We start from the raw sequence: 57,671 nt of genomic DNA on the forward strand, positions 1-57,671 counted from the left end.
GTTGGAGCTGAGCGGGCGGTTTGAGGAGCTGCGTAAGCCGCTAAGCTGTTTTTTTACCGAATTGGAGGACAAGCTGACGCGCACGCTGGACGAGGGCTTGCGCCGCGGCGAGCTGACGCTGGGCGGACTTGAGCCGGCCGAGCTGGCTTTGCCGCTCGTATCGCTGCTTCAGGGCGGCGTGCTGCTTGCCAAAACACATCGAGACAGCAAGGCGCTGCGCGATAGCATCCGCCTGCTGCAAGTCTGGATCGGAGAGGGAAGAGGAGTGAGTTATGGCCGCTAGAGAATATAAAAACTCCAGAGTCGCAGAGAACCGGGAGCAGATTGAACAGCATGTGCGGGAGATTTTGCGGCTGATTGGCGAAGACGTCGATCGGGAAGGCCTGCTGGATACGCCGGCGCGCGTGACGCGGATGTACGAGGAGATTTTTGCCGGATACGATGCCGATGTCCGCGAGGTGCTGGGCGTTACGTTTGATGAAAAGCACGAAGAGTTGGTTATCATAAAAGATATTATGTATTTCAGCCAATGCGAGCATCACATGGCTCCGTTCTTCGGCAAGATTCACGTCGGTTATGTGCCGAGCGGCAAGGTTGCTGGATTGAGCAAATTCGCCCGGCTTGTCGATGCGGTAACGCGCAGACTGCAGGTGCAGGAGCGCATTACGTCGGAGCTGGCCGACATTCTTGAGGATGTGCTGAAGCCGCACGGCGTCATGGTGGTCGTAGAGGGCGAGCACATGTGCATGTGCGCCCGCGGCGTCAAGAAATACGGCAGCAAAACGGTCACCTCGGCTGTGCGCGGCACGTTTGCCCGAGATGCGGCGCAACGCGCCGAGTTTCTGTCGCTGCTGCGGCAGGACTAGCAGGACCTGCAAGGCAAGGCGGTACGAGCGCATGCCGTGCTTGATGGCCTGCTCACGGTTTTACAGAGACCCATCCAGAATATTCTGGATGGTTTTTTATTTGAACGAGCCGCCCGCCGCTCCGGGTTTGGCCGCTTGTTGCCGCTTTGGCAGTTATAGTATCCTGTTTATGACATACGCTGTAGATAAGAGCGTTACAGCGTCGCCTGCAGCGGGCGTAAGGCTGGTGAGGCAGGCAGAGCAGGCAGGGCAGGCAGAGCAGGCAGGGCAGGCAGGGCAGGCAGGGCAGGGCAGGAAAGGCAGGCAAGGCAGGCAGGGCAGGCAAGGCAGGAAGGGCAGGCAAGGCAGGCAGAGCAGGCGGGGCAGGCAAGGCAGGCAGGGCAGACAAGGCAGGCAAGGCAGGCAGGGCAGGCAGAGCAGGCAGAGCAGGCAAGGCAGGCAAGGCAGGGCAGGGCAGGCGGGGCAGGCAAGGCAGGCAGGGCAGGCAAGACCAAGGCAGACGGCGCGGTCTGCTGCGTATGCATGGCGGAGGATTTTCACATAACATCAACGGCCCGCGGGGCCATAAGAGGAGCGGCTATATATGGAAGATTTGAGAAAGTGGCGACCCGGCGAAGCGGCTTCCTCCAAGTTCAGCGAAGATCGGGACGAGTTTGAAAAAGATTATGCGCGGCTGATCCAGTCGCCGGCTTTTCGCCGGCTGCAGGGCAAGTCGCAGGTGTTTGGCGCCGGGTCCGGCGATTATTACCGCACGCGGCTGACGCATTCGCTGGAGGTGGCGCAAATCGCCAGAGAGGTGGCGAAGCGGCTGGGACGGACGAATCCTTTTTTGCAGCTGAAGGAGCATCCCGGGCTGGTCATCGACCCGACGGTGGTCGAATGCGCGTCGCTGGCCCATGATTTCGGTCATCCGCCGTTTGGGCATAAGGGCGAAGAGGTGCTGAACCAATTGCTGCTCAGCGAGCATGGCTTGAAATATGAAGGGAATGCGCAAAATTTTCGCATCCTGATGTTTTTGGAGAAGCGGGCGGGCAGCCAGAGTGGGTTGGACTTGACGGCAGCGGTGCTGCTGGGCATTAATAAGTACCCGTTCCTGCTGGAAGAGGAAGGGCGCTTGAAGGGAGCTTATGCTTCGGAATGGGCGGACTTGAAGGAGCTGCGCGAGATGTGGGACATGCCGGACGGCTGCTCGACGCTGGAGGCGCAGCTGATGGATCTGTGCGACGACATCGCGTATTCCACGCACGATATCGAGGATGGCATTCGCGCCGGTAAAATCCAGATGAATGCGACTTTTTTTGAAAATCAGCGGCTGATTCGTCATCTGGTACTGGAAATCATCAACGATCCAAACAATAAAAAATGGGGCTGGGAGCAAGTCGACATCGAGCAGACGGTGCGGCGCGTGCTTGCCGCGTATCTGGAGCAGTGGGAGCGGATTTTCCGCGAATGCAACCGCGAGGAGTCGCGTACCCGCCGGGAGATGAAGGCGCGCTGGGTCAGCTTGTTTGCGCACGGTCTGGATATCGTGGACGATCCGGTCAAGGGCTGGAAGAAGGTCACGTTTGTCAAGGACGGCGCCGAGGATCTGGATCTGCTGCGGACGATGGAGGTTTTGAAAAAGCTCGCTTGGGTGACGCTGATCAAGGATTTTCGCGTGCAGCGGCTGCAGAAGCGCAGCGAAATTATTGTGGAAAGCTTGTGGCACAGCTTTCGCGATCCCGACAAGGGGCAGTGGATTCTGCCGCCTGACTGGATGGACAGCTATGAGCTGCATAAGGCGCGCTGGAGCTGGCCGCGTTTTATCGCCGACTATATTTCGGGAATGACTGACGCTTATGCGGAAAAGGTGTACGCCGAGCTGTTCGCCAGCAAATCCGGCTCGATTTACGAGATGGATTAGCGCGTTTGCGGCGCTGTGGTCTGCGACGCCCGTGGTGACGGCGGCTCCGGCCTTCAAGTGGCGGGACGGACCGGGAAGGCTGGAGCCGGGGAGGTGCATTGGCCGTCGGGTGGAGCCAGGGAGGTGCATTGGCCGCCGGGTGGAGCCGGGAAAACGCCTTGGCGGCGCGTCCGTCCGGTCCGGCGGAGAATGCCGGCCGGACGAGTAGCGGCGTGAGCGGCGAGCGGATTCCCGCTCAGAGGGCTGGCCACTGCAGCTTGCGGGCCGCTTCGAAGCGCCGGCTGACGTAGGGCCAGTCGACGAAACGCCACCAGGCTTCGATGTAGGGGGCGCGGTCCGGGCCGTATTTCAGGTAATAGGCGTGTTCGCTCAGATCCAGCGGCAGCAGCGGGACGGCTCCCCAGTCAGGGGACAGCTGGGCGGTATGAACGATTTCAAGGCGGCGGCGGTGCGCGTTCCAGATCAGGAGCGCCCAGCCGCCGTTTTTTAGTTGATTGACGCGAGCGGTGAATTGCTGCTGGAACTGCTCGAAGCCGCCGAACGTCCGGCCTAGCTCTTGCGCGAGCGGACCGCCAGACAGCGAAGCTCTGCCCGGACGCAAGGTGTGCCAGAGCAGGCTGTGTAGCGCATGCTCGGCGCTATAAGCGGCGCACTCGCGTTCCCGTTGCAGAATAAGCGCCATACTGCTTGTGCGCTGAGCTTCGGCGAGCTGGTGCAGGGCGTGATTTAGCGCCTCTACGACGCTGCGGTGCAGGACGTCGTGGTGCAGCCGTAGCGTCGCTTCGTCGAGGAAGGGCTCCAGCGCGTCATACGCGTAGGATAGGGGCGGCAGGCTATGATAAGCGGCCGGGCTTGCATCGGGGCTGTCCGGCGCTGTGACGGCTTCTGCGGGCATCGGTGCCCACAGCGACGGCGGACCGGCCAGCGGCGCCTGCGGCTCTGGCGCGGTCCCGTGCGCCGGCTCGCCGGGTGCAGCGGCGGTTGACGGGCTGATTGCCGCCAGTGCAGCCAGCCAGCTGCCTTCGCCGGTAGCGCTGGCGGCAAGCTCCGCGGCCGGGATGCGGCCAGCGTGGCGGCTCGGCGCGTGGGCGGGCAGGTGGTCCGAGGCGGAGGCTGAGTGGCTGACTGTGGTGGGGACAGGCGGGCTGTCCGGCGCGCCGGTTGATTGGCGGACTGTGGTGGGAGCAGGCGGGCTGTCCGGCGCGCCGGTTGAGTGGCAGGCTGTGGTGGGAACTGGCGGGCTGTCCGGCGCGGCGGCTGAGTGGCAGACTGTGGTAGGGGCAGGCGGGCTGTCCGGCGCGGAGGCTGAGTGGCAGACTGTGGTGGGGGCAGGCAGGCTGTCCGTTGCGGCGGCTGAGTGGCAGACTGTGGTAGGGGCAGGCGGGCTGTCCGGCGCGCCGGTTGATTGGCGGACTGTGGTGGGGGCAGGCGGGCTGTCCGGCGCGGCGGCTGAGTGGCAGGCTGTGGTGGGAACTGGCGGGCTGTCCGTTGCGTGGGCACGGGCGTTGCCTGATGCAAGGTCCGCAGCGTCGCGTGGAGCACTGTCTCGCGTGAGGCCCGGGGCGTGGGTTGGCGCGAGTCTCGACACGCTGCCCTCAGCGTGGGCATGGGCGCTTCCCGGCGCGAGGCCCGCTGAGCTGCGTGGAGCGCTATCCCGGGCGCTTTCCGGGCAGGCGGCTGGCAGGCTGCCCGGCGCGAGGCCCGCCGTTCCGGCAGCGGGCGCGCGCCCCGGCCCTGCCGCCGCTGCGCCGGGCGGCGGGGCCCAAGCTGCCTCGGAGACGCCGCAGGCGCCGAGGCAGCGGGCTGACTCGCGCTTCAGGTGCGCGAGTATGCTTTGCGCGGCCGGGTCCGCGCCGTGGGCTGCCTGCAGAGCACGCAGGCAGCCCGCGTACGCGCGCGATTGAGCCGCGCATAGCTGAAGCAGGCGCTCGACCTGCGCCTGCACCAGAGCAGCGCCGCGTGGCCCCGCGGCGTCGGCCCAGCGCCGCCATTCGCCGGCGCAACGCGCAAGGCCGGCGAAGGCGGTCGCCCAGCCTTGCAGCGCATCCGCCTCCGGCGGCGTAAGCGGCAGTACGGCGCGGGCCAGCAGCGCCTGATCATTTTCCCGCCATTTATGAATATAAATTTCTTCCAAAAACCGCAACTGCGCGCCGTATTCGCTCTGCATCCGAACGCCTCCCGTATTCGTAACGTTTCTTTCAATATATTCGCGCGGACGAGCGGCTATGTGAGCGCAAAAAAAAGGGTCCCCACAAAAGGGGACCGAGCTATATAGGGAGGAGGAAGGAATACCGATAGTCAAGGCTTGGCGGCAGCAGTCAGCTCCTGCAAAAAACCAAGCGTGCGGTTCACATACGTTTGCGGCTCGGCGCGGTACAGCAGTTCGTGCTGCGCGTTTGGCAAAATCCACAGCTGCGTAGCCGCAGAACCGTGCTGCTTGCCGTAAATCTCTTCAATCATCTCATACGGCGCTTTGTTGTCATCCGTACCGTGAATGAAGAAGAGCGGCATTTGATACGACGTGTTCATCACCTTTTGGTAGGGCACCTGCTGGAGACTGACTCCGTTGAGCAACGGATAGAACAGGCGAACCAGCGGAAGAGAAGGGAACTTGGGCAGATTCACATACTGCCGCATATTATGGTAGAGGGTGTCCGGATTCAGCAAAAAGGTGCTGTCCAGGATCATGCCCGAAATCTCTTTGTCGCTTTGCAAAGCCGCTTGCAGCGCCGTGCCGGCGCCCATTGAAAATCCCCACACGAAGATCGGTCCCGACGACATCTGCTTGGCAAAATCCACAGCCCCGAGCAGCTCCTGCGATTCCTGCACGCCTCCGGTCACAATGCGCTCTCCGCCCGGCTGAACATAGCCGTAATCGAACATCAGCACGTTATAGCCCTGCATATGCAGCTCGCGCGCCAGATTGTACAGCGGAACCCACAGCTCCTCGCGATTGCCGCCGTAGCCGTGCGAGAAAATGACGGTTTTGTCGGAGCTGCCCGGAACGTACCAGCCGTTCAGATGCGAAGTCCCGTTGCGGCTCGGAAACGTGATGTTGTCGTAGGGCAACCCGACGGCCGACATCGGATCGGCATGGAGCGGATCGATATGCGGACGCGCCAGCGTCCAAGCAATATAAGCGTGAAAGGAAAGCGTCATACTCGTAAACAGCACCAACAGCGAAAGCAACGCCGTGTAGAGGTACTTTTTGCGCGATTTGCGTCGGACGAGCGGATAAGAAGCCGTTTGCTCCAAAGGGGGGTGGAGCGCTCCCGTGGTAACAGATGTGGTGGACATGGCGGGTCCCTCCTTGAAGACGGTGCGGGTGAAATCGGCTGATGCAAGAGGAGAGAGGAAAATTGCGGCAATTCGGCGAAATTTTCAGATAATTAATCTCCGTACTTTTATAGTAAGCTGGATGCGCTTTCAAGTCAATTGAAGTACACAATTGTAAGAGGGCTGTAATCGTTCTGTAACACAAAACAAATTATGCCAAAAAGCTGCCGCAAAGGGGCGCGGCTCACTGTCCGGCTTGGCGTTTGCCGGTGGTTGCGGGCTAATCTTCCGGGCGAAACGGATCGGGATTTGCCCTGTCTATCGGCGCTGCCGCGTTGCGTTAGTTGAACTTACCGCGATGGGAAAAGCCGCTGCAGGCTGGCAGGAAAGCCATCGCCAAGCTGGTAAGCGAGCCCGTGCAAGAGTCGGCGACTTGCGATTTTCGGCTTTACGGCTACCGGCGCATTCGGTATACTGAAGATAGTCAGTTTCATATAGTGAAACCAACGAACGAAAGCGGTGGAGCCGATTGGAAGACTCAAAATTAACGGTCCGCGCTGTAGAGCGCGCTTTGGATATTTTGTTATGTTTTACCGATGCTGCCGAGCTGAGCTTGACGGAAATCGCCGGCCGTGCCGAGCTGCATAAAAGTACAGTACACCGGCTGCTCGCTTCGCTGGAGGGCAAGGGCTTCGTCATGCGCGATGCGGCCACGGATAAATACCGGCTGGGCTATCGACTCTGGGAGTTGTCGGCCAATTTGTCCCAAGAGGGCGATCCGAGCGTGCTGCTGCTGCCGGAGATGGAACGGCTACGCGATCAACTGGGCGAGACGATCTCGCTGTATGTGCAGGACGGGCTGGAGCGCGTGCGCATTCAGGCTGTGCAGAGCAACCACGCGATCCGACGGGTCGCGCCGGTTGGCGCGCGCATGCCGCTTTATGTAGGCGCGTCCAGCAAGGTGCTGGTCGCGTTCGCCGATCCGGCGCTGGCCGAGCGGCTGCTGGCGACCAGCGTCTGGCCGGCTGCGCTCGATGGCGAGTCGTTCCGCCAGCAGCTCGCGGAAACGCGTCGGCTCGGCTACGCGACGAGCGTCGAGGAGCGCGAGCCGGGCGCAGCCGCTGTGGCTGCGCCGATTGTCGCGCGCGGCGGACGATGGGTCGCCGCGCTGGCCGTATCAGGTCCAGCTAACCGGCTGACGCTGGACCTGATGCAAGAGCAAGCGCCGCTGATCATGGAAGCGGCGCGGCGCATGGGCACGATGCTGCGTTAAGCGGCATCGTGTTTTTTTGAGGCTGCCTGGCTTTGCAGCAGCCTTGTTCGGGCGGCTGCCCCGCGCCGCCATGCCTGCCCGCGAAACTCCCTCGCACGCAATCACCCCGCGCCGCTGCGTCTTCGCGCTCTACCCGCTCGTACCCCGTCTTGGACGGCCTTCCAGCCCGTGCACCGCGCCTCCACCGATCTTGGCCCGGCTCTAACGGTTGGGCGTTCCGCCCTACGGTCATACTAGGAGAGTGAAGGCACAACAAAGGGGGCACACCGTCATGCGCAAAGCGGCATCCATGCTGGCGATTTGGATCAGTCTGGTCAGCAATATCGTTCTGACAGCGCTCAAAATCGCCGTCGGCCTGCTGTTTCACAGCCAGGTGCTGGTCGCCGACGGCATTCACAACGCGGGAGACGTTATCGCCACAGCCACCGCGTACAGCTCGATGCGCGTATCGGCGAAGCCCGCCGATGCAGAGCATCCCTACGGCCACGGGAAAGCAGAGGTGCTTGGCGCGCTGATTGTCGCGATCATTCTCGGCGCTGCCGCCCTCTACATGGGCTATCACGCCGTTCACGCCTTGTTCGAGCCGCCGTCTGCGGCCCATCTGCTGGCCTTTGTCGCCGCGGTCGTCTCGCTCGTCTGGAAGCAGGCGCTGTTCGTCTATACGGTGCGCGCCGCCCGCGCTGCCAACAGCAAGGGGCTGCTTGCTACGGCTTACGACCATCTGGCCGATGTGTATGCGTCGATTGCCGCTTCCATCGGCATCGGTCTGGCCCTGCTCGGAGACCGCTACGGCGTGGGCTTGCTCGCCTACGGCGATCCGGTGGCCGGGCTGATCGTGTCGGCGCTCGTGCTGAAGCTGGCTTATGGCATGGGGCGCGAAGCGTTCGAGGTGCTGATGGAAAAAAGCGTCGAGCCGGCCCGCATGGCGCAATACGCCGCGCTCATCCGCACGGTGCCCGAGGTGAAGCGCATCGATCGGCTGCGCGCGCGCGAGCACGGCCACTACATTCTCGTAGACGCCCGGGTGGGCGTACCCGGCACGCTGACGATTCAGGAGGGGCATGACATCAGCCGCACGATCAAGCGGACGATCATGGAAGCAAGCGGCGACGTGGATGAGGTGCTGGTCCATTTGAATCCGTGGTATGAGCAGGAAACGGGCAACCGGTCGGAGGAATCGGCGGAGCTTTGAACGCCGCGGCACCGCCAATGATGCCAAAAAAAGCGTCTGGATGCTGCCTAAGGGCAGGTCCAGACGCTTTTTGCATGCCGGATTCCAGGGAATCGGCGGATTAGTTTTTCTCGGCGATGATTTGGCGCAGAACGGTTTGCAGGATACCGCCATTGCGATAGTAGTCCACATCGACCATGCTGTCCAGACGAACAAGCGCCTGGAAGTCGAACGAGCTACCGTCTTCGCGCGTAGCGGTTACTGTTACCGTTTGACCTGGCTGAACTTCGTTGCTCAGACCTGTGATGTCAAACGTCTCGCGGCCCGTAATGCCAAGCGATTTCCAGCTGTGGCCTTCGGTGAATTGCAGCGGCAGAACGCCCATGCCGACGAGGTTGCTGCGGTGAATCCGCTCGAAGCTTTCGGCGATAACGGCTTTGACGCCCAGCAGGAACGTGCCTTTGGCCGCCCAGTCGCGGGAGCTGCCTGTGCCGTATTCTTTGCCGGCGATGACGACGAGGTTTTGACCTTGGTCTTGATATTGCATCGAAGCGTCATAGATCGACATGACTTCGCCGGTAGGCAGGTAAGTCGTAACGCCGCCTTCGGTGCCTGGAGCAACCTGGTTGCGGATACGGATGTTGGCGAACGTGCCGCGCATCATAACTTCGTGGTTGCCGCGGCGGGAGCCGTACGAGTTGAAGTCTTCTTTTTTCACGCCATGCTCGATCAGATACGTACCCGCAGGGCTGTCGACCTTGATGTTGCCGGCCGGGGAGATGTGGTCCGTTGTGACCGAATCGCCCATGAGCGCCAGCGTTTTTGCGCCGCGGATGTCCTTGATGTCGTCCAGCACCGTACCGAGGTCGGTGAAGAACGGAGGCTCTTGAATGTAAGTCGAGTTTTTGTCGAACTCGTACAGATCGCCTTCCGGAACTTCGATGGCGTTAAAGCGCTCGTTGGCGCGGAATACGTTGCTGTATTTGTCGCGGAACATTTGCGCGTTGATCGCTGTGCCCAGCGCTTCCTGAATTTCCTGGTTCGTAGGCCAGATGTCCTTCAGGTAGACCGGCTGGTTGCTTTGATCGTAGCCGATCGGTTCATTGGCCAGATCGATGTTGACCGTGCCTGCGAGCGCGTAAGCGACGACCAGCGGCGGCGAAGCCAGATAGTTGGCTTTGACCTGCGCATGCACGCGACCTTCAAAGTTCCGGTTACCGGAAAGCACGGCAGCAACCGTCATATCGTTGTCGGCAATCGTTTTGCTGACTTCGTCAGGCAGCGGACCGGAATTGCCGATACAAGTGGCGCAGCCATAGCCGGCCACGTGGAAGCCCAGCGCCTCGAGCGGCTCGAGCAATCCGGCTTTCGTCAGATACTCGGTGACGACGAGGGAGCCCGGCGTGAGGGAGCTTTTTACGTAAGCAGGCTTTCTCAGACCGCGAGCGACTGCTTTTTTGGCTACGAGTCCGGCGCCGAGCATAACGCTTGGGTTGGACGTATTCGTACAGGACGTAATCGCTGCGATGACGACAGCGCCCGTGCCCATTTTGACCGTTTCGCCATTGGCATACTCCACGTTGTTGACTTCGGCGATTTTCTCTTCGGAGAGGCCGTAGCCGCCTTTGTCGATTGGCGTGCGGATGATCGAGTTGAACGCTTCTTTCATGTTGGTCAGCTCAACGCGGTCTTGCGGACGTTTCGGACCGGCAAGGCTTGGCACCACGGCGCCGAGATCAAGCTCGATCACGTCGGTGAACACAGGGTCAGGCGTGCTGTCTGTGCGGTACATGCCTTGCGCTTTATAGTAAGCTTCGACGAGCGCGATTTGCTCTTCGTCGCGGCCAGTGCTTCTCAGGTAGTTCAGCGTTTCATGGTCAACCGGGAAGAAACCAACTGTTGCGCCATATTCAGGAGCCATGTTGGCTACTGTCGCACGGTCAGCCAGCGAGATGTTGCTCAGGCCAGGGCCGTAGAACTCGACGAATTTGCCGACAACGCCTTTTTTACGCAGCATTTGCGTAACCGTCAGCGCAAGGTCGGTCGCTGTAGCGCCTTCGGCCAGATTGCCGGTCAGCTTGAAGCCGATGACTTCCGGAGCGACGAAATAAAGCGGTTGGCCGAGCATGCCGGCTTCCGCCTCAATGCCGCCTACGCCCCAGCCGACAACGCCAAGACCGTTGATCATCGTTGTATGGGAGTCGGTGCCGACGAGGGAATCCGGGTACACGACGGTTTCGCCGTCAATGGTTCTCGTTGCGGCCACGGATGCCAGATATTCAAGGTTTACCTGATGCACGATGCCGGTTGATGGAGGTACGGCGCGGAAATTGTCGAAGGCCGTTTGCGCCCAACGCAGGAAACGGTAGCGCTCCTCGTTGCGTTCAAACTCCAGATTGATGTTGATGTCCAGCGCGTCCGGGGAACCGAAAGCGTCAACCATAACGGAGTGGTCGATGACGAGGTCGACCGGCACGAGCGGGTTGATCCGTTTCGGATCTCCGCCTTCGCGGGCCATCGTCGCGCGCATAGCTGCCAGATCGACGACAACCGGAACGCCGGTGAAGTCCTGCAGCACGATGCGGGCAGGGATGAACGGAATTTCTTTGTTATCGTCGCGGCCGTTGGCCCAGCCGGCGATTTGCTTGACGTGCTCGCTGGTGATCGCTCTGCCGTCGAATTGACGGACAGCGGCTTCGAGTAGCACCTTAATGGAGAACGGCAGGTTACTGATGGTGCCGTTGCCTTGGCTTTCGAAATCGGGCAGGCTGTAGTACTGATACTCTTTGTTTCCGACGCTAAGCTGCTTGCGAACGGAAAACGCGTCCTTTTGAGACATGAACAATTCCTCCTTGAATGCAATCTGCTTCTTCTCGATTAGTTTCATCTAATGAAACTCAATTTCAAAAAATCCTCACCTTTAAGTATAGCGGTTTGACCAGTCGCCGTAAAGGATTAATTGCGCTTATAGTCCTACAAATTTACTGCTCGCCTGCCTGAAAGCGCCGGCAGCGTCCCGTAGTAGAGTTTCCTAAAATCGCGTTATTACAAGCGGCAATCATGTTTGCCGGATTTTTCTCATATATTGGAATCAATTCTCATCTGCGGAGCAGCATGTCCGCCGATCGGGGCCGCGCTGCTGCGCAGCAGCCTTCGGCTGCGGATTTCATGAGGGAGGTAACGGAATGTCCTGGAAAACTGCGCTCTATCATTATGTCTATGCCAAAAATCAGGCGGAGTTGGAGGGGCGCGCCGAGCCGATGGCTCCCTATGTCGCCGATGCCGGGTTCCTGCGCGACCAGCAGCAGCGGCTGGCCCGACTGGCCGACAGCCTGCGCGAGCGCGGCGCGCGGCCGCTGCGCTGCGAAACGAAGCTGCGGCTGGCCGGAGTCAAGGAAAGCGGCGGCGGCATCGTCGCCGACATTGAGCTGCGCCGCAGCCTGCTGTACCGCATCGGTACGGTCGAGCATACTGAGGAGCGGGCCGAGCCTGAGCGGCTGACGCTGCGCGAAGAGGACGGCCGTTGGCGGATTCGCGGTCTGGAGAGCCGCTTGTCCGAGCGTCAGACGCCGCCGGGCGGGCGCGCCGGTATTTTTCCGCCGTTTGCCGAGCCCGCTCTCCGTTCGCCTTCCCTTCCTTATATTAACTATAGTATACTCAACACCGGGGAACCGCCTTCCCGCAATCCCGGATATAACCGGGCCAAAGCGGTGGCGTATGCCGAGCGCTGGTGGAATTCGGCCAATCCCGCTTATTTGACTTTTGAGGTCGATTGCACCAATTATGTCTCGCAATGTCTCTTTGCAGGGAAAGGCGCGATGGACTATACTGGGAAAAGGGAAGCGGGCTGGTGGTATGCCGGCAAGCAAGGCGGTCAGGAGCTGTGGAGCTACAGCTGGGCTGTTGCGCACAGCCTGCAGGCTTATGCGGTCGGCCGCCGGTCGATTTTCCACGGTGAAGCGGTGGAGCGCCCCGAGATGCTCGTGCCCGGCGACATCATCAGCTATGATTGGGACGGAGACGGACGGTATCAGCACAATGCGATTGTGACGGCGCTGGACGCCGGCGGCATGCCGCTGGTCAATGCGCATACCTATAACAGCCGCGCCCGGTATTGGGAATACCGCGACTCGCCGGCATGGACGGAGCGGACCCGGTACGCCTTCGTGCGGATTGCCGACGAATAAACGAGGAAATGACATATAGATGGAGGTACGGCATGGACCGTAAAATACGAGTAGGTCTGATCTACGGAGGCAAATCCGGAGAGCATGACGTGTCGCTGCAAACCGCGCTGGCGGTCATCAAGGCGATGGATTTTGAAAAATATGAAATTACCCCCTTTTACATAACGAAGATGGGCGAGTGGCGCAGCGGAAGTCCGCTGCCCGGTCCGGTGGACGGAGTCAAGGCGCTGACCTTCGAAGCGGGGGCGGCCGGCGGAGAAGCGTCATTTGCGCTTGCTCCGATTTTTGGCGCTTCCGGCGCGGCTGCCCGTCTGGACGTGGCGTTGCCGCTTCTACACGGCACCTTCGGCGAAGACGGCACGATTCAAGGCTTGTTCGAGATCGCCGATATTCCTTATGTCGGCACCGGCGTGCTGGCCTCCGCCGTCGGTATGGATAAAGTGATGATGAAGAAGGTTTTTGCCCAGGAAGGACTTCCGCAGTGCGTGTTCCGTCATTTCACGCGGACGCAGTGGGAGCGGAACCAGGAGTATTTATTGACGGAGACTGAGGTGTCCATCGGTTACCCGTGTTTTGTCAAGCCGGCCAATCTCGGCTCCAGCGTCGGCATTTCCAAGGTGCGCAACCGCGAGGAACTGCTTGATGCCGTCAGCTTTGCGTTCCGATACGACCGCAAGGTCATTATTGAAGAGAACATCGACGCGCGCGAGATCGAAGTCAGCGTGCTCGGCAACGACGAACCGATGGCTTCGGTGCCGGGCGAAGTCGTATCGTCGAATGAATTTTATGATTATAAAGCCAAATATATCGACGGCAAGTCGGCCATGATCATTCCCGCCGATGTTCCCGCCGAGCTGGCAAAACAGCTGCAGGAGCTGGCGATTCGCGCGTTTCAGGCGATTGACGGCAGCGGCTTGTCGCGGGTCGATTTCTTCGTCGGCAAAACCGACGGCAGCATTTACGTCAACGAAATCAACACGATGCCGGGCTTTACCCCGTTCAGCATGTATCCCCTGCTGTGGAAGGAGTCGGGCAAGCCGTACCGCGAGCTGCTTGACGATTTGATCCGCCTGGCGCTGGAGCGGCATGAAGCGAAGCAGCGCATCCAATATACTTTTGATGTGGAGTAGATGAAGATGGGATTTGAAACCGAATTTAACTCCGTGTGCAAATTCAAATCGGAGCAGGAGCTTTATGAGCTGCTGGAGTACGGCCGCGGCAAAATGGTCAAAAGCGGCTTCCGCGTCTATCCGACCGGGCAAAAGGTCATCGCCTACACGCCGGACAATCAGGCAATTGCCATCGTTAAGATCGTTGCTTCGATCGCCGAAATCAATTTTCAGGGCGAAGAAGTGACGCAGGTGGAGATGGAGCTAGTGCGTCGCCTGAGCGATGAAGAGGCGCGCGTACAGACGGCGTTGGCCGACGAGATGTTTTTTGGCGAGCGGGCTTAAGGTGAAGGCAAGAAGAGAGGAAGCGAAGGGGCATTTCCGTTGCGGCGGGAGTGCCTTTTTTGCGTGGAAATGGGCGGATCTGTAAGGTCGGACAGCAGCTGCATGGCCGCCAAGCGGGCGTCCGGTTTGCATAGTTCTGGCAGCGCGGGGAGACGCTAACGATGGACGATAACTATCGGAACAAATTGCTGGGGGGCTTTATTGATGATTGTGCGCTTGGGGTACGTTGCGATGTCTATGGAGGTGAAGAACGCTTCGCCGTCCAAAACGATGACCGCTACCGCGTTCGGCAAGCTGGGCGACCGGGAAGCGGCCATTCGCAAGCTGGAACGCATTGCCGCCGAAAATTTGCACAACACGCTGCGGCTGCTGCGCCATAACCGGGCTCACGACATCCATGTGTATCGCTTTTCGTCGAAGCTGATTCCGCTGATCGGACACGAGCTGCTCGAAGGCTGGGACCCGTTTCCCGCGTTGCGGGAAGGATTTGCCGAAATCGGGCAGTATGTGCGGCAGCATCATATGCGCGTGAGCTTTCACCCCGATCATTTCACGGTGTTGAGCACGCCGCGTCTGGAGGTGCTGGGCAAGTCGATTGCCGATCTGGAGCGGCATGTGGCGATGCTGGAGGCGATGGGGCTGGGCACGGAGGCCATGTGCAACATTCACGTTGGCGGCACGTACGGCGATAAGGCGAAGGCTGGCGAACGGTTCGTGAAAAATTTCGGCAAGCTCCGCCCCGAGGTGCGGCGCCGCATGACGCTGGAGAACGACGACAAGACGTTCACGGCGCTGGAGACGCTGGAGCTGGCCGAGCGTGTGCGCGCTCCGCTGGTGCTCGATATTCACCATCATGAGGTGAATCCGGGAAGCGAAAGCGCCGCCGAGCTGTGGCCGCGCATTCAAGCGACGTGGGCCGGGCGCGGCGGGGCCGTCGAAGCGGCCGGAGCCGATCGGGGGGACGCCGGAGGGCGGCCGGAGACGGCGGAGCGCGCTGCGGCCAGCGGTGCGTTCGCCGAGGCTGAGGCGGGAGCGGGAGCGGCTAGGGGCGCTGTGGCTGTAGCCGCGCCACCGCGGAGCGGTGAAGCTCAGCCGGCAGAGGACGTTGCCGGGCTGCCGCGCGGCTCAGGCGGGCTGCCGCCGAAAATCCACGTCTCCAGCCCGAAAAGCGAAAAAGACCCGCGCAGTCACGCGGATTATGTCGAAGCCGGGCCGCTGCTTGCTTTTCTGCGGGAGATTGCGCCGTCAACGCCGCGGCTCGACGTGATGATTGAAGCTAAAATGAAGGACGGCGCGCTAGCGCGGCTCATGGACGATTTACGGCAGCAGGCAGACGTCACGCCCCTTGATCAAGCCAGCTTTGAGCTCAAAGCTTGAAAAGTTTGGGAAAATGGAGTACTTTGAAGAGTGGGAATGTTCAAGTACAATCCATAGTCGAGAGGGGCTTTCTGAAGCTATGAGTCAACTGTTGCAAGGAAAAAATATAGTGGTCATGGGTGTGGCCAACGACCGCAGCATCGCTTGGGCGATTGCTCAATCGCTTGCCGCGCAAGGAGCTACGCTCGCTTTTACATACGAGAACGAACGGGTGGAAGAACGCGTCCGCAAGCTGGCCGCAACGATTCCCGGCTCGGTGATGCTCCCGTGCAACGTGACGTCGAATGAGGAAATCGATGCGTTGGCGGCAGCGCTCAAGGAGCAGTTCGGCACGCTGCACGGCCTTGTGCACAGCATCGCCTTCGCCAAGGGCGAAGAGCTCGAAGGCATGTTCGTTGACACGTCGCGCGACGGCTTTGCACTGGCGCACGACATTAGCGCGTATTCGCTCGTGGCAGCGGCGCAGCGCCTGTATCCGCTGATGACGGAAGGCGGCAGCATCGTCACGATGACTTACCTCGGCGCCGAGCGCGCGATGAAGAACTACAATGTGATGGGCGTAGCCAAAGCCGCTCTCGAAGCGAGCGTCCGCTATCTGGCCGCCGATTTGGGCCAATTCAACGTGCGCGTCAACGGCATTTCTGCCGGTCCGATCCGCACGCTGGCTGCGAAGGGCATCAAGGATTTCAACTCGATCTTGCGTCAGGTGGAAGAGAAAGCGCCGCTGCGCCGGACAACGGAAACCGCCGAGGTAGGAGACACGGCCATGTTCCTGATGAGCCAGCTGTCCAGAGGCATCACAGGCGAAATTATTTACGTAGACGGCGGTTACCACATCGTCGGCATTTAATCATTCGCGGCGATTTTAGCCGCAGCATGCATTCCATCCCGTCAGTCGGCGGGGTGGAATTTTTTTTGTAGTACGAATCGGAATTTTGGAATATAATGGAATTTACCACGACGGGATGAGTCTGGCGGAGAGGAAGGATGGATTTAAACAGTGGTCAATACCGGACAAGCTAAAAAAGCTTATAAATATCGTTAAATTTCGCTGGAAAACAGGGCGGAAAATATTTACTGACAAATTTCGTTATGGTATGATTTGAAGTATCTATATCTAATCCAAAAGACCTTTTTTTAGGACTATGTACCCACTAACATTTTTGCCAGAAAACGGTTTTGAGCGGTATGAGGATGGAAATCATTTTGGTTCGGAAAGGTGAAGCTGCACTTATGAAAAGACGGGTCTCTTTGCTGGTCATCTTTACTCTGATTTTTCAGCTGGCCGCTGTGTTTGCGCCGGCAGCCTTTGCTACATCGTCCGTGCAAGGACCTGTAGCGCCTTCGAGCGTTACGGCTCAGGTGTATGGAGCGGATGAAGATTCCGCGCAAATCCAGTGGAGCGGCGTGGCCGGAGCAGCCGGCTATAAGCTGTACCGTTCCAAGAGCTCTGGTTCGGGCTATGAGCTTGTGCCCGGGGGGACGGTGACGGGGGCCGTGTACGGTCTGGTCGATCCAGCCGCACCGGGAACACTTAGCTCCGACGTCCGGTATTACTATGCCGTAGCGAGCTTTTGGCCAAACGGCCAGGAATCGGCTTTGTCCAAGAAAGTTAGCGTAGTATTCAAAAAGAATACGGCGTCCGTTCCAGGTAGCCTGCGGCTGACCAACGAGCGCAACGTCGTGTCGCTCACATGGGGCGCTGCGGCCAATGCGGTTGAATACCGCATTTACCGCGCTTCGGACAAAGATGGACCGTTCACGCAGCTGGCGGCCGGGCTGAGCGCAGATACGACTGCTTACGTCGATGCGAGCTTTGCTCAATTGGCAGTGCCTGTGAACAGCGCGTATTACTACGCAGTAACCGCCGTTAACAAATACGGCACCGAAACGGCAAGATCGGGCCTTGCCGGCACGACGAAGAAAGCCCCTGCAACTCCGGGACTGCCCGTGGCTCAGTTGATCGGCGACACCATTCAAGTACAGTGGCCGGTGGTAGAAGGCGTTTCTAAATTTGAGCTTACTCGCTCAGTCAAAACGAACGGTCAAATGGTTGTTGACCAGCAGTGGACGGTGGACGGCACCTCTTATTCCGACGTGCTCACGCCACAATATTTGCCAAACGATCTGGTGTATTACTACAATGTTAAATCGGTTGACGAGGTGGGTAATGAATCCTCGGCCTCTCGTACCGTAACCGTCGTTGTACCGAAAAATATTGCCTATGCCCCCAAATCGGTCAAAGCGGTCAATATGGATGAAGTGGTAACGGTATCTTGGGCGCTTACAGCCAATGCCGTTAAATACAACGTCTACCGCTCGATGAGCAAGGACGGCCCTTACCAGCTGATCGCCGACGGCGTACCGGCTACGCAGGACCGGATCGTTGACAACAGCTATGAAAAAGTGATCGTTTCCGCAAGAACGAATCTGTATTACGCAGTCACGGCAATCAATGCGTTCAATATCGAATCGTCCAAATCCTCGGTCCGCGTGGTGACGGTGAAGCCGCCTAAGGCGCCGGACGTATTTACCGCCCAATATCAGAATGGCACCATCGTGCTGAATTGGTCGGATGTGGAGGATGCGTCTTCCTACAAAATCTATCGCTCAACCGATTCGAAAACCGGGTTCCAGCCGGTCAGCGGCCCGCTTTCGGCAACGACGTTTGTGCATGATTTGCAGCAGCAGGATTCCCCTTCGGATATCCGCTACTACTATGCCATTTCCGCTACGGATCAGTTCGATAACGAATCGTCTCTGCTGAAAAAGGTCGGCGTCACGGTTCCCAAAACGATTCCGTACACGCCTTCCAAGGTAAAAGCATACAACAACGCCAATGTGATCAACCTGACCTGGGCGGCTGCCAAAAACGCAGTCTCTTACAAGGTTTATCGCTCCACCTCCAAGGATGGCACCTACGAGCTGGTACTTGATCATGTGACCGATCTTTCGTTCCAAGACACGTATTTCGCTCAATATCGCGTGCAAGCCAACACGAATATTTACTATCGGGTGACTGCGGTCAACCGTTTCGGCACCGAATCGGTCAAAAGCGGAGCCACCTACGTGACGATTCGTCCGGCTGCGGGCCCAACCGCGTTCGGGGCTCAAGAGGTTCAGGGCTCCGTGCAACTCGTCTGGTCGCCGACGTTTGGGGCAACAGGCTACAACGTCTACCGTTCCACACAGCTTCTTACAGGCTATGAGCTGCTGAACGATACGCCGCTGACTGCGGCTCAGTTCACAGACACAACTGCCGGAGATACGATCGCTCAAGACACGACGTATTACTACGCGGTTGCTTTCATCGACAAAACCAATCACGAGTCGTTGCTTTCGCAGAAAGCGACGGCGCTTGTTCATCCGCAGCCGGTAGCTGCTCCGTCGGCCGTGTCCGCCGAAGCTGCCTCCGACCGGAGCGTGACGGTGACGTGGACCGCTGCTCCGGGCGCTGCTGCCTACAATATCTACCGCGCAGCGGGCAGCGCTGCTGCCGTGCTGGCTGGCACCATCCAAGCCGACGATGAGCTGGTATTTACAGACAGCTCGTATGTCCAAGCGCAGCTCCCAGGCGGCGTGGAGCTCACGTATTCCGTGAGCGCGGTTAAAGCCAACGGGCTTGAGTCCGCCAAATCGGCCGCTGCCGTAGTCGTGCTGGGCGCAACCAGCCTGCTGACCAACGGCGACTTCTCGGTAGCCGGAGCAAGCGGCGTTGCCGAAGGCTGGACCGGCGATGCAACGCCTGGCGTAACCGGCGTCCAATACGCCGTTAACGACCAGCAGGGGCTCGGCAAGTCTCAGCATATTCAGGCTTCGGGTCTGTGGGACGGCGCCGGTGCGCTGGTCTATCAGAACGTAGCCGTTCAGAGCGGTCAACCGTTTTCGCTGAGCGGCCAGCTGGCCGTGCAGAGCGCAGATAAAGCGAAATTCCAGCTTTACATGGATTTTTACGATAGCCAGAATAACTGGGTAGGCTTTACGATTAAGGATTACGCAGGCGTCAGTGCGGAATTTGGCAGCATCGGCGTTGCCGGCACTGTACCGGCGTCGGCTGTGCGGGCTAAAGTCAGTCTGGTTGCCCGCGGAACGGACGCAGGCGGCACGTTATCGGCAGATGTGGCCGGCTTGAAGCTGGTCTACCTGCCGGCTGCTGAACAAGAGGCGCCAATCGTTGTCGACAAGCTGCCTAAGGGCAATGCGCAAACTGCCGGCACTCGTGTCATCAGCATTGTGTTTAATGAAAATATCCTTAGAGGCCCGAACTTCGGCGGCATCAGCTACGTCGTTCAGGGGCAGGCCGTAACCCCGGCGATTACCGTCGATCCGACGTCGATCAAGGTTCAGCCGGCTGACGTGGGCTTCCAGCCAAACGGACAGATTCAACTGGATATTCCGCAAGGCGCGTTTACTGACTTGGCCGGCAACCTGTCGCCGCAGGTCAGCTATTCGCTGGATGCTGTAACGGCTGCATCCGAAGTAAATCTGATTACGAACGGTTCGTTTGAAAAAGCGGGCGATGTGCAAGGAACGGCAAGCGGCTGGACGAAGGTTGTTTCCCAGGGAGCAACCGACAGAACGCAGATTGTTGCGCAGCCGGTTACCTCGGGCGCTTCCGCGCAGCGCATTGCCGCTGACGGATTGCCGCAGGACGGCGTGGCGATGATCTATCAATACGTGCCGATTGAAGGCGCGCGCAAATATGCCTTGATTGGCGATTTGCAGGTGCAAGCTCTCAATCATGCCAAAATTCAACTCTATGTCGATTATTTCACCGCCGACGGTCAATGGACCGGAGGAGATGTGAAGGACATTTCAGGCGTAACCGCAGGCTACAAGCAGGTTACTGCCGATTTGAATCCGCCGGCTGCAGCGTCCTCGGCGAAGATTCACGTCATCCTGCGGGCGACGGCAAATGGCGGTAGCGGAGAAGCTTATCTCGACAGGCTGCGACTCCTGCTGGATACGGCACTGTTGACCAACGCAGGCTTTGAAGCGGAGCTTGGTGGAGACGGAAGCATTCAGGGCTGGCAGACGGTCATTTCCCCGGATGCTACGGGCTCCGTACAGTTGGAAAGCGAGCACGTGCCTAGCATGAACGGCTTGCAGGCGCTCAAAGTATCCGGTTCGGCGATGTCCGAAGGCAGCGTTGTGATGCTGTATCAAACGATTCCGGTTGCAGGCGGACAGCGTTACGCGATGAGCGGCAACTTCCACGTTGTCGATCTGGTGAACGCCAAGGTGCAGTATTATATCGACTTTTACGATGCCTCCGGCCAGTGGGCTGGCGGAACCGTAAGCGAGATCACCGCGCCGGATGCGAACGTTCACGATTATGCACTCAAATACGATGTGTTTACGACGCCGGCCAATGCCGCTTCGGCCAAGGTCCACCTGATCTTGCGCGCGACAGGCAGCAACGGCTCCGGTCTCTACTATGCCGACGGTCTGGATATCGCGTTGTACGACGCGCAAAGTCAATTGAAGCCAGCGGTGCAAGCTGCGGTTCCGCAAAACGACAGCGCTCAGATTGCTTTGAATCAGCCTGTTGTGCTGACATTTGATAAAGCCGTAACTGCTTACGATTTCTATGACGAAATTTCAGTCAAAGCGGGCAATGCCGCTGCTGCGATTGTAAAAAGCGTTAACGGAGCGGTACTGACGATCCAGCCTGCTTCCGGTGCATGGGAGCCGGGTACGGCCTATACGGTGACGCTGCCGTCCGGCGCTCTGCGCGACGTTGCCGGTCGCGGAACGAATGAAGCTTACGAGCTTCATTTCACAACGATGCTGGATCCGATGGGCTCGGTGCTGCTGAACGGCGATTTCGAGCAGGGAGCCGATTCGGAAGGCGTAGGCAGCGGCTGGCAGCATGTGGTTTCTCCGGGTGCTGCGGCAGAGTTTGCCGTTGTGAGCGACGAGCATACTGCAGGCAGCCTGGCGCAAAAAATCACCGCTAGCGGCCTGCCAAATGACGGCGTGGCGATGATTTATCAGCTGGCTCCGGTGAGCAGCGGCCAGAAATATAACCTGATCGGCAGCATCAATGCCGTTCAGCTGCAGGACGCCAAGATTCAACTGTACGTTGACTTCTTTAATGCCAACAACGAGTGGGTCGGAGGCAGCGTGAAGGAGCTTACTGCAACGACAAACGGTTTTGTCAATGTGCAGGATAGCTGGACGACGCCTGCGGGCGCAGCCTTCGCCAAGGTGCATACGATTTTGCGGGCTACGGCGGAGCAGGCATCCGGCACGATCTATGTCGATGGCTTGAGTCTGAAAGCCGACACCAATCTGTTTGTGAACGGCAGCTTTGAATATGGCGCATTGGGCGCCGGTACAGCAGACGGCTGGCAGAAAGCCATAACGGAAGGCGCTGCCGACGACATTCAGGTCGTCAGCGGGCCGGTGGCCGAAGGCGGCAAAGCGCAGCAGGTAGCGGCAACGGGGCTGGCCAACGGCGGCGTGGCGATGGTTTATCAAACCGTTCCGGTTCAAGGCGGCAACGCCTATCTGCTGAAAGGCAGCTTCAACATCGCTACACTGAACGACGCCAAGGTGCAGCTATATGTTGACTTCTACACAGCCGACTATCAGTGGGTTGGCGGCAGCGTTCAGGAATTGACGCAGACGACGAATGGTTACGCACAGGTGCAGGATCAGCTATCCGCTCCGGCTAACGCGGCGCTGGCCAAGGTGCATGCGATTTTGCGGGCAAATGGCGACAACGCCGGTGGTGTTTTCTACGTCGACAATATGCAATTGCAGGCCAACTGATAAGGTATAATAGAGCCTTTGTTACCCATAAGCTGAAGCCCCGATTCGGGGCTTCAGCTTATGATATCTAAAAATCTCCAAATCGAGAGGAGCCGGCGCCTTGAACAGCGAAGATAACACCTATGGCAAGCGATCGGCCAAACATGGAAGGCCCGGACGCCAGAGCAATCGGCGGATGGCTTATCGCAAGCTGCTGCTTACAATTGCTGTTTTGGTTGCGGTTTCAGTCGGCGTATACGGCCTCGGCTCGATCAAGGGCATAACGACCGAGGAAGTCTTTTATGGCAGTCCGCTGCTGATTCGTCTGGCCGAGAAGCTGTATCCCGAAAGCTTGAGCATTCCGTATAAAGGCAAGAGGATCGCCGACCGGGAGGTGCGTATTGAAGATCCGATGTACTCGGGGGGAACGTTAACGTATACCGAATCTCCCGATGCGCGTATTGAAGTAACCTTTGTCGGAAGCCGCATTGTCTGGAACGGGCTGCGGGGCAATTACAGCGGGCAATCCAAGGTATATCTGGACGGTCAGCTGCTGCAAACGATTGATTTATATTCGCTGGAGGCGCAGCCGCAGGCAGAGATTTTTGCCAGCGATTGGCTGACGAGCGGCTGGCATACGCTGCAGCTGCAAGCGACCGATCAAGCCAATCCGGCCTCGCTGGGCCATGTCTTGTCGCTGGACTATTTTCTCGTGACAACGTCGGACGGCGAGCAGCGTCTGGAAGACGCAGACCCGCTGGTCAAATATATTCATCCGAATCATTATTACTATTTGCAATTCCTGTTTCGCAAAACTTTGCACATGCTCATGTATTTTACGTTCACCTCATTGCTGATGTTTGGGATCAGGGCGGCTGCCAAAGGTCGCTATTTATGGCTGGGGCCGGCTGCGCTGCTGCTGGTCGCCTGCGCTGACGAATACCATCAGGCGTTTATCCCGGGCCGCACGCCAAGCTTTGAGGATGTGTTAACAGATTCAATCGGCATTGTGCTCGCTGGCATCTTGTGGGGGCTGCTGCTTAGGAATAAAAGGCGACACGCTGGGGGGGATCTACCGTGAATTATGCCAGACGATTGCTACTGCTTATAACGATGGACATTGCGCTGATCTGGTCGAGCCTGTCTTCCGCTTACATTTTTCGTTTTCAGGGCGAGGTTCCCCGAATGTATTGGGACCAATTGCTCGACTACGCGCTAATCTGCTCGGTGCTCGTGCCTGTATGCATGTATATTATTAAAGCTTATCGGCACGTGTGGGAGTATGCCAGCATCCGCGAGCTGCTGACGATTGTGCAGGTCATTTTTATTACGCAAGCAGCGGCTTACCCGCTGACCTATTTGCTCAGCGGCTCCGTGGTGCCGATTTCCGTCTACGTGCTGTCGCTGGAGACGATGATCATCTTGATTGGCGGCATTCGGTTTGCCAGTCGGCTTATCCGTTGGCGGCTGGACCTGCGCCGGGGCAAGCCTTATCGGGCGCTTATTGTTGGCGCGGGCAGCTGCGGCCGGCTGATCGCTACCGAATTACAGCGCAATCAGGCCTCGCAAATGAATCCGATCGGGTTCATCGACGACGATGTTAATAAAAAGGGACTGATCGTAGCCGGCTTGCCGGTTTTTGGCGGCCGTCAGGTGCTGCAGGAGACTGTGCAGGCGATGGGCGTGCACGAAATTATTATTGCGATGCCGTCGGTTAGCCGCCAGCAGCTTTCGGCGATCATCGAGATGGGCAAGACGACCGGGGCCAGGCTGAAAATGATTCCGCATTACAACGATCTGATCCACGGCAAAGTATCGATCAACGAAATCCGCGAAGTCGACGTGGGCGATTTGCTCGGGCGCGAGCAGGTCAAGGTCGATCTCGTAGAGATTTCGGAATACTTGCGTGGCAAAACCGTGCTGGTCACCGGAGCCGGCGGCACGATTGGCTCGGAGCTGTGCAAGCAGATTGCGGCATTTGAGCCGCGAAAGCTGATTTTGCTCGGGCATGGCGAAAACAGCATCTTTTTAATCGAGCAGGAGCTGCGCAGGTTGTATAACGGTCTGAATTTCGTCTCGATTATCGCCGATGTGCAGGACCGCGAGCGGATGTTCAGCGTATTTGAACAGCATGTGCCGCAGGTCGTGTTCCACGCCGCTGCCCACAAGCATGTGCCGATTATGGAGAACAATGCGTCGGAAGCGATTAAAAATAACGTGCTGGGCACGAAAAATACCGCCGATGCCTCCAGCCGCTATAAAGCCGAGCGGTTCATCCTGATTTCGACCGATAAAGCAGTCAATCCGACCAGCATTATGGGCGTCACCAAGCGCATCGCCGAAATGTACGTGCAAAGCCTGCGCTCGGAATGCAAATTCGGCGCGGTTCGCTTCGGCAACGTGCTCGGCAGCCGGGGCAGCGTCATCCCGACCTTCAAGCAGCAGATCAAGCACGGCGGTCCCGTGATGGTGACCCATCCGGAAATGATCCGCTACTTCATGACGGTGTCCGAGGCGGTGCAACTGGTCATTCAGGCAGGAGCTTGGGTGGAGGGCGGCGAAGTATTCGTACTGGACATGGGCAAGCCGGTGAAAATACTCCAGCTGGCTGAGGACCTGATCCGCTTGTCCGGCTTCGAACCGCACAACGATATCAAAATTGAGTTTACCGGCATTCGGCCCGGGGAAAAGCTTTACGAGGAGCTGCTGACGAGCGAAGAGGGGCTGACCTCGACGTGTCATAACCGGATTTTTATCGGCCAGCCGGCATCGATCAACCCGATGGAGCTGGATTTCAACATCAAGCGGCTGGAAAAAAACGTTGGAACGAGCACCGCAGAGCTCAAGGAGCTGCTGAAATCAATCGTTCCGACCTATCACAATGTTTCGTAAAAAGGAACGTGCCGCTTTGGGACAGCGCAAACCCGTTTTTCTGAAAAATGTCGGATATAATTTTATGGGTTACGGCATTCCCGTTCTGGCGGCTGTGGCCATCATTCCGTATTTGATCGGTCGGCTGGGCGAGGAGCGCTTTGGCATCGTCAGCATGCTGTGGGCCGTCGTCTCCTATTTCGGCTTGTTCGATTTCGGTCTCGGACGAGTCGTTACGATGCTGATTGCCAAAAGGCAGCAGGATCAGGACGGCGAAGAACTCAGCGAATCGGTCTCGACCGCCTTTGGCATGATCGTGCTGCTGTCGCTGGTCGGGGGCGCTCTGCTGGCGCTGCTGGCTCCGTGGCTGGCCTTCCGGCTGCTGCATGCCAGCGAAGCGCTGCGCCCGGAGATCAACGCCCTGTTCCTGCTGATGGCGGCAGCAGTGCCGCTGATTATCGCTTCCACCGGCTTTCGCGCCGTGCTGGAGGGCTTTCAGCGCTTCGACCTGGTCAACGCGATCCGCGTGCCGTTCGGCATCCTCGTGTTCCTGGGCCCGGCGTTGACCGCGCCATTCACCAGCAGCCTGCCCTACATCGGGCTGACGATGCTTGGCGGTTATCTGCTGACGTTTGCGCTGTACGCGTATCTCAGCCGGCGTCATCTGCGCCTGTCGTGGCGCAGCTTCCGCTTGCGCAGCGTGCCGCGCCTGCTCCGGCTGGGCGGCTGGCTCACGGTATCCAACGTGATCAGCCCGATCATGTCCTACATGGATCGGCTGTTCATCGGCATGCTGGCTTCCGTGAGCGTGGTTGCCTACTACGTGACGCCGTTTGAAGTGACGAGCAAGCTGCTGATGGTATCCGGCGCTGTGGCGTCGGCGCTGTTTCCGGCGTTTGCTGCTGCAGCCGCAGCAGGGACGAGCGGGCAAGCCGCCAGGCTGCAGCGCGCAGGCGCAGCGCTGATCTACGGGCTCGTCTTTCCGCTCGCGCTGGCGCTCGTCACCTTTGCGCCAGAGGGGCTGCGGCTGTGGATCAACGCCGATTTCGCCGCCCACGGGCAAACGCCGATGCAGCTGCTCGCTGCGGGCGTGCTCGTGAACGCGCTGGCGATTGTGCCGTTCACGTATATTCAGGCCGCCGGGCGGCCTGACGTTACGGCCAAGCTGCACCTGCTGGAGCTGGCGCTTTACGCCGCCGTGATGGTGCTGCTGATCCGCGAGTACGGCATCGTAGGCGCAGCGCTCGCTTGGCTTTTGCGCGTATGCGCCGACTATGCGCTGTTGCTGCGGATGCAGAAGCGGCTGGCCGCTTCTGCTCCGGCCGAGACAACGCCGGAGGAACGCGGCGTTCCGCGCTGGCTGTGGGCGTACAGCGCCCTGTGTCTGGCGCTGCCGTTCTGGCCGCTGCCGCTCGGCTGGCGCATCGCTCTGTTTGCGGCGCAGCTGGCCGTTCACGGCCTCATAGTCCTCAGACACCCGGCGATGAAGCGCTCGCTGGCCGGGCTGCTGGCTTCGGTAAGGGGGAATGGAACATTGTAGGTCTTGCCGCTTTGCTGATCATTTTCGGCTTTATCGTATTCAATTATTTTCGCTTTCAAGATCCGTTGTATCCCCCGGTGCTGCAAGCCGGCGTCTGGTTTTTCGTCCTGCTGCTGTTTGAAATCAACAAATCGACGTTTATTCCCGTCAGCTATTCGCTGTACGGGGTTATCATTGCCGGCGTATATACGTTCAGTCTTGGCAGCTTTGTCGGCACGCTGGGCTTTGCCAGGGACAAAGGCCGCCAGCCGCTCGTGCTGCCCAAGGTGCGGGCGAACGTGGCGTCGTGGATCATCTTTTGGCTGCCGGTTGTCGGCTTTCCGCTGTTCGTGCTGCGGGCGCTGGCAATTGGCGGCAGCGGGCCGACCGGCGTGTTTTTCATCGATCTGCGGCTCGCGCTGTCGCGGGAAAACGACCCCGCGTCCTTCGGCGTTTTTGCCTATTTGGTAACGATCAGCTTTATTTCTTTGGCCATCGAGGTGTACAAGCATATATCCGGCCGCAACCGGCTGCGGCTTGCTTTCGCCGCCCTGCTGGCAACCGCCTATGCGCTGCTGGCGACCGGGCGCACGTACATCATGCTGCCGGCCGTCATGATCGTCGGGCTGCTGCTGATTACCCGCAAGCTGAGCCCGCTCAAGGGCCTGCTCTATTTTGTCATATTCGGCCTGATTTCTTTTGCTGTTATGGGATTGATATTTAACAAGGGTGTGGATCTGGAGTCTTCCTATACCGAGAATGTGACCAGCATTACCGACAGTCTCAAGATATACATGCTCGGCTCGCTGCCCGCCTTTGATCAATATATGCAAAGCGACGTGACCTTCGGGTACGGCGGTTACATGTTTCGCTTTTTCTTCGCGCTGCTCGATGCGGTCGGCATTCATGCCGACGTGCCTGCGCTGATCCAGAGCTATCAGCAGGTGCCGATGCTCACCAATGTGTATACGATTTATCAGACGTATTACGCCGATTTTTCGCTGGTCGGGGTTGTGCTGATTCAATTTTTGCTCGGCTGCTGGCACAGTCTGCTTTATGTGAATGCGGCCAAGGGCAAGCTGCTGTACATGCTGCTGTATGCGTTTTTTCTGTATCCGCTGTTCATGCAATTTTTTCAGGATCAATACTTTAATCTGCTGTCGACGTGGCTGCAAATTATTTTGCTGCTTGTGCCGTATTGTCTTTTGCAGACGCGAAGCCGCGCGCCGCACCTGCTTGCTGAAGGGAGCTTGAAGCAATGAAGCCTACGCTGGATATCGTCATTGTTAACTGGAATGCCGGCGAGCAGCTGCGCCAATGTCTGGCGTCGATGAGCCGGGTGCGCTGCCGCGATTTTACGCTCAACCGGGTTATTGTTGTCGACAACGGTTCGACCGACGGTTCCGCTGAGGGATTGGAGGCGAGCGGCGTGCCGCTGCTGTTGCTGCTGCAAGGGCGCAATGCCGGGTTCTCCCGGGCCTGCAATGCGGGAGCGGCAGCAAGCGACGCCGACTATTTGCTGTTTTTGAATCCGGATACGATGCTGTACGAGGACAGTTTGGAGGAAGCGGTAGCGTTCATGGAGCGTCCGGCCAACGCCAAGGTCGGCATTGCCGGGATTGCGCTGGAGGATGAGAGCGGCCACGTGTCGGTCACCTGCGGACGGTTTCCGCAGCTGCGGCATTTTCTGTACCAGTCGACGGGATTGAACCGGCTGCTGCCGGGCTTGTTCCGCCATTATCTGATGAACGAATGGGACCATCGCGCCGATCGCGAGGTCGGGTTCGTGATCGGGGCGTTTTTCCTGATCCGGCGTGAGCTGTTTGTGCAGCACGGCGGCTTTGACGAGCGGTTTTTTGTCTATTTCGAAGAGATTGATCTGGCGTATCGCATATACCAATCGGGGTATTCGTGCCGCTATTTGGCAGGCTCCAAGGCGTACCATAAGGGCGGTGGCGTGTCGGAAAATGTGAAGGCGGCGCGGCTGTTTTATTTCCTGCGCTGCCGGCTGCAATATGCCTACAAGCATTTCGGACCCGTTGCGGCGCTGCTGCACCGCTGGTCGACGATGGGGCTGGAGCCGGCGGCACGCCAGCTGCTCGGCTGGCTGAAGCGCGAGCCCGCTGAGCGGCAGGAGACGCGCGAGGGCTATCGGCTGCTGCGCGAATGGCTGCGCGCCGAGCGTCCGCAAGCGGCACAGCCCCGGCAGGAAGCGGTGAAATAAGATGAAGCTCGCTGTATTTGATGTATGCGGAACGCTGTATCGCGCCAATACGATGTTCGCGTTCGTCGACGCGTACTGCCGCGGCCGGCGCGGCTATGCGGCTTTCCGCAAGCTGCGCGGCTCGCGCCCGGCCCGGCTGGCCAATGCGGTGCTGCATCGCTTGACCGGGCGCGATCTATTCCGCGCCTGGACGCTGCGCTGGCTGGCCGGCGCGCCGGCCGATGAGCTGGCCGCGTGCGGCGAGCGCCTGGTGCGCGAGACGCTGGCCGGGCTCGCACATCAGCCGGTGACGGCGCTGCTGCGCCGACTCAGCGAGGACGGCTATACGATCGCGCTGGCGTCCGGCTCGCTCGACCTGATCGTCCGGCCCGCGGCTCAGGCGCTTGGCGCGTCCCACTGGGCGGCGGCAATGCTTGGCTATACGGTCGGCGGCGCAGCGACAGGTCGCTTGCAGCAGGATTTGCTGCTGTCCAAGCGCGAATGGGTAATAGCCGGCTTTCGCGATCTGGAACGGCTTGTCGTCGTTACCGACAACAAGACCGACCGGCCGCTGGTCGAGCTGGCCGATGAGGCCTATGCCGTCACCGCTTCGGAGCGGGATCGGCGATTTTGGACGGCAATCGGTCATCCGATGCTGACGCTGCTGGAGGTCTAACGGATGAATATGTATATTCCGCTGCTGTACACCATCAAAAGCCGGCTGCCGTCCCGTCTGGAGCAGCTGTCGTGGGCGCTGAACTTCATCGCCCCGACGTTTGCGATGGGGATGTATTTTTCCAGCTTGATGTTGTGGCAGTATGCGCTGGTTTATGTGCTGGCGTTGTTCGGATTTTTTTCCATCTACGAGCTGGGTTATATGGCCAACGACACCTTTGTCGTCAAGCGTGAGACGTCGCCGACGCTGCGGCTGGGCGATTGCGACGCGTATGAGGTAGAAAGCCGCTTCGGCGCCATCGTGATCGTGCGCGTCATACTGGCGGCCGCAGCGGCGATTGCGCTCGGGCTGCTGCAGCGCGAGGCTGGCTGGCCGGTGCATTGGCTGCCGTGGGCGCTGCTGCTGCCGCTGGTTGCAGCGGCTTATTACGGCCATAACGCTGTGCGCAGCCGCTTGAATATCGTGACGTATTTTCTGCTGTCCAGCATGAAATACGCGATGATTTTGCCCTTGGTCGGGGAGATGGACCCAGTATCGCCGGCGTGGCTGCTGGCGGTGACGTTGTTCCCGCTCTGGCGCTCGATTGAGTTTGCGGCCAAGACGCGTTTTGGCCTGACCGTGCTGGGCCGGCTGTATCGCAGCCCCGATACGTGGCGAATGGCCTATTACGCGCTGATGACGCTGCTCGCTGCGCTGGCGGCTTTCATCGAGGGCGGATTGGGCGTCCGTGCGGTCGCGACGGCGCTGTTCGGCTACTTTTTGTTATACCGCGTAAGCATTTATGTGCTGCTGACGCAAGCGCCGCGATTGCGCAAGAAATATCGATAGGCAGGCGGGATGAAGCTTGGGCAAGCTGACAATTTTACAGGTATGCGCCGTCGACCTGACGGTTCGCTCCTTTCTCGTGCCGTGGGTGCATGCGCTGCAGGCGGCCGGAGCTGATGTGGCGTGCGCTTGCAAGGACACCGGCGCGTTTGCGGACCTGCGCAGCCGCGGGCTGACGATGCTCGACATCGAGGTCGTGCGGCGGATCGAGCCGTTGTCCAACCTGCGCTCGTTGTGGCGGCTGTACAAGCTGATGAAGCGCAACCGCTATGACATCGTGCAGGTGCATACGCCGATTGCGGCGATGCTGGGCCGGCTGGCGGCGCGGCTTGCAGGCTGTAAGCGTATCGTGTATACGGTGCATGGATTTTATTTTCACGAGCATATGACGCCGTGGAAATACAAGCTGATTTTTGGTCTGGAAAAATGGTTCGCCCGCCGCTGCACCGATTACATGCTGTTCGTCAGCCGCGAGGATTACGAGCTGAGCGTGCGGCACGGCTTTAAGCCGGTTGAACGGCTGTTTCACGCCGGCAACGGCGTGGATACGGACACCGCGTTCCACCCGGCGCGGATTGCCGGCGAAGCGACGGCGACGTTGCGTCGCGAGCTGGGCTTTGGCCCAGACGACGTCGTGTTCGTGTTCGTCGGGCGGCTTGTGCGCGAAAAGGGCATTATGGAGCTGGTTGAAAGCTTTCGCCGTGTGCAGGCTGAGCGGCCGCAGGCCAAGCTGCTGATTGTCGGCGAGCTGCTGGACAGCGACCGCGACCGCGAGGGCGGGCAGTGGCTGAGCGCGCAATTGCAGCTGCCGGGCATCGTCAAAACCGGCTTTCGCGCAGACATTCCTGAGCTGCTGGCAGCCGGCGACGTGTTCGTGCTCCCGTCGTATCGGGAGGGCTTGCCGGTATCGGTCATGGAGGCGATGGCGATGGGCAAGCCGGTGATTGCGACGAATATTCGCGGCTGCCGCGAGGAGGTTGTCCACGGCGACAACGGCTTGCTCGTCGAGCCGCGCGATGCGGCGGGACTGGGCGAAGCCATGCTGGAGCTGACGGATGACGCGGACAAGCGCCATTGGATGGGGCTGAGCGGTCGGGAACGCGCGGAGCGGCTGTTCAACCAGCGGCTGACGCTGGAAAAGCAGCTGCGGTATGTTCAAACATTCATGAAGGATGCGTGAAGCGACATGAAGCGAATGGTCGATGTGTGTGCGGCGTGCGTGCTGCTGTTGCTGCTGCTGCCTGTCGGGCTGATCGTGGCTGCGCTGGTTCGCTGGCGGCTTGGCTCGCCGGTGCTGTTCCGGCAGCAGAGGGCCGGCTATAGGGGCCGCCCGTTCCGGTTGTATAAATTCCGGACGATGACCGACGCCCGCGCTGCCGACGGGGCGCTGCTGCCCGATGAGGAGCGGCTGACTGCTCTGGGCAAGCTGATGCGCAAATACAGCCTCGACGAGCTGCCGCAGCTGCTGAATATCGTGGCTGGCGAGATGAGCTTTATCGGCCCGCGGCCGCTGCTGATGGCTTATCTGGAACGCTATACGCCCGAGCAAATGCGAAGGCATGAGGTTCGGCCGGGGATTACCGGCTGGGCGCAAATCAACGGGCGCAATGCGATATCATGGGAGGAAAAATTCCGGCTCGACGTCTGGTATGTCGATCACCGCAGCTGGGCGCTTGATGCGAAAATCGTCTGGCTGACGGTGCTGCGGGTCATCCGCCCGAGCGGCATTTCCCAGCAGGGACACGCCACGATGCCGGAATTCCGGGGAGGTTCGGAGCATACGCATGGACAGCTTTAATATTTTGTTTACGAGCGTCGGCCGCAGGGTTTCACTGGTCAGGCATGTGGCGCAAACGCTGCGTGAGCTAGGCGTGCCGGGCCGGATTGTCACGGCTGATTTGCAAACGACCGCGCCTGCGGGCTTTGTCGGCGACATTCGCGAGCTTGTGCCGCGCGTCACCGATCCGGGCTACATCCCGCGTTTGCTTGAGCTGTGCGTCCGGCATGACATCAAGCTGCTGATTCCGCTGATCGATACGGAGCTGCAGGTGCTGGCCGAGCACCGCGAGGCCTTCGCGGCGATTGGCGTTACTGCGCTGATCAGCTCGCCGGAGACGGTGCGCTTGTGCAACGACAAGCGGCTGACCGCGGCGTTCTTCGAGCGGATCGGCGTAGGCACGCCGCGGCTGTACGAGCCGGAGGCTGTGCTGGCCGATCCGCAAGCGGTCTATCCGCTGCTGATGAAGCCGGCGGACGGGAGCTGCAGCGTTGGCGTTACGCGGATCAGGAACGCGCGGGAGCTGGAATTTTTTCGCGACTATATCGACAACCCGTTGCTGCAGGAGTATGTGCAGGGCCAGGAATATACAATTGACGTGCTCGTCGATTGGGCCGGGCGGGCGCGCGCTGCCGTGCCGCGGCTGCGCATGGAGACGCGCGGCGGCGAAGTGAGCAAGGGGATGACGGTCAAGCATCCCGGCTTGATCGCAGCGGCGCTGCGGATTGCCGAAGCGCTGCCGGGGGCAGTAGGCTGCATCACGGTGCAGGGCTTTTTGACTGCGGACGGCGGGCTGAAATTTATCGAAATCAATCCCCGATTTGGCGGCGGGTTTCCGCTTGCGCTCGGCGCAGGGGCGGATTTCCCGAAATGGCTGATCAGCTGGCTGCTCGGCCGCGAGGTGAGCGACGACTTGCAGGGCTGGCGCGACGGCACGGTGATGCTGCGTTATGACGATGCGATTTTCGTCACGCAGGACGATATCGCCCACTGAACGGCGGCACCTGAAGGCGGCCAGATTTGGGGGGCCTACCGCGGCTGCAAAGACGACAGAAGGGGTGTGGCGGACATGGGCGTGCAAGCGATCGTATTTGATCTCGACGATACGCTGTATCCGGAGCATGACTACGTGCACAGCGGCTTTCGCGCGGTTGGCGAGTGGGCGACGGCGCGCTGGGGCATCAGCGCATTCTACGAGACGGCGGCGGAGCTGTTTGAGCAAGGCGTGCGCGGCAGCGTCTTCAACGCCGCGCTGGAGCGGCTTGGCGTCGCCTATGCCGAAGAGGAGGTAGCGGCCATGCTGGCGTTTTATCGCGGGCATCGGCCGGCGATTGCGCTGTTCGCCGATGCGGCTTGGGCGCTGGAGCGATTCGGAGGCGAATATCCGCTGGGGCTGATTACCGATGGCTATCTGGAGACGCAGCGGCGCAAGCTCGAAGCGCTTGGCATTGCCGGTCGTTTTCAGGCGCTGGTGCTGTCGGACGAGCTGGGCCGCGAGCATTGGAAGCCAAGCGCCAAGCCTTACGAGACGGCCGCCGCCAAGCTCGGAGTAGCAGCGGAAGCCTGCGTGTATGTTGGCGATAATCCGCGCAAGGATTTTGTCACGGCGCGGCGGCTGGGCTGGCGCACGGTGCGGATTGTGCGCGCGGCGGCTGCGAGTGCGGATACAGGCGCGGAGCTTGGGCCCGACGGCCGCCGCACAGCCCTCACCGAGCGCAAGGAGCCGCGCACGGCGACGGGAACGGGGACGCCAAGAAGCGGCGAATACGCGCGCGTAGAATCGCTCGGTGCGGAATATGAAGCCGAAACGACGATTGGCAGCTTGTACGAGCTGGAGGAGCTGCTGGAGCGGTGGAAGCAGAAGTAGCCGCAGGAGCAAGGGAAGCGTTGCAGGCGGAGTTGCAGGAGTTGCAGGGTACGTCGGAGCAAGGGAAGCGGTGCAGGTAGCAGACCAGGTTGCAGGGACCGCAGAAGTAAGGAGAGCAGTGTGGGAACTGATCGGGTTGCAGGAGCGAGGGAAGCAGTGCAGATAGCTTCCTGACGAAGCTGCAGTATCTGCAGTAGCAAGAGAAGCAGTGTAGATAGTTGACGAGTTACAGGATCCGCAGAAGCAGTGGGAGCGCTGCAGCCAGCATACGACAGTCACCTATCAGCAGCAGACGGAAGCGAGTGCGTCAATGGAAAGCACGGCTCTCTTTCCGGCCAAATCACGATAAAAAACGGACGTCGCCAGCGGCAGCCGGATGAAGAACAGGAGGCGAAAAGCCGATGAGAGGACAAGATGAGGACAAGCTGAAGCAAACCGGCGCTGCGTTTGCCGAGCCTGCCGGTACGCTGCCGGAGGCTTCGGCAGACGCGTCGCTCAAGCGCATTTATTTGTCGGCGCCGCATATGGGCGAATACGAGGCGGGGTATGTTGCCGAGGCGTTTGCGACCAATTGGATCGCGCCGCTGGGACCGCATGTCGATGCGTTCGAGCAGGAGCTGGCGCAATCGGTTGGCGCTGCCGGGGCAGTGGCGCTCAGCTCCGGCACGGCGGCGATTCATCTCGCGCTTCGCTTGCTGGGCGTCGGAGCGGGCGACACGGTCTTATGCTCCTCGCTCACGTTCGTGGCGACAGTCAATCCGGTGCTGTACGAAAAAGCCGTGCCCGTGCTGATCGACTCGGAGCCCGGCACATGGAACATGTCGCCGCTGGCGCTGGAGCGGGCGCTGCGCGAAGCCGCCGCCGGCGGCAAGCTGCCGAAAGCCGTCATCGCCGTCAACCTGTACGGACAAAGCGCCGATATGGACGCGCTGCAGCTGCTGTGCGCGGAGTACGGCGTGCCGCTGATCGAGGATGCAGCCGAATCGCTGGGCGCTACGTACAAGGGCAAGGCGAGCGGCACGTTCGGCCGTTTTGGCATTTATTCGTTTAACGGGAATAAAATCATCACGACGTCCGGCGGCGGCATGCTCGTCGGCGACGACCTTGCGGCGCTGGAGAAAGCGCGCTACTGGGCCACGCAGGCCCGCGACCCCGCGCCCCATTACCAGCACAGCGAAGCCGGCTATAACTACCGGCTGAGCAACGTGCTGGCAGGCATCGGGCGCGGCCAGCTGCGGGCGCTGCCACAGCGCGTCGACGCGCGCCGCCGTATCTTCGCGCGTTACGCCGCAGCGCTGGCGGGCGTGCCCGGGCTCGCTTTCATGCCCGAAGCCGCCTTCGGACGCGCCACGCGCTGGCTGACCGCGCTGACGCTCGACCCCGCTGCCGGCGGGCCGTCGCCCGCAGCGGTCATGACCCGGCTTGCCGCCCGCAACATCGAGTCGCGCCCGGTATGGAAGCCGATGCACGCGCAGCCGCTGTTCGCCGATTGCGCGTATTACCCGCACGCTCCCGGAGACAGCGTATCCGACCGGCTGTTTGCGACCGGGCTTTGCCTGCCTTCGGGCTCGGGCATGACCGACGACGAACAGGACCGCGTCATCGCGGTCCTGCAAGATAGCTTCAGCGAGAGCTAGTTCTCTTCGCTGCGATCGTTCATAATCACGCCGATCATTTTGTCCTTATGGGGCTCCAGCATCTGCTGGGCCTTTTTGATTTGCTCTTTTTTCGTAAATTGCGAACGCACGATAAACACGATGCCGTCCGCCCAGCGGCACAAAATCTTCCCGTCGGCTACCGGCAGCAGCGGCGGCGTATCGATAAACACGAAATCGTACAGCTCCCGACATTCGTGCAGAATCTGCTCAAGCCGCGAAGAACCGAGCAGCTCCGCCGGATTGGGCTTGACCGGACCGGCCGGGAGAATGCTCAGATTGGGTGTTTCCGTAGCGAGCACGGCATTACCGATCGAATCGTAGCCGGACAGCACCGTACTCAGACCGGAGCGGTTGCTGAGGCGAAAAATATGGTGCAAGTGCGGCCGCCGCAAATCGCCGTCGATGATCAGCACCCGATTCTGGTCCTGGGCAGTCAAGATGCCGAGATTGGAAACGATTGACGACTTGCCTTCACCGGCAATGGCGCTCGTAAAGACGCAAACCTTGCGGTGCTTGTCCAGTGAGGCGAATTTCAAGGAGGTGCGAATCGAGCGGTACGCCTCGCTGATCGGCGAATCGGGCTCGTAGCGGGAGATCAGCATCGCATCCTGCTTGTGCGGGGGTTGTTTGGCTCTCATAGATCAGACCTCCATCGTCAGCCGAGCGGCAGGGAGCGGCCGTTTGATTTGTTTTTATAGCTGGGAATCGAGCCCAGCAACGGGTAATCGATCAGCCCGGACAAGTCCTCCTCCGAGCGGACGCGGGTATCGATAAAATGGAAGAACAGCACAGCGGTCACCGAAACGAAAATCCCCATAATAAAAGCAATCGCCACGTTCAGCTCCTTGTTGGGCTTCACCGGAGCCGGATGGGGCCGCAGCTCGGCCGAGTCGAGAATTTGCACGTTGTTGATCGTCATGATCGTCTTGAGATTGGCGCTGAACGTTTCGGCCATCAGGTTGGCGATATCGGTAGCCACTTTGTAATCCGTATCGTTGACGGATATGCGGATCACCTGCGAGCTCGGGTTGGTCGTAATTTTGATTTGCTTGCTCAAATCGTCGGGGGTGACGGGATGTCCGGCTTGTCCCATTTGCTCGGATACGGGATTGAGAATGCGCTTGCTCATCAAAATATCCTTGTATGTGCCCATCAGCTTCTCATAAAGCATGACATCGTCAAAGGTCAACGAATAGTTGCGCTGCTCGCGTTCGTTGACCAGCAGCGTGCTGGAATTGGAGTAAACCGGCGTCAGCCGGTAAAAGCTCACATAACCGGATACGCAAGCAAACAGCATCGCTGTCAGCGCGATTATCCACCATTTTTTGCGGAGCACTCGTACAAAATCCTGCAGGCTCATATCCATCATCGGCAGCGTTCTTCCCTTCATGTTCACTAGAAGTCTGGTGACAAAGTGGCCGGAGAGTCAATAGGGAGTTGGAGAACAGCGTCAGCGGTCGCCTTTGTAGACGGATTTTCACCCCAAACGGGGTCATTCCATCGAAAAATTCGGCTACAACAGCGAGTGGAAACCGCTATCGACCGGTGGACACTGGTTTTTCACCGGACTTCTAGACTTATAGATTAAGTATACAACAGTGACGTCATTTTGTCGGGGACCGGCGTCAAAAATAAAATGGCTCCTTCCGCTAAGCGAAAGGGGCCTAAAAAAACCAATTGAAAAACGAAGCGGTCACCGAGCGCTGCTGGCTCTGGCCTTTCTTCTTCGAATGCCGGCTTGAACGGGGCGGCAGCGTGTCGGCGCCGTCCGGCGGGCGGGAGGGCGCAAGCTGCGCTTGTTCCCGCTCTAGCTGATCCCGGACAAGATCGGTCGCGGTTAAAGCAGAGCGCTGAATATCTTCAAGCGGATTGTACACGGCCAATCCCTGAATCGCCGCTTTGCGGCTGAGCTCGACGCTTGCCGTCACGATGGTGATTTGCGACAGCGTCACGTTCTGCTGCGTCGCCAGCAGCAGCAGATAATCCTGTTCGTTAGACAAGTCGACGCCGAGATTGCGGCTGTTTGTATCCGCATACATGCTGATCGAAAGCCGTCCCGGATAACGCGCGGCCAGATTTTCCACAATGGAAATGATTCTGTTCTGCTCCATCAGGCCCGAGACATAAGGGCCGATCTCCATATCGTAATAAGGGCTGATGACGATTTCATTATTCATCACCCACGCCTCCAGCAGCTCCGGCCGTCGGGTGAGGATGTAAGAGTCGATAAACAAAATTTTGTGGTGCGTAGGGGAATGGGAGGAGACGGCGGCAGAAGGCGCAGCTTCGCCGTAAGTCTTTTCCAGCGTAGGCGCCGTTTCCCGAACGCCTGTTGCGGCGCGGGACAAATGAGCGCTTACAAGCTGGTTGTAAACGTCGTGTGTACAATACACGTAGTGGTTACCGCGGTTATTATCGAGAACGAGCAGCAGGGGCAATCCGTCCGTGGACTGGACGACGGCCATAGATTCGTTCTGCGAACGCTTTCTTGTCCACTTCTGTATCTTCTCGATATGAACTTCGATTTCCGTATTATGTTCGGTCAAAAACAAATATATCGTACCGGGGCTACCGTCGGGCATGAACTGAATCTCAGTCGTGTAAATGCGCAACTCCCCATACCGCTTTTGTAGCCGTTTAGACGAATTAAAGAACATCGTCTACACTCTCCTGACAATGGAAATTGCCTATTATCCTTGATTATATCATAAATTGTATGACTGCTTAAACAAAAAAATGAGCGAGACGTTAAATTTTTTAGGTGAAACGCACTGGAATTCGCAACGTATAATTTACTATACTATAAGAACGCAATGATCCATGATTCTATAAAGAAAGAGCTGATATAAATGGCCAACGGAACACAGGAGCCGTTCGTGGTCGGCAGCAAGAGTTTTACCGCCGTCGCGATCAACACGGCTGCAAAAGCTGGGGAATGGATCAAGAGCAAATTGGGCGACGTACAAAGCATCGGGGTCAAATCCTCGGCCCAGGACCTTGTAACGGAAGTGGACAAGGGGACGGAGAAGCTGATTCGCAACTTGATTCTCACGCATTTTCCGCAGCATATGGTGCTGGGAGAGGAGGGCGTGGAGCCAGGGCCGGCGGCTTCGGCCAAGGCGGTGCGCGATGCAGCGGACGCTGAATATTTGTGGATCGTCGATCCGCTGGACGGCACGACGAATTTTGTGCACGGGTTCCCGTTTTTTTCCGTGTCGATTGCTTTGGCGCATAAAGGCGAGGTGATCGTTGGCGTCGTTTACGATCCGATTCGCGACGAGCTGTTTGTTGGCGAAAAAGGCAAGGGCGCCTATGTGCGCGGGCGCAAAACGGTGGTTTCCAGCGAGCTGTCGCTGGCGGAAAGCATCGTGGCCGGCGGTTTTCCGCCTGATCGCGAGGGGGCGCTGCCCCTGAACTTGAAAGGACTGCAGGCGGTTGCGCCCAAGGTGCGGGGCATTCGCATGGGCGGTTCGGCGGCGCTGCATCTGGCCTATGTGGCTGCCGGCCGGCTGAGCGGCTATTGGGAGATCGGACTGAATGCCTGGGATATTGCTGCCGGGGCGCTGCTGGTGCAGGAATCGGGCGGCCGGGTGACCGGCACGGCGGGCGAGCCGTTCGGGCTTGAAGTGCGCAACCTGCTGGCTACCAATGGCGGCATTCACGACGAGCTGCAAGCAACGCTGGAGCAAGCCGGAGCGACCGGCTTGTAAGCCGGCGGGACAAGCTGGTCTCGTTTTTTTGCAGCGATAGCCGCTATATGGCAGTGAACGTGGAAGGAGATCGCTTTGATCCTGTGCTGTGGGGCGGGACGAGCGATCTTCTTGGCGTCTTCACAGGCATTGCGATTCGCCGAGCCGGGCGGCTGCCCACTCGTGCAGAGGCGCCGAAATCTGTGTGTTTAGCTGCTCTTGCGTGCCTGGCAGGAGTAAGGACATGTCCGTGAACGCGGGCGTAAGCGGAAAGGAGCGTGTGCGTCGGGGCGGGGAAGCGCTCAGGCGTTCAGGCTTCAGGCGTGCGTCCGCTCTTGATTCGCTGCCCATAACGGAGCGATGCAGGCTTCCAGCATGGCGATCAGCTGCATCTTATGATCCGCGGAAATCGTACCTTGATCGTTGAGAATATCGTTTCTCATCCGAATCAGCACGTATAAAGGGGGAAAGCCGGCGTCGCGGAACGTCTCCAGCATAGCTGCTTCTTGTGGGGTTATTGGCATGTCGGGTCCATCCTTTCCGGTTGCTGCTTTCATTATAAAGTCTGACGTCAGTGTCAGAGTCAAGCGGCTGCTTCCGCAACCGCAAGCTGACCGTTGCGCTGCCGCAAGGTTGGGGCTGCAGCTTTGGCGGACTTGCGCGACACGGATTTGACAGCCTCCGTACGGCCGGCGCCACGCTCCGCCAGTCGCGCGAGGCGCGGAAAGCCCGGAGCGTGTGCGTCTGTACGACGGTTATCAGCTCCGCGCTCTTGTGTTCTTCCATGCGCTGCTGCAAAGAAAGCAATGGAACATTGATGAAAAAGCTGGTACAATATGCTTAGTTTTGATTGTTAACCTTGGCGATTGATTCTGGTTGACAATTGCTGTCGAAATGTGCGGAAAAGGAGGAGCTGGCATGAGCGCTGGCGTTGGAGGCATTTTTATTACCGGCACAGATACCGATGTCGGAAAAACCGTCGTCACCGCGGGGCTGGCCGCGGTGCTGGAGCGCCGTCGCGCCGTTCCCGGCGGCGTCAGGCTGTGGAAGCCGGCACAGTCCGGCTTCCGGGCCGGCGAGCCGGGCGCGGACAGCTACCGGCTCGTGATGGCCAGCGGCGTGCGGCAGACGGAGGCGTCAACCGCCTCCTATTCGTTCGCAGCGCCGCTGGCGCCCTGGACTGCCGCTGCCCGTGAGGGGCGGCAGATCGATATGCCCGCGCTCGTCGCCGCAGGGCGGCAGCGGCTGGCCGAAGCCGGCCTGCTGCTGGTCGAGGGCGCGGGCGGGCTGCTCGTGCCGCTGACCGGCGAGCAGCTGGTGGCCGATCTGGCCGTGGCGCTCGGCCTGCCGCTGCTCATTGTGGCGCGGCCGGGGCTTGGCACGGTCAATCATACGCTGCTGACCGTGCGGACGGCCCGCAGCCTCGGGCTCGACGTGATCGGCGTCGTGCTGAATGGCTGCCGGGCGGAGCAAGCGGAGGCCGCTCGCGACAACGCGCAGATGATCGAGCGGTTTGGCGCTGTGCCCGTGCTGGGCGTGCTGCCGTGGCTCGGCGCGGAGCCCTGCGAAGCCGGCGCTGCTGCGGAGCAGCCTGCCGGCGAACGGGCTGCCGGAGAGCCGGCGGCCGGCGACCGCGCTCCCGAGCAGCAGACCGCTGCAGAGCGCGCTGCCGGGAATGAGGCAGACGACGGGCAGGCTGTGGAAGCGGAAACGGGCTGGGGCGCGTGGCGCGACAAGCTGGCCCGTGCGGTCGAGGCCAGCGTGCATTGGGAGCCATTGCTCGCGTACATACGGAAATAGGGGGCTTTTGGAGCCTGAGCATTCGATAATTAGTTGATGGAGGTCGTTTATAATGACATTGATGAATACGCAAACCGATTGGAACCGCTTGGCCGACAAGGCGCTGCAGGGCGAGCTGCTGACGATGGAGGAAGGGCTGGCGGTGCTGGAAGCCGACGACGACGAGCTGCTGGCGGTTATGCAGGCCGCTTTTAAGGTGAGAAAGCATTTTTACGGCAAAAAGGTCAAGCTCAATCTGATTATCAACGCCAAAAGCGGTCTCTGCCCCGAGGATTGCGGCTACTGCTCCCAATCGATTGTGTCCAAAGCGCCGATTCAGAAGTATCCGCTGCTGGAAAAGGACGTGCTGGTGGACGGCGCGCGCCGGGCGATGGAGCTGAAGGTGGGTACGTATTGCATCGTGGCCAGCGGACGCGGCCCGACGAATCGCGAGCTGAATGAAGTTGTGGAAGCGGTCAAGGAAATCAAGGCGACGATGCCGATGAAGATTTGTACGTGTCTGGGGATTTTGTCCGAGGAGCAGGCCGGACTGCTGGCTGAAGCGGGCGTGGACCGCTACAATCATAACCTCAATACGAGCAAAAGCAATTTCAACAACATTACGACGACGCACACGTACGACGACCGGGTCAATACGGTGGAGAAGGTGAAAGCGTCCGGCATGTCCCCGTGCTCCGGCGCGATTGTCGGCATGGGCGAGTCGAATGAAGAAATCGTGGAAATCGCTTATGCGCTGCGCCAGCTCGATGCCGATTCGATTCCGGTTAACTTCCTTAACTCGATCAAGGGCACGCCGCTGGAAAACAACAAGGAGCTCAATCCGCGCAAATGTCTCAAGGTGCTGGCGCTGATGCGTTTGATCAACCCGAGCAAGGAAATCCGCGTCGCCGGCGGCCGCGAGGTCAACTTGCGTTCGATGCAGGTGTTGGGTCTGTACGCAGCCAATTCCGTGTTTGTCGGCGACTATTTGACGACGGAAGGCCAAGAAGCCACCGAGGATCACAAAATGATCGAGGACATGGGCTTCGAGATCGAGATTTGCGCGCTGTAACAGGGCTGTGACCGATGACGGAGCGAGAATATGGCTTGGAAAAGGAAGCTGGCGTCGCGCAGGACTCTGCTGCCTCTGGGGCGAACGGTGCAGGTCTCCGTCCGCAGGCCGGCGCGGCCGGGTCGCCCGATGGGAGTGACGGGACGTCTGCTGGGAGCGGCGGGGCATCTGGTGGAGACCGAGCAGAGTCCGCCGAGAGTAGTGCAGCGTCTGCCGGGAGCCGTGCAACATCAGGGGAGAGCGATACGGTGACTGCCGTGAGCCGTGCAGATGATGTCGTGAACGGAGTAGCTCCCGGCAGGTGGGACTGGATGCGTGCAGAGCTGGATACGCTGCGCGTCCAATCGCAGTATCGGACGCTGACTGATTCCATACCGCTGGCTCACGGCTGGATTGAGCGTCACGGCAAGCGGATGCTCAATCTGGCGTCCAATCACTATTTGGGGCTTCCGCACCTGCTGGATGAGACGCAGCTTGCAGCTGCGCTAGGCAATGCGGCGGGCCAAGTTTCCACGGGATCGACGGCTTCGCGTCTGATTGTCGGCAACGATCCGGTTTTTGCCGAATTTGAGCGGGAATTCGCTGCATTCAAGGGTACCGAAGGCTGCTTGCTGTATGGCAGCGGCTATATGGCCAATGTCGGCGTCATCAGCGCTTTAGTGGGCCGGCGCGGCATTGTGTTCAGCGATCGTCTCAATCATGCCAGCATTGTGGACGGCATCGTGCTGAGCCGGGCCGAGCATAAGCGCTACCGCCACCGCGATCTTGACCAGCTGGAGCGTCTGCTGTGCGCCGCCGAGCCGGGGGCACGCAAGCTGATCGTCACCGATTCAGTGTTCAGCATGGACGGCAGTCTGGCGCCGCTCAAGGAGCTGGTGTGGCTCAAGGAGCGCTATGGCGCGCATCTGATGGTGGACGAAGCGCACAGCGGGGGCGTGTTCGGCGAGCGGGGCGAGGGATTGACCCATGCGCTAGGCTTGACCGGGGCTGTTGACATACAGATGGGCACCTTCAGCAAGGCATATGGCTGCTATGGAGCCTATGTCGCCGGAGACCGGACGCTGATCGACTATTTGGTCAACCATTCGCGCAGCCTGATCTACACGACGGCGCTGCCGCCAATGGTTGTGCGAGCGGTGCGGCACAACTGGCGGCTCGCTTGCGAGGCCGCCGAAGCTCGCCGCCAGCTGGCGGCGAATGCCGCTGCTTTTCGCGAAGCGCTGCAGACGCTGGGCTTCGACACAGGCGCCAGCGAATGCCATATTGTGCCGCTGCTCGTCGGCGGCAACGAAGCGACGCTCCGGCTCAGCGAGCGTCTGCAGGAGCGGGGGATCGCCGCTGTGGCGATCCGCCCGCCGACCGTGCCGGAGGGAACGGCGCGAATCCGGTTTACGCTGACGGCGGCGCATCGGCCGGAGGATTTGCAGCAGGCAGCAGCGGCGATTGGCGAATCGGGACGCGAGCTGGGCCTGATCAGCTGAGCGGCGGCGCGGAACGGTCGACCAGATCGAGCCGTCGGATGGTTGATCGGATCGATGGGCCGTATCAAGCCGCTGTGACAATTGACAGGTGCGTTGTGGTCCGTTGTGGCCTGATCAGCTGACCGGCGAAGATCGGAGGAGAAGCAGTTGCAAGGTAACAGACGAATAGCTTGGCTGCACGGATGGGGGATGTCTTCCCGAATATGGGAAGACCTCTCTTCTTTATTCCCCGAAGCCGAGCATCATTATATCGATTATACGCATTGCACGGAGCCGGAGCATTACCGTGCGGCGGTGCGGCGGCTGCTGGCCAGCGGCGACAGTCGACCGTGGTCGCTGGTCGGCTGGTCGCTTGGCGGCATTTTGGCGCTGGAAGAGGTTATCTGTGGACAACTTTGCGTAGATTCCGTAGTTCTGATCGGGGCTACGTTGAAATTCACAGCCGACGATCGCGCCAAGGGCTGGCCCAAGCGAGTGCTTGAGCGGATGATCAAGCAGGTACGTTGCGATCCGCAAGCGGTCGTGGAGTCATTTGCCGCTGCGATGCTGACGCAGGAGGAGCTGGAGCTGGCGGATCGCCAGCGGCTGCTGGAATATGCCGCCGAAGCGGTTCCCGAAACAGCCGACAGCTTGGCAGCAGGGCTTGGCCTGCTGCTGGAAAGCGACTTGACCGGACGGTGGGCGGCATGGCGCGCACAAGCCGAAGGCGGACAGGGGGCGGCGAAGCCAAGGCTGCTGTGGATTCACGGGCAAGCCGACGCGATTTGCCCTCCAGGCGCTATGCCCGACGATTTGACAGAGCGCGAGCGCAGCGTGCTGGCGGCTGCAGGGCATGCGCCGATGGTGACGCAACGGGCCCGGCTGGAGCATGAGTTAAGGGGTTTTTGGCATGGAGATTGATAAAGGGCTGGTCCGCAAGCATTTCGACCGTCATGCGTTTGAATATGACCGCTATGCCAGCGTGCAGGCCCATATGGCCGTCCGGTTGGGACAACTGATCGTCCGTTATGCCGAGCCACCCGGTGTGCGGCGTATTCTGGAGCTTGGCAGCGGGACGGGAGGCTTAACCGGCGAGCTGCTGCGGGAATATGCGAACGCCGAGCTGACAGCGGTCGATATTTCGGCAGCGATGCTGGCCATGCTTGGCGAGCGGCTGGGAGCAGCGGCGTCCGGCCGTGTCCGCGCCGTCCACGGCGATGCGGAGGCGGATGGGGTATGGACGCAGCTTGCCTGGGGCTGCGAAGCCGGGCCGTTTGATCTGATGGCGTCCAGCGCTGCGTTTCAGTGGTTTAACGAGCCGCAAGCGACGCTGGCGCGCTGTCTGGCGCATTTGCGGCCCGGCGGTGTGCTGGCGTTCGCTACGTTTGGTCCGCAGACGTTTCACGAGCTGACATCGGCTTTCCGCTCGGCGGAGCAGGAGCTGGGACTGGCGCACAGGCCGCATGGCCAGACGTTTTGCACGGAGGCGCAGTGGCGAAGCTTTTTCCCCTCAAGTCTGACGCTTTGGCAGGAGGAGAAGAGGATCGAACGCTTTGCGAGCGTCCGCGATTTTTTGCAATCGGTTCAGAAGGTAGGAGCCGGCAACGCTTCCCGCGTTGCTGACGATAGCGGCGGGCGGTTGTCCGGACGGCGGCTGCTTGCGGCGATGCAGGAGCGTTATGCGGCGGATTTCGGCGATGCGTCGGGGATTCCCGCGACGTATCATATTTGTTACGGCGTGTACTGCAAGCCGCTGCTGCGGTGAAGGAAGGCGGGTGAGCGTGTGGACGAAGGGAGAGCGGCAGCCGGTAAGCAGACTGTGGCGCAGGCCAGGCTCGTGCTGCCGGTAGCGTCGATGAGCGAGGCGCTGCGCTTTTATGAAGGCGGGCTTGGCTGGCAACGGGTGTGGCTGGCTGCTGACGAGCAGGCGGCGCTGCTTAGGATGACGGAGGAGCCGGGGGACCTCGCGCTGCTGCAGGTTGAACAAGCGTTGCAAGCGGCCGGGCGGGAGGACGCGTCTGGTGCGGCGTCTGCGCAGGCACAAAGGCTGACGGCCGGAGCCAGCTTCTATATCAGCGTACCGTCGGTTGCGGAGCAAGCGGCGCAGCTGCGCCAGCGGGGCGTTGCGTTGGCTGAGGATGAGGAGCCGTTGTTGTTGCGCAAGCTGCTGGTGCGGACGCCCGAAGGTTACACGGTTGTGTATTGGGAGGAGCTCCGTCCGTCGGAGGACGAGCTGCTGGAGCTGTATGCGCGCGGAGCAGCCGAGCTGCAGGAGGCGCTGGACAGCGTGCCGGTCGAGCTGCTGGCCCGGCCGGAGGCGCCGGGGAAATGGAGCATCGCCGGACATGCGCTGCATGTCGTCGATTTGGAGCTTGTCGCTGTGCACAAGCTCAAATTCGCCTTGGCCGAGCCAGGGCGAACGTATGCCGGCAATGCGTTTGCGCCGGACGTCTGGAGCGCCGGTCTCGACTACAGCGGCCGCTCGCCGCAAGCCGAGCTGCGCCTGCTTGCGGCGCTGCGCGACCATGTGCTTGGGCTGTGCCGCAGCCTGCCGGGAGCGCTGCAACGCTCTGTGGTGTCCGGCGGGCGCGTCGAGACGGCAGCCGGTCTGCTCAAGGCGATGGCTGGGCACAGCGCCCATCACCTGCGCGCGATTCGGCGCATTCGCGCGGGCTTTGCCGGCAGGCCGGACTGACGCCTGGATCGTGAGTATAGGCAGGACGCTTTCTTTACCGCATGTTGGCGGGTCGAGGAAAGCGTCTTTTTGGCATGGAGAAAAGCCGGGACGCCACGTTGAGTCTGGAGACGGGACCGGCTTTCTTCCAGCCAGACATCTAGCGGCTCAACGCCGGGACGGCGCGCACCGCCTGATGCCGCAGCCGGCAGTTTGCTAGCGCTGCCTGTTCTTGCGCACGTAAATCGCTGCGCCAATACATACAAAAGCGCCGAGAAAGCTTGCAATGATAGGCACGAAAACATTCATTCGCTGCACCACCTGAACTTTTTTTAACAAAATACCATAAAAAAGGCTGGATGTCGATCATAAATAAGGAAATATTTTCAATATAAAAATATTGTATAAAATTGGATAAATATATATAATGACACAGTAAAAATCCAAAAATATAGCAAAGTGGGTGAATATGGAATCATGGGCATTTTTTCATCTATGGAGCAAACATGGCTGACGGTCAGGGATGTCACAGACGAGCAGCTGGGCGAGTGGCTGGAGACGATTGGCGGACAGCTCGCCAAAGAGGCTGCACAGCTGCCGTATCGTCTGCCCGGCCCGGAGCTGGAGGAGCGGCTGGCTGCGCACGCCAAATGGCATGCTGCCGTGCAGGACGAGCTGCGCGCGGCCCGGCTGCTGCTGCTGACGCCGCATCTGTTCATCGTCGCCGATGCAGAAGGCTGCGCCCTGAGCCTGACCGGTCAGGAGTGCGTCACGCGCGTGCTGGCGCAAAGCAATATCGCGCCCGGCGTATCCTTTGCCAAGGAGCATGCGGGTATTAACGCGGTATCGCTCGCCGTCGAGACGGGGCAGCTCGCTGCGGTATGCGGGGAGGAGCACACGCTGCTGATGTTTCACGACTGGATCAGCGTCTGCTTTCCGGTGCGCGCCGGCGGCGAAACGGCCGGTTATGTCGGGCTGTGCGCCGACGAGCGGGAAAATCCGGAGCGTCTGGTCGCATTTATGCAAAGCTTGTCGGTTAACGTGCAGTACAGGCTCAAAAAGGACGAGCACGCCAAACGCGTCGAGCGTTACAGTTTCGACCAGTTTCAGCTGACCGAGCGGGAGAAGCAAATCGCCGGCTGCTGGCTGCAAAACTGGAGTACGATGCGGATTGCGCAGCATTTGGGTATTTCCGAAGGAACCGTGCGCACGATGCTGAAAAAAATTTACGCCAAATTAAAGGTCAACGACAAGGGACAGTTTATGCGCAAGCTGCTGCTGCGCGTGGAAGGGCAATAGTTCGGGACCGTTACGCTATTTTATTTATTTTCGGGAGGGAACATGTATGAATAGTCTGGTACACGTATTGGTATCTCCGAATGTCACGTTTAATCGTCTGCGCGAGCGGGGCGGATGGCTGCTGCCGCTGCTGGGTATTATTGTGTTCAGCATGGTCGCGGTGTGGCTGCAAATGCCGCTGACGCTCAGGACGGCGGAGAAGCTGCTGCAGGACAAGCCGCTTCCGGCCAATATGACGATGGAGCAGATGTTGAATTTGAATATGATCACGGGAACGGTGATGTCGGTGCTCCTGCCTGTGCTGTTTGTATTTCTGGGGGCGCTGGTGCTGATGATCGTCAATTTGTTCATTCGCGGGAATGCGACGTATATGCAGCTGGCCAAGGTCGCTTTACTGGCCTACGTGCCGTGGCTGATCTCCGGCTTGATCAGCGGCGTGCTCATCCGCACGATGGATGTAGCCTCTCCGTATGACGTTATGCTGAACGCTACGGTGCTGCTGCCGGAGAAGCATGGCTTGCTGTTTCAACTGCTCACGCTGGTCGATCCGTTCCGCATCTGGATGCTTGTCCTGGCGATTATCGGCACGGCGGTAGCGGCGGAGAAATCGAAAAAATCGGTCTGGCCGTGGCTGACGGCAATCTGGCTGCTGGTGTCGTTTTTCTCCGCGTTTTTTGCCGGACAAGCCCCTGCGGCCTAAGCTTGGAGCGCTGCGGGAGCGAATCCGGGAAAGGAGGAAGGCGTCTCAGTGAAAAAAGCAATCTGGATCGTATTGATTTTTACAGCTGTCGCTGTTCTGGTCGGGGTCAACGTCCGGCAATTAAATAAAGCGGTTACAATCACGCTCGTCAAGGTTGGCAAGGGAACGCTGGACGAGACAGTATACGCCAACGGCAAGCTGGCTCCGTTCGAGGAGGCGGTGCATTTTGCTGCGGCGGCAGGGCAAATCGACTCGATTGCCGTTGTTCCCGGCGACAGCGTGGAGAAGGGGGACGTGCTGCTGAAGCTGGACGCCCGCGATGTCAGTGAGCAAATCGCTGCCGAGCAGCTTAATGTGCGGATGAACGCGCTGGCGGCCGAGGAGGCGCGCCGCAGTACGTTTGATCAGGTGAAGGCGGCGGAAAGCGATACGGCGCGCGAGGAGCTGTTGCAGCGGCAGGAAACGTCGCTGGACAAGCTGGATTTGCAGACCGAAGGCGCGCAGCTGAAAATTCGTGAGCTGCAGCGCAAGCTCGGCGACTACCGGCTGACGGCGGCGATTTCCGGCATCGTGACCGGGCTTGACGTCAAGCCGGGCCAATGGGTGAATCCCGGGCAGCAGGCGCTCACCGTGATGAATGTCCGCAAGCTCAAGGTCAAGAGCTACCTGAACGAGCTGGACGCCGGTAAGGTGACGAAGGGACAAGCGGTGACGATTACCGGGGACGCGTTTGCGGGCGAATATCCGGGCATGGTCGAATTCGTCTCGCCGGTGGCCGGTCCGGCCGACAGTGGCTCCAGAGATCCGATGGTCGAAATGGAAATCAGTCTCGACAACCCTGCGGAGCGGCTGCGCCCCGGCTATCAGGTATCGGTGGCCTTGACGATCAAGGGCGAGGAGCGGCTGCTCGTTCCGGCTGCGGCGCTGGAGCGCGGAGCCGAGCATGCTTATGTCTACAAGGTAGTTGACGGCAAAGCCGTGCGCGTGCCGGTCAAGCTCGGTCGCGACGACGACGAGCGCGCCGAGGTGGTCGAAGGACTGGCGGAAGGCGACGAAATCATCGCCGAGCTGCCCGCCCAGCCGCTGGACGGGAAGAAGGTGAAGCTGCGGTGATTTCCTTGAGGCGGATCAGAAAAACGTACTCGAACGGCGATACGAGCGTTCATGCGCTGTCGGAGGTTGATCTGGACATTGCCGAGGGCGAATTTGTTGCGATTATGGGCGCTTCGGGCTCCGGCAAGTCGACGCTGATGAATATTCTGGGCTGTCTGGACGAGCCGACGGACGGCACGTATACGCTAGACGGCCAGCAGGTGCAGGCGATGTCGGAAGAGGAGCTGGCGTACATTCGCAATCATAAAGTCGGCTTTGTCTTCCAAAGCTTCAATCTCATTCCGCGCATGTCGGTGCTGCGCAACGTCGAGCTGCCGATGATCTACGGCAAGCTGGGCAAGGAACAGCGGCAGGCACGCGGCAAAATGCTGCTGTCCAAGGTCGGACTCGGCGAACGTATGCAACATAAGCCAAGCGAGCTGTCCGGGGGGCAGCGGCAGCGGGCGGCGATTGCCCGCGCGCTGGCGATGGAGCCGGTTATTTTGCTCGCCGACGAGCCGACAGGCAATCTCGATTCCCGCACATCGCATGAGATTATGAGCTTGTTCCAGCATTTGAATGAGGAAGGGGCAACGATCATCATTGTGACGCACGAAGCCGACATTGCGGAATATGCCAAGCGGGTGCTGCGGTTCGGCGACGGATTGCTGCTGGAGGACAGGCGGAAGGGCGGGGCTACGGCGTGAATATAACCGAAAGCATTGTGGCGGCGCTGGAAAGCTTGCGCATGAACCGGCTGCGGTCGATGTTGACCTTGATCGGCATGGTCGTGGGCGTCGCTGCCGTTGTCACCGTCGTGTCGGTAGGCGAAGCGGGCAAGGTGTCGCTGGCTTCGGAGTATGACAAGTACCCGGCATCGGTTTTTTTTCTGATCCCGGTCAGCGATAACAAAAACAGCGAGCAGCTCAAGCAGGCCTCGCTGACGCAGCGCGATGTCGAAGCGATCGGCAAAATACCCGGCATAACGGCTGTCAGCGGCACGCTCACGACGATTATGGATAGCGATATGGGCAAAGAGACGCTGCGCTTCAACCTGACAGTAGCCAATGCCGATCTCGTGAAGACGGAAAATATCAGCATGCTGGCCGGGCGTTTTTTTACCAAAACCGAAGAACGGGGACGTCAGCGGGTCGTTGTCATCGATGAAGCGCTGGCGGAGAAAAGGTTCGGCTCGCCGGAAGCGGCGGTGCACGGGAAGCTGCTGCTGCGGGGCAAAATGTACACCGTCACCGGCGTGTATCAGGCTGAAAGCAATCTGTTCAGTGACTTTGTGGAAAAGCGCTACGGGATTTATGTGCCGTCGCAGGCCGTCCCCGTGTCGGGCGACGATAATTCAATGCCCTACACGTATATTCAGGCGAAAGCCGAGCCGGGCAAGGGCGGCGAGCTTCAAGCGGTTATGGATCGGGTCCGGCAGGCGACGGCTGCGCGCCATAATTTACATGCAGGCGACTATATCGCTCAAAGCAGTGAAGAAACGCAGCAAATCGTCAAACGTGTGTTTGGCGTGCTGCAAATTATTGTTGGCTCAATCGCCGGGGTCTCGCTGCTGGTCGGGGGTGTCGGCGTGATGAACATTATGCTCGTCACCGTAACGGAGCGAACGCGGGAGATCGGCATCCGCAAAGCGATTGGCGCTACGCCGGGCGCGATCATGGGGCAATTTCTGATCGAGGCCGTCGTGCTGTGCGGGATCGGCGGAACGATCGGCATGGTGGTCGGCATTGCCGGGGCGTATATTTTTTCGCTGTGTACGAAGTGGCCGTTTATTATTTCCTGGTGGACGGTGGCTGCTGCTTTCGGTTTTTCGGCTGCCATCGGGATGTTTTTCGGACTGTATCCGGCGAACAAGGCGTCGCGCCTGCTGCCGATCGAATCGCTGCGGTATGAATGAATCCGCGTGAGGGCAACCGAATGAAAGCGCATACCCCATTTGAGGTATATCAGCCTTGTACCCGCTGTGCTAAAGTGAGGTTAGCAGCAAGAAATTACATTATCATTCAAAATTGTAAATGTTAGGTGGTGAATGACAGTGATTTTGGAGGAACTGCAAACAGTAGACGCTCCGTCCGACGCGTCCTTCTGGGCTGGCGTAGGTATCGGTACGGTAGCGGTTGTAGCCATCGGCTGGGTTGTTCTCTGCTAATTCCCGCCCTTGCCGTGCAGGCTCAGTTTGAAGAAAGGAGTTGATAACAATGATCCTGGAAGAACTTCAAACCGTAGATGCGCCGGTATCCGATTTCTCTGCCGGTCTGGCTACAGGCATCGGTATTGGTCTGGGAATTTTGGGTATTATGGTAGCCGTCGGCTGCTAATACCATCAAGCCCTAACACCGAGGTGTTAGGGTTTTTCATGTTTTGTCAGGAGGATATTATGAATCTGAAGCTGAAAAGTGATTTGCAGTTTTTTAGCGCCGGCAACGGCTTGTTTCATGTGTATGATCCGACCTCGATGAAGCATTTCAAAATCGGCTCGCAGGAGGCCGGCTGGCTGAAGCTGTTGAACGGGAGCCGCACGCGGGAGCAGCTGAAATCGCACATTCCCGAGGAATTTCTGGAGAAGTTTCTGGAGCAGGTCGAGAAGCTCGGACTGGTCGAGACGGCGGCGGCCAAGCTGAAATTCGATTTGCTGAAAATGAAGTTCAAGCTGTTCGACAGCAATGAAGCGCTGGCGCGGATGGGCGACTATACGGTCATTGCACGCAAATTTTTGAAATTGTCGCTGCTCCTTTTTGTTTTGCTGAATTTGTTTATTACCGTATACGACATGTCGGCGATCAGCGGTATCGTGACTTCGTTTACGTTCCGATATCCGATGATTCCGTTTTATATCGGCGCCATTCTGCTGATCGGGCTGCTGCACGAGCTGGCGCACGCCGTCGTCGCCAAGTCATACGGGGTTCATGTGCCGAACATCGGCTTTATGCTGCTGTATTTGCATCCCGCGTTTTATTCGGATATTAGCGGCATCCATCTGCTGACGAGCAAGCGGGAACGGATCAACACGCTGGTAGCCGGCATGATCACCAACAATATGCTGATTGCTGCCGGATTGCTGCTGTTTCATGTGACCTATGCGTTCGCGCCGGGAGCGGCTTTGTATTTCCTGCTGTTTGCTGTGATGAATACGGCGCTGATCATGGTGAACGTGCTGCCTTTTGTCGAATATGACGGGTATTACATCCTGATGAACCTGTTTGAAGAATTGAATTTCAAAAATAATGCCAAAGCCTACGTGGAGGGCTTCGTCAAGCATCGGCTGTATCGCGGGGAAATCAAGCTGGAATATATCTTTTTTCACGTGCTGTCGCGGATTTTTATGATGGCGCTGCTGTATATCGCCGTGATTTCGCTGCGCGGGCTTGTCCGCCATTTTGTCCAAAGCGTGTATGTCGATTATGCGTCTTTGGCAGCCATGCTGGGCCTGACGCTTTATATCGCGCAACGCGGCCGCAGGAGGAAAACATGAGCCCTATCGCGGAAACCTATGTGCTGAACCCATATACGTCGATTCTCGAAACCGAGCGGGCTTTTGTCATCAACTCTGTTCAAGCGAACAGCCTGTCGTTTAGCAAAACGGACCGGGCGTTCGTGCAGCAGCTGCTCTCCAGAGAGTCCTGGACGCGCGAGGAGTTGATCGCAGAAAAAGGCGAGGCTATTGCTGCGCGTCTGATCGCAACCCGCGTGCTGCTGCGTCCGGAGGAGCTGCCGCCTACGTCGGGGCGGTATTCCCGGCAGCTCGGATTTTTTGCCCACGTCACCGGCGACTGTGCCGGAACGGCCGAACGGCTTCGCAGCGCGAGTCTGCTGATTCTCGGCGCGGGCGCGATTGGCAGCCATGTGCTGTGGAATATGGCGGCAATTGGCGTCCGCGAGATTGCGATTGTCGACTACGACCGGATCGAAGAAAGCAATTTGAACCGGCAGCTGATGTACGACGTTGAGGATATCGGCAGGTTCAAGGTCGATGTGCTGGCGGAGAAGCTGCACAAATTCAATCCCGATGTCAGACTGATTGTGCATAAAGTGAAGCTGGATTCGCCGGAGGCGCTGGAAGAGCTGGTGGCTGGCAGCACGCTGGTCGTCAAGGCCATCGATACGCCGGAGCGGGCGACGGAATGGCTGAATGCGATTTGCGTCAAGCTGCAAATTCCTTATGTCAGCGGCGGATTTATCGACTTCGAAGGCATCGTTGGTCCGATTTACATTCCCGGTCACTCGCTGTGTGCGGCTTGTCTCGGTTCGGCCGGTGAGGTCAAAAAGGTCGCCGGCATCGGCCCGACCTTCGCTCCGTTGACGACAGCGGTTGCGTCGCGCATGGCCATGACGGCGTTCCGGATTATGACGGGGACGCAGCTCGCCACGGTGACGAACAAGCTGTTTACCTATCGCACACTGGAGGAGCAGTGGGAGACAACGCCGCTTGAGGTTGCGCGGCCATGTCCGGAATGCGGCAGCCAGCCCGACCCTCAGCCGGAGCGGGTACGGCGCCAACAGCTCAAGCTGTATCGTTATGCGGTGGTCTGGATCGCTGCGCTGGCCGGATTGGCCCGTTTGCTGCTTCATACGAACGCTGCGGGCGTGGTGGCATTGTTGAGCCTGATCGTCTCGCTATTTTTCCTCAAGCGGATCATGGGGCGACAGGAAGGGGCGTTGCAAAAGGAGCTTTTTAATGTCAGCTGCATCTATGGGCTTATTATTTTGACGGCGAATGCGGTAATGACGCTGCGGGTGGAATGGAGCGAGCCGGGCTGGGCAGCCCATGTGCTGGAGCTGATGCAGGCTGTCTGCACCTATGTGCTGCAGGCGGGCATCGGCATTACAGTCATCCTGATTATTTTGCATGTGGCCATGCTGGGAATTTCGGCCTTGCATAAAGTGGCTGGCAGGTGGGCGTCTTAGCTGTAATAGCTGTAAATCATTCAAGCGTAAACAAAGAAAAAGCTCGAACGTAGCGGCAGTTGGCCGTTTAGTTCGGGCTTTGCTTGTTAGAAAAGCAGATGCCGGAGGCGCTCACGCAGGCTTGAAATGGGCTTTGCATGGCAGGGGCGGCGGTTTGCGATTGGAAAACGACAAATAAACCAAAAAACAATTGCGCTGTGGCAAAAGCTCTGGTATGATGGTGAATACAGCCGTTTTTCTGCAATATTTTGATAAACGGTCGTCTATATCCAATATAATCATAGCACAAAGAGTGAACGATGTCAACCAGTCGATTTTTTCGGGGGGAGCGGATTTGATGAAGCAGGAACGGACGGCAGAGGCGCAACGGGCATGGGAGCGGGAGCAGCAGCGTTTGAACGGGGTGACGGAGCAGTTGAAGCAGCGGCTTGGCGAGCTGGAACTGGTAACCGGCAGCGTACGCGATGAGGTGCAGCGCATGCGGGCGAACTTCTGGGAAGAGGTAACTGTGGATTTCAGCACGATTGACGATGCAATTGAAAGCCATGCCAGCATGAAGCAGCATGCGGAAACGCTGGCTGAGCGCGAACGTCGTTATGGCCATGCTTTTGCCGAAGCGAAGCGAATCGGACGGCTGATCCGCTCTCCGTATTTTGGCCGGATTGATGTCCGGGAGCAGGGAGAAGAAGGCGAAGAAGCCGTGTACGTGGGCATCGCCGGTTTTGCCGACAAAGAGGGCGAGCGTTATTTGATATATGACTGGCGGGCGCCCATTTGCAGCCTGTATTACGATTATGTGCCCGGGCCTTGCGTATATGAAACACCGGGCGGGCGAATGGCCGCCGAGATGACGCTTAAACGGCAATTTGTCATTCGCGACGGCACGGTGGAGCTGATGTTTGATACGGGGCTGACGATTGGCGACGAGCTGCTGCAGGCCGTGCTGGGCCGCACGTCCGATCTGCAAATGAAAAGCATCGTGGCCACGATTCAACGCGAGCAAAACCGGATCATCCGCAACGATCATGCCCGCATGCTGGTTGTGCAAGGGGCAGCGGGCAGCGGCAAAACATCGGCGGCTCTGCAGCGTGCTGCTTACCTGCTCTACAAATATCGCGATCAGCTGCATGCCGATCAGCTGCTGTTATTTTCGCCGAACCCGCTTTTTAGCAGCTATGTGGCTTCCGTGCTCCCCGAGTTGGGTGAAGAGAATATGCGGCAGACGACGTTTCAGGCGTATTTGCAGCATCGGCTGGGCGATGAGTTCCGGCTGGAGGACTCTTTTGAGCAGCTTGAATGGCTGTTGGCCGATGGCGAGGCGGACTGGGATGCGCTGCGGTCGCAAGCTGTCGGCCAGTCAGGATTGTGGCTGACGGATGCGGAAGGCTGGCTGCCCGGGGCCGAGTGGTGGTGGATGGAAGCTGAACAGGCGGGGGAAGCGGGATCGGAAGGGTGTGCGGATGGGGAGATTGGGAAGGGCTTAGGGACAGATGAGGTCGAGACAGGGACAGACGCCGCGACGGATGGTGAGGATGAGGACGGTCGGGATTGTGTGACGGATGGTGAGGATAAGGACGATCGGGATCGTGCGACGGATGGTGAAGATGAGGACGGTCGGGATCGTGCGACGGATGGTGAGGATGGGGACGGTCGGGATTGTGCGACGGATGGTGAAGATGAGGACGGTCGGGATCGTGCGACGGATGGTGAAGATGAGGACGGCGGGGAAGCAGAATTTGTGCGTATGGAAGAGGATGCTGCGAATCGGCCGACGGTTGTCTCTGCAAAGCGGGCGGAGATGTCGGAGCAGGTCGTCCGGCTTGCCGGGATCGGTTTTAAATCATCAATAGCTTTTGTCGAGCTGATTCGCGCTTACGCCAAGCTGCTGGAGAAGTCGTTCATGCGCTTTCGTCCGCTGAAGCTGGGAGAGACGGTGTTGGTGAGCGCCGCGCAAATGGAGGAGCGGTTTTATTCGTTTGATTCGGGAATCCGGTTGCCGAACCGGGTGGAGCTACTGCGCGAATGGCTGCTGGAGCAGCTTGCCGAACGGGAGGAGGCGGAGCTGAGCGCAGCTTGGGTCGAGGATGAGGTGGAGCTGCTCGACGACGACGATTACCGGCGGGCCTACAGCGAGCTGCGCAAGACCGGAGGCGGCTTCGACTATTACGAGCAGGAGCAAAAGCTGCTGGCACGTTATGTGGTGCGCCGGCGGATGCAGCCGCTGCGGGAAGCGGTAAAGCAGCTTGCTTTTGCAGATATCCGCTCGTTGTACGTCCAACTGTTTGCCGACGCAGCGGTGCAACGGGAGTTGTTGTTGGCGGTGTGTGCGACAGGGGCGGATGGAGCTGGTGCGACGGCAGAAGGCGTAGGAGCAGGGACGGACGGAGCTGGGAGGACGGTAGAAGGCGTAGCGAGAGGGAAGGACGGAACTAGGAGGACGGTAAAAGGCGTAGCGAGAGGGATGGACGGAGCTGGAGCCGAGGTGGAAGGCGTAAGGACAGGGACGGATGGAGCGGAGGCAGAAGTCGTAACGAGAGGGACGGACGAAGCTGATGTGACGGCAGAAGGCGTAAGAGCAGGGACGGATGGAGACACTGCGGCATTATGGCCCGAAAAGTGGCCGGAAGTTTGCCACCAGACGCTGGAACGGCTGGCTGATGGGCAGCTGGCCTATGAGGATGCCGCCCCGTATTTGCTGCTGCGGGAGCTGGTCCTCGGTTTTACGACCAGCCCCGCGGTGCGCCACGTATTTATCGACGAGGCGCAGGATTATTCTGCGTTTCAGCTGGAGCTGCTGAAACGGCTGTTTCCCCGCTGTCGGATGACGGCGCTTGGCGATACGAACCAAGCGATTTATGCGCATGCGACAGCGCTGGAGACGAACAGCGCGGAAGGGTATGCCGCGCTGTACGGGCCGGAGCAAACGGAGGTAATCCGTTTGCAGCGCAGTTACCGATCGACACGGGAGATCGTGTTGTTTACGCGAGGCATGATCCCGGAGGGCCATGCCATCGAGCCGTTCACCCGCGCCGGGGCGAAGCCGCGGGTGACAAGGGCTGCGGATCGCGAGAGCCTGCACCGCCGGCTTGCGGAGCGGGCCGCGGAGCTTATGGCCGGCGGCTGCGCCACGGTCGCGATCCTGTGCAAAACGGCTGGCGAAAGCGACTACGCCGCCGCAGAGCTGCGCAGCCGGCTGCCCGGGCTGCGTTTGACCACCCGGCACAGCCCTTCGATGGAGCCGGGCGTGCTGGTGCTGCCGTCGTATTTGGCCAAGGGCGTCGAATTCGACGCCGTGCTGGTGTACGACGGCTCGGAGCGGCGCTA

Annotated in this window: 46 protein-coding genes and 1 pseudogene (2 of these 47 only partly in view); 40 read left to right on the forward strand and 7 right to left on the reverse strand. The window is 59.4% G+C overall.

Going from position 1 to position 57,671, the window contains the following annotated elements; all coding sequences use genetic code 11:
• The 3 genes from B5M42_RS07780 to B5M42_RS07790 form a co-directional block, all read left to right on the forward strand.
• On the forward strand, positions 1-283 hold the end of the coding sequence (locus tag B5M42_RS07780) for a TetR/AcrR family transcriptional regulator (RefSeq protein WP_134752678.1). Its footprint begins 323 nt before the window's first position; the window shows 283 of its 606 coding nt (coding positions 324-606); its start codon lies off the left edge, out of view; the stop codon is at positions 281-283.
• A complete protein-coding gene (folE, locus tag B5M42_RS07785) occupies positions 273-866 on the forward strand; it encodes a GTP cyclohydrolase I FolE (RefSeq protein WP_134752680.1) in 594 nt (197 codons plus the stop codon). The genes B5M42_RS07780 and folE overlap by 11 nt, the downstream gene beginning before the upstream one ends.
• Positions 867-1,449: 583 nt before the next feature.
• Entirely contained in the window at positions 1,450-2,769 is a 1,320-nt protein-coding gene (locus tag B5M42_RS07790) for a deoxyguanosinetriphosphate triphosphohydrolase family protein (RefSeq protein WP_134757820.1), read from the forward strand.
• Between the two features lie 235 nt (positions 2,770-3,004).
• Here the strand turns inward: B5M42_RS07790 and B5M42_RS07795 are convergent, their stop codons facing one another.
• Positions 3,005-4,936 carry a superoxide dismutase gene (locus tag B5M42_RS07795; protein ID WP_230632794.1) on the reverse strand — a complete coding sequence of 644 codons (1,932 nt, stop codon included), beginning with the start codon at positions 4,934-4,936 and terminating at the stop codon, positions 3,005-3,007.
• Positions 4,937-5,067: 131 nt separating this feature from the next.
• The gene (locus tag B5M42_RS07800; protein ID WP_134755444.1) at positions 5,068-6,066 is read right to left on the reverse strand and encodes an alpha/beta hydrolase; all 999 of its coding nucleotides are present in this window, start codon (positions 6,064-6,066) and stop codon (positions 5,068-5,070) included.
• A 508-nt stretch (positions 6,067-6,574) separates the two neighbouring features.
• Between B5M42_RS07800 and B5M42_RS07805 the strand changes: the two genes are divergently transcribed.
• Both B5M42_RS07805 and B5M42_RS07810 read left to right on the forward strand, forming a co-directional pair.
• Positions 6,575-7,318, forward strand: coding sequence for an IclR family transcriptional regulator (locus tag B5M42_RS07805; protein ID WP_134755446.1), 744 nt, complete (start codon positions 6,575-6,577; stop codon positions 7,316-7,318).
• A gap of 271 nt (positions 7,319-7,589) precedes the next feature.
• Entirely contained in the window at positions 7,590-8,510 is a 921-nt protein-coding gene (locus tag B5M42_RS07810; RefSeq protein ID WP_134755448.1) for a cation diffusion facilitator family transporter, read from the forward strand.
• A gap of 100 nt (positions 8,511-8,610) precedes the next feature.
• Here the strand turns inward: B5M42_RS07810 and acnA are convergent, their stop codons facing one another.
• A complete protein-coding gene (gene acnA / locus B5M42_RS07815; protein ID WP_134755450.1) occupies positions 8,611-11,328 on the reverse strand; it encodes an aconitate hydratase AcnA in 2,718 nt (905 codons plus the stop codon).
• 346 nt (positions 11,329-11,674) lie between these two features.
• Here acnA and B5M42_RS07820 point away from each other — a divergent pair, with 346 nt between their 5' ends.
• The 18 genes from B5M42_RS07820 (at position 11,675) to B5M42_RS07905 (ending at position 35,638) form a co-directional block, all read left to right on the forward strand.
• Positions 11,675-12,676 carry an amidase domain-containing protein gene (locus B5M42_RS07820; RefSeq protein ID WP_134755452.1) on the forward strand — a complete coding sequence of 334 codons (1,002 nt, stop codon included), beginning with the start codon at positions 11,675-11,677 and terminating at the stop codon, positions 12,674-12,676.
• A 32-nt stretch (positions 12,677-12,708) separates the two neighbouring features.
• The gene (locus B5M42_RS07825) at positions 12,709-13,806 is read left to right on the forward strand and encodes a D-alanine--D-alanine ligase (RefSeq protein ID WP_134755454.1); all 1,098 of its coding nucleotides are present in this window, start codon (positions 12,709-12,711) and stop codon (positions 13,804-13,806) included.
• Positions 13,807-13,812: 6 nt separating this feature from the next.
• Positions 13,813-14,130, forward strand: a complete 318-nt coding sequence (locus B5M42_RS07830; protein ID WP_134755456.1) for a hypothetical protein — start codon at positions 13,813-13,815, stop codon at positions 14,128-14,130.
• A 204-nt stretch (positions 14,131-14,334) separates the two neighbouring features.
• On the forward strand, positions 14,335-15,507 hold the full coding sequence (uvsE, locus tag B5M42_RS07835) for a UV DNA damage repair endonuclease UvsE (protein WP_134755458.1): 1,173 nt from the start codon (positions 14,335-14,337) through the stop codon (positions 15,505-15,507).
• Between the two features lie 79 nt (positions 15,508-15,586).
• Positions 15,587-16,357: an enoyl-ACP reductase FabI gene (fabI, locus tag B5M42_RS07840; protein ID WP_134755460.1), complete on the forward strand. Its 771-nt coding sequence runs from the start codon at positions 15,587-15,589 to the stop codon at positions 16,355-16,357.
• A gap of 383 nt (positions 16,358-16,740) precedes the next feature.
• Complete coding sequence (locus B5M42_RS07845; protein ID WP_167690149.1) at positions 16,741-22,284, forward strand: Ig-like domain-containing protein; 5,544 nt, start codon at positions 16,741-16,743, stop codon at positions 22,282-22,284.
• 100 nt (positions 22,285-22,384) lie between these two features.
• Entirely contained in the window at positions 22,385-23,344 is a 960-nt protein-coding gene (locus tag B5M42_RS07850) for a VanZ family protein (protein ID WP_134755464.1), read from the forward strand.
• Positions 23,341-25,155 (forward strand): polysaccharide biosynthesis protein, encoded by a 1,815-nt coding sequence (locus B5M42_RS07855; protein ID WP_134755467.1) that lies wholly within the window; start codon positions 23,341-23,343, stop codon positions 25,153-25,155. Before B5M42_RS07850 ends, B5M42_RS07855 begins: the two co-directional genes overlap by 4 nt.
• Positions 25,156-25,171: 16 nt before the next feature.
• Positions 25,172-26,674 carry a flippase gene (locus B5M42_RS07860; protein WP_167690151.1) on the forward strand — a complete coding sequence of 501 codons (1,503 nt, stop codon included), beginning with the start codon at positions 25,172-25,174 and terminating at the stop codon, positions 26,672-26,674.
• An 11-nt stretch (positions 26,675-26,685) separates the two neighbouring features.
• On the forward strand, positions 26,686-27,915 hold the full coding sequence (locus B5M42_RS07865; RefSeq protein ID WP_167690153.1) for an O-antigen polymerase: 1,230 nt from the start codon (positions 26,686-26,688) through the stop codon (positions 27,913-27,915).
• Positions 27,912-28,877: a glycosyltransferase family 2 protein gene (locus B5M42_RS07870; protein ID WP_134755473.1), complete on the forward strand. Its 966-nt coding sequence runs from the start codon at positions 27,912-27,914 to the stop codon at positions 28,875-28,877. The genes B5M42_RS07865 and B5M42_RS07870 overlap by 4 nt, the downstream gene beginning before the upstream one ends.
• Position 28,878: 1 nt before the next feature.
• Positions 28,879-29,532, forward strand: a complete 654-nt coding sequence (locus B5M42_RS07875; protein WP_134755475.1) for an HAD family hydrolase — start codon at positions 28,879-28,881, stop codon at positions 29,530-29,532.
• 3 nt (positions 29,533-29,535) lie between these two features.
• Positions 29,536-30,360, forward strand: a complete 825-nt coding sequence (locus tag B5M42_RS07880; RefSeq protein ID WP_134755477.1) for a hypothetical protein — start codon at positions 29,536-29,538, stop codon at positions 30,358-30,360.
• A 16-nt stretch (positions 30,361-30,376) separates the two neighbouring features.
• A complete protein-coding gene (locus tag B5M42_RS07885) occupies positions 30,377-31,537 on the forward strand; it encodes a glycosyltransferase family 4 protein (protein WP_134755478.1) in 1,161 nt (386 codons plus the stop codon).
• Positions 31,538-31,543: 6 nt separating this feature from the next.
• Positions 31,544-32,155, forward strand: a complete 612-nt coding sequence (locus tag B5M42_RS07890) for a sugar transferase (protein ID WP_134755481.1) — start codon at positions 31,544-31,546, stop codon at positions 32,153-32,155.
• The gene (locus tag B5M42_RS07895) at positions 32,142-33,128 is read left to right on the forward strand and encodes an ATP-grasp domain-containing protein (protein WP_134755483.1); all 987 of its coding nucleotides are present in this window, start codon (positions 32,142-32,144) and stop codon (positions 33,126-33,128) included. The genes B5M42_RS07890 and B5M42_RS07895 overlap by 14 nt, the downstream gene beginning before the upstream one ends.
• A gap of 75 nt (positions 33,129-33,203) precedes the next feature.
• Positions 33,204-34,001: an HAD family hydrolase gene (locus B5M42_RS07900; RefSeq protein WP_134755485.1), complete on the forward strand. Its 798-nt coding sequence runs from the start codon at positions 33,204-33,206 to the stop codon at positions 33,999-34,001.
• Between the two features lie 524 nt (positions 34,002-34,525).
• Entirely contained in the window at positions 34,526-35,638 is a 1,113-nt protein-coding gene (locus B5M42_RS07905) for a DegT/DnrJ/EryC1/StrS family aminotransferase (RefSeq protein WP_230632803.1), read from the forward strand.
• Here the strand turns inward: B5M42_RS07905 and B5M42_RS07910 are convergent.
• The 3 genes from B5M42_RS07910 to B5M42_RS07920 form a co-directional block, all read right to left on the reverse strand.
• A complete protein-coding gene (locus B5M42_RS07910; RefSeq protein ID WP_134755489.1) occupies positions 35,635-36,297 on the reverse strand; it encodes a CpsD/CapB family tyrosine-protein kinase in 663 nt (220 codons plus the stop codon). The genes B5M42_RS07905 and B5M42_RS07910 overlap by 4 nt on opposite strands.
• Before the next feature lie 17 nt (positions 36,298-36,314).
• Positions 36,315-37,028, reverse strand: coding sequence for a YveK family protein (locus B5M42_RS07915; RefSeq protein ID WP_167690155.1), 714 nt, complete (start codon positions 37,026-37,028; stop codon positions 36,315-36,317).
• 295 nt (positions 37,029-37,323) lie between these two features.
• Entirely contained in the window at positions 37,324-38,316 is a 993-nt protein-coding gene (locus B5M42_RS07920; RefSeq protein WP_134755493.1) for a hypothetical protein, read from the reverse strand.
• Positions 38,317-38,508: 192 nt separating this feature from the next.
• Here B5M42_RS07920 and B5M42_RS07925 point away from each other — a divergent pair, with 192 nt between their 5' ends.
• A complete protein-coding gene (locus B5M42_RS07925) occupies positions 38,509-39,369 on the forward strand; it encodes an inositol monophosphatase family protein (RefSeq protein WP_134755495.1) in 861 nt (286 codons plus the stop codon).
• A gap of 296 nt (positions 39,370-39,665) precedes the next feature.
• Here B5M42_RS07925 and B5M42_RS07930 read toward each other — a convergent pair whose 3' ends face one another.
• Entirely contained in the window at positions 39,666-39,872 is a 207-nt protein-coding gene (locus B5M42_RS07930; RefSeq protein WP_134755497.1) for a hypothetical protein, read from the reverse strand.
• Between the two features lie 394 nt (positions 39,873-40,266).
• Here B5M42_RS07930 and bioD point away from each other — a divergent pair, with 394 nt between their 5' ends.
• The 16 genes and pseudogenes from bioD to B5M42_RS08005 all read left to right on the forward strand — a co-directional run.
• Positions 40,267-41,148 (forward strand): dethiobiotin synthase, encoded by an 882-nt coding sequence (bioD, locus tag B5M42_RS07935; RefSeq protein ID WP_167690157.1) that lies wholly within the window; start codon positions 40,267-40,269, stop codon positions 41,146-41,148.
• Between the two features lie 52 nt (positions 41,149-41,200).
• Positions 41,201-42,199, forward strand: a complete 999-nt coding sequence (gene bioB / locus B5M42_RS07940) for a biotin synthase BioB (protein ID WP_209280757.1) — start codon at positions 41,201-41,203, stop codon at positions 42,197-42,199.
• A 248-nt stretch (positions 42,200-42,447) separates the two neighbouring features.
• On the forward strand, positions 42,448-43,680 hold the full coding sequence (gene bioF, locus B5M42_RS07945; protein WP_329959267.1) for an 8-amino-7-oxononanoate synthase: 1,233 nt from the start codon (positions 42,448-42,450) through the stop codon (positions 43,678-43,680).
• 147 nt (positions 43,681-43,827) lie between these two features.
• The gene (locus B5M42_RS07950; RefSeq protein WP_268999111.1) at positions 43,828-44,580 is read left to right on the forward strand and encodes an alpha/beta fold hydrolase; all 753 of its coding nucleotides are present in this window, start codon (positions 43,828-43,830) and stop codon (positions 44,578-44,580) included.
• On the forward strand, positions 44,570-45,424 hold the full coding sequence (locus B5M42_RS07955) for a methyltransferase domain-containing protein (protein WP_134755503.1): 855 nt from the start codon (positions 44,570-44,572) through the stop codon (positions 45,422-45,424). Before B5M42_RS07950 ends, B5M42_RS07955 begins: the two co-directional genes overlap by 11 nt.
• Before the next feature lie 18 nt (positions 45,425-45,442).
• Positions 45,443-46,354, forward strand: a complete 912-nt coding sequence (locus B5M42_RS07960) for a DinB family protein (protein WP_134755505.1) — start codon at positions 45,443-45,445, stop codon at positions 46,352-46,354.
• A gap of 456 nt (positions 46,355-46,810) precedes the next feature.
• Positions 46,811-47,632 carry a helix-turn-helix domain-containing protein gene (locus B5M42_RS07965; RefSeq protein ID WP_134755507.1) on the forward strand — a complete coding sequence of 274 codons (822 nt, stop codon included), beginning with the start codon at positions 46,811-46,813 and terminating at the stop codon, positions 47,630-47,632.
• A 46-nt stretch (positions 47,633-47,678) separates the two neighbouring features.
• Positions 47,679-48,332 carry a YIP1 family protein gene (locus B5M42_RS07970; RefSeq protein ID WP_134755509.1) on the forward strand — a complete coding sequence of 218 codons (654 nt, stop codon included), beginning with the start codon at positions 47,679-47,681 and terminating at the stop codon, positions 48,330-48,332.
• A 48-nt stretch (positions 48,333-48,380) separates the two neighbouring features.
• Complete coding sequence (locus tag B5M42_RS07975; RefSeq protein ID WP_134755511.1) at positions 48,381-49,445, forward strand: efflux RND transporter periplasmic adaptor subunit; 1,065 nt, start codon at positions 48,381-48,383, stop codon at positions 49,443-49,445.
• Positions 49,442-50,131: an ABC transporter ATP-binding protein gene (locus tag B5M42_RS07980; protein ID WP_134755513.1), complete on the forward strand. Its 690-nt coding sequence runs from the start codon at positions 49,442-49,444 to the stop codon at positions 50,129-50,131. The genes B5M42_RS07975 and B5M42_RS07980 overlap by 4 nt, the downstream gene beginning before the upstream one ends.
• Complete coding sequence (locus B5M42_RS07985) at positions 50,128-51,339, forward strand: ABC transporter permease (protein ID WP_134755515.1); 1,212 nt, start codon at positions 50,128-50,130, stop codon at positions 51,337-51,339. Before B5M42_RS07980 ends, B5M42_RS07985 begins: the two co-directional genes overlap by 4 nt.
• A 132-nt stretch (positions 51,340-51,471) precedes the next feature.
• Positions 51,472-51,591, forward strand: a complete 120-nt coding sequence (locus tag B5M42_RS25490) for a daptide-type RiPP (RefSeq protein ID WP_329959270.1) — start codon at positions 51,472-51,474, stop codon at positions 51,589-51,591.
• Between the two features lie 228 nt (positions 51,592-51,819).
• Complete coding sequence (locus B5M42_RS07990; RefSeq protein ID WP_134755517.1) at positions 51,820-52,914, forward strand: zinc metalloprotease; 1,095 nt, start codon at positions 51,820-51,822, stop codon at positions 52,912-52,914.
• Positions 52,911-54,347, forward strand: a complete 1,437-nt coding sequence (locus tag B5M42_RS07995) for a HesA/MoeB/ThiF family protein (RefSeq protein ID WP_134755519.1) — start codon at positions 52,911-52,913, stop codon at positions 54,345-54,347. Before B5M42_RS07990 ends, B5M42_RS07995 begins: the two co-directional genes overlap by 4 nt.
• Positions 54,348-54,684: 337 nt before the next feature.
• Positions 54,685-55,689, forward strand: a pseudogene (gene helD / locus B5M42_RS08000) (RNA polymerase recycling motor HelD); the annotation flags it as partial.
• A 1,119-nt stretch (positions 55,690-56,808) separates the two neighbouring features.
• Positions 56,809-57,671, forward strand: partial view of a UvrD-helicase domain-containing protein gene (locus B5M42_RS08005; protein WP_230632804.1) — the 5' portion only. It continues 136 nt past the right edge of the window; 863 of the gene's 999 nt are visible here — the first part of the coding sequence; the start codon lies at positions 56,809-56,811; the stop codon falls past the right edge of the window.

Origin of the sequence: Paenibacillus athensensis (assembly GCF_004514475.2) — a bacterium.
Taxonomy (GTDB): Bacteria; Bacillota; Bacilli; order Paenibacillales; family NBRC-103111; genus Paenibacillus_AL; species Paenibacillus_AL athensensis.

Coding starts and splice junctions, on each gene's coding strand:
- uvsE (WP_134755458.1), top strand. CDS start 14,335: ATGATTGTGCGCTTGGGGTACGTTGCGATGTCTATGGAGGTGAAGAAC.
- B5M42_RS07845 (WP_167690149.1), top strand. CDS start 16,741: ATGAAAAGACGGGTCTCTTTGCTGGTCATCTTTACTCTGATTTTTCAG.
- B5M42_RS07900 (WP_134755485.1), top strand. CDS start 33,204: ATGGGCGTGCAAGCGATCGTATTTGATCTCGACGATACGCTGTATCCG.
- B5M42_RS07875 (WP_134755475.1), top strand. CDS start 28,879: ATGAAGCTCGCTGTATTTGATGTATGCGGAACGCTGTATCGCGCCAAT.
- B5M42_RS25490 (WP_329959270.1), top strand. CDS start 51,472: ATGACAGTGATTTTGGAGGAACTGCAAACAGTAGACGCTCCGTCCGAC.
- B5M42_RS07870 (WP_134755473.1), top strand. CDS start 27,912: ATGAAGCCTACGCTGGATATCGTCATTGTTAACTGGAATGCCGGCGAG.
- B5M42_RS07920 (WP_134755493.1), bottom strand. CDS start 38,316: ATGTTCTTTAATTCGTCTAAACGGCTACAAAAGCGGTATGGGGAGTTG.
- bioD (WP_167690157.1), top strand. CDS start 40,267: ATGAGCGCTGGCGTTGGAGGCATTTTTATTACCGGCACAGATACCGAT.
- B5M42_RS07915 (WP_167690155.1), bottom strand. CDS start 37,028: ATGATGGATATGAGCCTGCAGGATTTTGTACGAGTGCTCCGCAAAAAA.
- B5M42_RS07910 (WP_134755489.1), bottom strand. CDS start 36,297: ATGAGAGCCAAACAACCCCCGCACAAGCAGGATGCGATGCTGATCTCC.
- B5M42_RS07795 (WP_230632794.1), bottom strand. CDS start 4,936: ATGCAGAGCGAATACGGCGCGCAGTTGCGGTTTTTGGAAGAAATTTAT.
- acnA (WP_134755450.1), bottom strand. CDS start 11,328: ATGTCTCAAAAGGACGCGTTTTCCGTTCGCAAGCAGCTTAGCGTCGGA.
- B5M42_RS07825 (WP_134755454.1), top strand. CDS start 12,709: ATGGACCGTAAAATACGAGTAGGTCTGATCTACGGAGGCAAATCCGGA.
- B5M42_RS07895 (WP_134755483.1), top strand. CDS start 32,142: ATGGACAGCTTTAATATTTTGTTTACGAGCGTCGGCCGCAGGGTTTCA.
- bioB (WP_209280757.1), top strand. CDS start 41,201: ATGACATTGATGAATACGCAAACCGATTGGAACCGCTTGGCCGACAAG.
- B5M42_RS07995 (WP_134755519.1), top strand. CDS start 52,911: ATGAGCCCTATCGCGGAAACCTATGTGCTGAACCCATATACGTCGATT.
- folE (WP_134752680.1), top strand. CDS start 273: ATGGCCGCTAGAGAATATAAAAACTCCAGAGTCGCAGAGAACCGGGAG.
- B5M42_RS07930 (WP_134755497.1), bottom strand. CDS start 39,872: ATGCCAATAACCCCACAAGAAGCAGCTATGCTGGAGACGTTCCGCGAC.
- B5M42_RS07965 (WP_134755507.1), top strand. CDS start 46,811: ATGGGCATTTTTTCATCTATGGAGCAAACATGGCTGACGGTCAGGGAT.
- B5M42_RS07955 (WP_134755503.1), top strand. CDS start 44,570: ATGGAGATTGATAAAGGGCTGGTCCGCAAGCATTTCGACCGTCATGCG.
- B5M42_RS07880 (WP_134755477.1), top strand. CDS start 29,536: ATGAATATGTATATTCCGCTGCTGTACACCATCAAAAGCCGGCTGCCG.
- B5M42_RS07830 (WP_134755456.1), top strand. CDS start 13,813: ATGGGATTTGAAACCGAATTTAACTCCGTGTGCAAATTCAAATCGGAG.
- B5M42_RS07925 (WP_134755495.1), top strand. CDS start 38,509: ATGGCCAACGGAACACAGGAGCCGTTCGTGGTCGGCAGCAAGAGTTTT.
- B5M42_RS07970 (WP_134755509.1), top strand. CDS start 47,679: ATGAATAGTCTGGTACACGTATTGGTATCTCCGAATGTCACGTTTAAT.
- fabI (WP_134755460.1), top strand. CDS start 15,587: ATGAGTCAACTGTTGCAAGGAAAAAATATAGTGGTCATGGGTGTGGCC.
- B5M42_RS07800 (WP_134755444.1), bottom strand. CDS start 6,066: ATGTCCACCACATCTGTTACCACGGGAGCGCTCCACCCCCCTTTGGAG.
- B5M42_RS07790 (WP_134757820.1), top strand. CDS start 1,450: ATGGAAGATTTGAGAAAGTGGCGACCCGGCGAAGCGGCTTCCTCCAAG.
- B5M42_RS07990 (WP_134755517.1), top strand. CDS start 51,820: ATGAATCTGAAGCTGAAAAGTGATTTGCAGTTTTTTAGCGCCGGCAAC.
- B5M42_RS07890 (WP_134755481.1), top strand. CDS start 31,544: ATGAAGCGAATGGTCGATGTGTGTGCGGCGTGCGTGCTGCTGTTGCTG.
- B5M42_RS07810 (WP_134755448.1), top strand. CDS start 7,590: ATGCGCAAAGCGGCATCCATGCTGGCGATTTGGATCAGTCTGGTCAGC.
- B5M42_RS07905 (WP_230632803.1), top strand. CDS start 34,526: ATGGGCGAATACGAGGCGGGGTATGTTGCCGAGGCGTTTGCGACCAAT.
- B5M42_RS07820 (WP_134755452.1), top strand. CDS start 11,675: ATGTCCTGGAAAACTGCGCTCTATCATTATGTCTATGCCAAAAATCAG.